The 44,423-nt window shown below is 55.1% G+C and carries 40 protein-coding genes (1 of these 40 only partly in view); 13 read left to right on the forward strand and 27 right to left on the reverse strand.

All coding sequences use genetic code 11. From position 1 onward, the window contains the following. A protein-coding gene (locus ABIC80_RS16145; RefSeq protein WP_042714859.1) for an NCS2 family permease crosses the window boundary here: on the reverse strand, window positions 1-1,252 show its 5' portion. It extends 86 nt beyond the left edge of the window; 1,252 of the gene's 1,338 nt are visible here — the first part of the coding sequence; its start codon is at window positions 1,250-1,252; its stop codon lies off the left edge, out of view. A 167-nt stretch (window positions 1,253-1,419) separates the two neighbouring features. On the opposite strand from ABIC80_RS16145, the gene yieH reads away from it, so the two are divergent. From yieH to ABIC80_RS16160, 3 genes are read left to right on the forward strand one after another with little or no spacing between them, the layout of a single operon-like run. Beyond that, a complete protein-coding gene (gene yieH, locus ABIC80_RS16150; protein ID WP_042714857.1) occupies window positions 1,420-2,085 on the forward strand; it encodes a 6-phosphogluconate phosphatase in 666 nt (221 codons plus the stop codon). 25 nt (window positions 2,086-2,110) lie between these two features. Then, the gene (gene cbrC, locus ABIC80_RS16155) at window positions 2,111-2,698 is read left to right on the forward strand and encodes a PF03691 family colicin E2 tolerance protein CbrC (protein WP_042714856.1); all 588 of its coding nucleotides are present in this window, start codon (window positions 2,111-2,113) and stop codon (window positions 2,696-2,698) included. Window positions 2,699-2,725: 27 nt separating this feature from the next. Further along, entirely contained in the window at window positions 2,726-3,628 is a 903-nt protein-coding gene (locus ABIC80_RS16160) for an ADP-ribosylglycohydrolase family protein (protein WP_429177799.1), read from the forward strand. A 38-nt stretch (window positions 3,629-3,666) separates the two neighbouring features. Here ABIC80_RS16160 and phoU read toward each other — a convergent pair whose 3' ends face one another. From phoU to pstS, 5 genes are all read right to left on the reverse strand, one after another. Beyond that, window positions 3,667-4,392: a phosphate signaling complex protein PhoU gene (phoU, locus tag ABIC80_RS16165; protein ID WP_042714854.1), complete on the reverse strand. Its 726-nt coding sequence runs from the start codon at window positions 4,390-4,392 to the stop codon at window positions 3,667-3,669. 68 nt (window positions 4,393-4,460) lie between these two features. Continuing rightward, complete coding sequence (pstB, locus tag ABIC80_RS16170) at window positions 4,461-5,234, reverse strand: phosphate ABC transporter ATP-binding protein PstB (RefSeq protein ID WP_042714852.1); 774 nt, start codon at window positions 5,232-5,234, stop codon at window positions 4,461-4,463. A 46-nt stretch (window positions 5,235-5,280) separates the two neighbouring features. Next, window positions 5,281-6,171: a phosphate ABC transporter permease PstA gene (gene pstA, locus ABIC80_RS16175; RefSeq protein WP_042714851.1), complete on the reverse strand. Its 891-nt coding sequence runs from the start codon at window positions 6,169-6,171 to the stop codon at window positions 5,281-5,283. Beyond that, complete coding sequence (gene pstC / locus ABIC80_RS16180; RefSeq protein WP_042714850.1) at window positions 6,171-7,130, reverse strand: phosphate ABC transporter permease PstC; 960 nt, start codon at window positions 7,128-7,130, stop codon at window positions 6,171-6,173. Before pstC ends, pstA begins: the two co-directional genes overlap by 1 nt. A 124-nt stretch (window positions 7,131-7,254) precedes the next feature. After that, window positions 7,255-8,295 (reverse strand): phosphate ABC transporter substrate-binding protein PstS, encoded by a 1,041-nt coding sequence (pstS, locus tag ABIC80_RS16185; protein ID WP_042714849.1) that lies wholly within the window; start codon window positions 8,293-8,295, stop codon window positions 7,255-7,257. A gap of 435 nt (window positions 8,296-8,730) precedes the next feature. Here pstS and ABIC80_RS16190 point away from each other — a divergent pair, with 435 nt between their 5' ends. Beyond that, on the forward strand, window positions 8,731-9,120 hold the full coding sequence (locus tag ABIC80_RS16190) for a hypothetical protein (protein ID WP_429177801.1): 390 nt from the start codon (window positions 8,731-8,733) through the stop codon (window positions 9,118-9,120). Between the two features lie 44 nt (window positions 9,121-9,164). On the opposite strand, the gene ABIC80_RS16195 is transcribed toward ABIC80_RS16190, so the two are convergent. The 4 genes from ABIC80_RS16195 to glmU all read right to left on the reverse strand — a co-directional run bounded on the left by ABIC80_RS16195 (window position 9,165) and on the right by glmU (window position 15,325). Beyond that, entirely contained in the window at window positions 9,165-9,512 is a 348-nt protein-coding gene (locus tag ABIC80_RS16195; protein ID WP_042714846.1) for a hypothetical protein, read from the reverse strand. A gap of 10 nt (window positions 9,513-9,522) precedes the next feature. Continuing rightward, entirely contained in the window at window positions 9,523-11,784 is a 2,262-nt protein-coding gene (locus ABIC80_RS16200) for a type VI secretion system Vgr family protein (protein ID WP_429177803.1), read from the reverse strand. A 97-nt stretch (window positions 11,785-11,881) separates the two neighbouring features. Then, window positions 11,882-13,711: a glutamine--fructose-6-phosphate transaminase (isomerizing) gene (gene glmS, locus ABIC80_RS16205; RefSeq protein WP_429177804.1), complete on the reverse strand. Its 1,830-nt coding sequence runs from the start codon at window positions 13,709-13,711 to the stop codon at window positions 11,882-11,884. A 243-nt stretch (window positions 13,712-13,954) separates the two neighbouring features. Further along, entirely contained in the window at window positions 13,955-15,325 is a 1,371-nt protein-coding gene (gene glmU, locus ABIC80_RS16210; protein WP_305207171.1) for a bifunctional UDP-N-acetylglucosamine diphosphorylase/glucosamine-1-phosphate N-acetyltransferase GlmU, read from the reverse strand. Between the two features lie 343 nt (window positions 15,326-15,668). Here glmU and ABIC80_RS16215 point away from each other — a divergent pair, with 343 nt between their 5' ends. Continuing rightward, complete coding sequence (locus ABIC80_RS16215; RefSeq protein ID WP_429177806.1) at window positions 15,669-17,774, forward strand: right-handed parallel beta-helix repeat-containing protein; 2,106 nt, start codon at window positions 15,669-15,671, stop codon at window positions 17,772-17,774. A 334-nt stretch (window positions 17,775-18,108) separates the two neighbouring features. Here ABIC80_RS16215 and ABIC80_RS16220 read toward each other — a convergent pair whose 3' ends face one another. The 13 genes from ABIC80_RS16220 to asnC form a co-directional block, all read right to left on the reverse strand. After that, window positions 18,109-18,528 (reverse strand): F0F1 ATP synthase subunit epsilon, encoded by a 420-nt coding sequence (locus ABIC80_RS16220; protein ID WP_042714842.1) that lies wholly within the window; start codon window positions 18,526-18,528, stop codon window positions 18,109-18,111. Window positions 18,529-18,548: 20 nt separating this feature from the next. After that, window positions 18,549-19,931, reverse strand: a complete 1,383-nt coding sequence (atpD, locus tag ABIC80_RS16225) for a F0F1 ATP synthase subunit beta (protein ID WP_042714841.1) — start codon at window positions 19,929-19,931, stop codon at window positions 18,549-18,551. A 26-nt stretch (window positions 19,932-19,957) separates the two neighbouring features. Next, window positions 19,958-20,821, reverse strand: coding sequence for a F0F1 ATP synthase subunit gamma (atpG, locus tag ABIC80_RS16230; RefSeq protein WP_042714839.1), 864 nt, complete (start codon window positions 20,819-20,821; stop codon window positions 19,958-19,960). A 50-nt stretch (window positions 20,822-20,871) separates the two neighbouring features. Next, complete coding sequence (gene atpA, locus ABIC80_RS16235) at window positions 20,872-22,413, reverse strand: F0F1 ATP synthase subunit alpha (RefSeq protein ID WP_042714836.1); 1,542 nt, start codon at window positions 22,411-22,413, stop codon at window positions 20,872-20,874. 12 nt (window positions 22,414-22,425) lie between these two features. After that, window positions 22,426-22,959 carry a F0F1 ATP synthase subunit delta gene (gene atpH, locus ABIC80_RS16240; RefSeq protein WP_042714834.1) on the reverse strand — a complete coding sequence of 178 codons (534 nt, stop codon included), beginning with the start codon at window positions 22,957-22,959 and terminating at the stop codon, window positions 22,426-22,428. A gap of 13 nt (window positions 22,960-22,972) precedes the next feature. Continuing rightward, entirely contained in the window at window positions 22,973-23,443 is a 471-nt protein-coding gene (gene atpF / locus ABIC80_RS16245) for a F0F1 ATP synthase subunit B (protein ID WP_042714832.1), read from the reverse strand. A gap of 58 nt (window positions 23,444-23,501) precedes the next feature. Continuing rightward, window positions 23,502-23,741, reverse strand: a complete 240-nt coding sequence (gene atpE / locus ABIC80_RS16250; protein WP_007369368.1) for a F0F1 ATP synthase subunit C — start codon at window positions 23,739-23,741, stop codon at window positions 23,502-23,504. Window positions 23,742-23,789: 48 nt separating this feature from the next. Next, window positions 23,790-24,608, reverse strand: coding sequence for a F0F1 ATP synthase subunit A (gene atpB / locus ABIC80_RS16255; protein ID WP_242388953.1), 819 nt, complete (start codon window positions 24,606-24,608; stop codon window positions 23,790-23,792). A gap of 8 nt (window positions 24,609-24,616) precedes the next feature. Beyond that, complete coding sequence (gene atpI / locus ABIC80_RS16260) at window positions 24,617-24,997, reverse strand: F0F1 ATP synthase subunit I (RefSeq protein WP_054803523.1); 381 nt, start codon at window positions 24,995-24,997, stop codon at window positions 24,617-24,619. A gap of 618 nt (window positions 24,998-25,615) precedes the next feature. After that, complete coding sequence (gene rsmG, locus ABIC80_RS16265; RefSeq protein ID WP_042717098.1) at window positions 25,616-26,239, reverse strand: 16S rRNA (guanine(527)-N(7))-methyltransferase RsmG; 624 nt, start codon at window positions 26,237-26,239, stop codon at window positions 25,616-25,618. Window positions 26,240-26,334: 95 nt separating this feature from the next. Continuing rightward, window positions 26,335-28,224 (reverse strand): tRNA uridine-5-carboxymethylaminomethyl(34) synthesis enzyme MnmG, encoded by a 1,890-nt coding sequence (gene mnmG / locus ABIC80_RS16270; RefSeq protein ID WP_076769279.1) that lies wholly within the window; start codon window positions 28,222-28,224, stop codon window positions 26,335-26,337. 372 nt (window positions 28,225-28,596) lie between these two features. After that, entirely contained in the window at window positions 28,597-29,046 is a 450-nt protein-coding gene (mioC, locus tag ABIC80_RS16275) for an FMN-binding protein MioC (protein ID WP_429177808.1), read from the reverse strand. Between the two features lie 117 nt (window positions 29,047-29,163). Then, window positions 29,164-29,622 (reverse strand): transcriptional regulator AsnC, encoded by a 459-nt coding sequence (gene asnC, locus ABIC80_RS16280; RefSeq protein WP_039054911.1) that lies wholly within the window; start codon window positions 29,620-29,622, stop codon window positions 29,164-29,166. A 151-nt stretch (window positions 29,623-29,773) separates the two neighbouring features. Here asnC and asnA point away from each other — a divergent pair, with 151 nt between their 5' ends. After that, entirely contained in the window at window positions 29,774-30,766 is a 993-nt protein-coding gene (asnA, locus tag ABIC80_RS16285; RefSeq protein ID WP_054803522.1) for an aspartate--ammonia ligase, read from the forward strand. Here the strand turns inward: asnA and viaA are convergent. Together viaA and ravA are read right to left on the reverse strand one after the other, a co-directional pair. Continuing rightward, the gene (gene viaA / locus ABIC80_RS16290; RefSeq protein ID WP_429177810.1) at window positions 30,763-32,214 is read right to left on the reverse strand and encodes an ATPase RavA stimulator ViaA; all 1,452 of its coding nucleotides are present in this window, start codon (window positions 32,212-32,214) and stop codon (window positions 30,763-30,765) included. The genes asnA and viaA overlap by 4 nt on opposite strands. Further along, window positions 32,211-33,704, reverse strand: coding sequence for an ATPase RavA (ravA, locus tag ABIC80_RS16295; protein ID WP_429177812.1), 1,494 nt, complete (start codon window positions 33,702-33,704; stop codon window positions 32,211-32,213). The genes viaA and ravA overlap by 4 nt, the downstream gene beginning before the upstream one ends. A gap of 223 nt (window positions 33,705-33,927) precedes the next feature. On the opposite strand from ravA, the gene kup reads away from it, so the two are divergent. The 7 genes from kup to rbsR all read left to right on the forward strand — a co-directional run bounded on the left by kup (window position 33,928) and on the right by rbsR (window position 41,857). After that, a complete protein-coding gene (gene kup / locus ABIC80_RS16300) occupies window positions 33,928-35,796 on the forward strand; it encodes a low affinity potassium transporter Kup (RefSeq protein WP_076769276.1) in 1,869 nt (622 codons plus the stop codon). 203 nt (window positions 35,797-35,999) lie between these two features. Next, window positions 36,000-36,419, forward strand: a complete 420-nt coding sequence (rbsD, locus tag ABIC80_RS16305; protein WP_042711919.1) for a D-ribose pyranase — start codon at window positions 36,000-36,002, stop codon at window positions 36,417-36,419. Between the two features lie 7 nt (window positions 36,420-36,426). Then, window positions 36,427-37,932: a ribose ABC transporter ATP-binding protein RbsA gene (gene rbsA, locus ABIC80_RS16310; RefSeq protein ID WP_429177814.1), complete on the forward strand. Its 1,506-nt coding sequence runs from the start codon at window positions 36,427-36,429 to the stop codon at window positions 37,930-37,932. 5 nt (window positions 37,933-37,937) lie between these two features. Next, window positions 37,938-38,903: a ribose ABC transporter permease gene (rbsC, locus tag ABIC80_RS16315; protein WP_042711909.1), complete on the forward strand. Its 966-nt coding sequence runs from the start codon at window positions 37,938-37,940 to the stop codon at window positions 38,901-38,903. A gap of 26 nt (window positions 38,904-38,929) precedes the next feature. Then, complete coding sequence (gene rbsB, locus ABIC80_RS16320; protein WP_200135068.1) at window positions 38,930-39,820, forward strand: ribose ABC transporter substrate-binding protein RbsB; 891 nt, start codon at window positions 38,930-38,932, stop codon at window positions 39,818-39,820. A 111-nt stretch (window positions 39,821-39,931) separates the two neighbouring features. After that, window positions 39,932-40,861: a ribokinase gene (rbsK, locus tag ABIC80_RS16325; protein ID WP_429177829.1), complete on the forward strand. Its 930-nt coding sequence runs from the start codon at window positions 39,932-39,934 to the stop codon at window positions 40,859-40,861. A 3-nt stretch (window positions 40,862-40,864) separates the two neighbouring features. Beyond that, entirely contained in the window at window positions 40,865-41,857 is a 993-nt protein-coding gene (gene rbsR / locus ABIC80_RS16330) for a ribose operon transcriptional repressor RbsR (protein WP_094192957.1), read from the forward strand. On the opposite strand, the gene mdtD is transcribed toward rbsR, so the two are convergent. Together mdtD and ABIC80_RS16340 are read right to left on the reverse strand one after the other, a co-directional pair. Beyond that, complete coding sequence (gene mdtD / locus ABIC80_RS16335) at window positions 41,849-43,252, reverse strand: multidrug transporter subunit MdtD (protein WP_042711905.1); 1,404 nt, start codon at window positions 43,250-43,252, stop codon at window positions 41,849-41,851. The two genes, rbsR and mdtD, sit on opposite strands and share 9 nt — an antisense overlap. Window positions 43,253-43,262: 10 nt before the next feature. Next, window positions 43,263-43,952, reverse strand: a complete 690-nt coding sequence (locus ABIC80_RS16340) for a FadR/GntR family transcriptional regulator (protein ID WP_094422622.1) — start codon at window positions 43,950-43,952, stop codon at window positions 43,263-43,265. Between the last annotated feature and the right edge of the window lie 471 nt (window positions 43,953-44,423).

The following is a 44,423-nucleotide window of genomic DNA, read 5'->3' on the forward strand; positions in this document are numbered from 1 at the left end:
TACCGATTTTCATCACGCAGTAGGAGATAAAGCCAAGTGCGATCCCCTCGGTGATGGAGAAGCTGAACGGCATCATCACGGCGGTAATAAACGCCGGTACCGCTTCGGTGAGATCGTCCCACTTCACACGCGCCAGGCTTGAGGTCATCAGCACCCCAACGTAAATCAGCGCGCCCGCAGCCGCGTAACCCGGCACCATTCCCGCCAGCGGCGAGAGGAAGATCACCAGCAGGAACAGCAAACCCACGACTACCGCCGTCAGGCCGGTACGCCCACCAACCGAGACACCCGAAGAGGATTCAATGTAGGCGGTAACCGACGAGGTACCGAAGAAGGAGCCGGTAACAGAGGAGATACTGTCAACGTAAAGCGCCTGCTTCATGCGCGGGAATTTGCCCTTCTCATCCACCAGCCCGGCTTTGTCGGTCACACCGATCAGCGTCCCGGAGGAGTCGAACAGGTTCACCAGCATAAACGAGAAGATCACGCCCGCAAGGCCGAGGTTAAAGGAGCCGGCGAGATCGACATTGCCTACCACCGACATCACGCTTGGCGGCTTAGAGACAATCCCGTGGTACTGCACATCGCCCAGCAGCCAGCCCAGAAGCGTGGTCACCACGATTGAGACCAGCACCGCGGCGTGAATATTGCGCGAGGCCAGAATGGCGATGATAAAGAAACCAAGCACGCCCAGCAGCACGCTGTGCGACGTCAGATTACCAATGCTGACCAGCGTCTCTTTGTTGGCGACAATCACGCCCGCGTTCTTCAGGCCCATCATGCCGATAAACAGGCCGATCCCGCTGGTGATGCCAACGCGCAGGCTCATCGGGATATTGGCAATCATCCAGTAACGTACGCGGAAAATGGTCAGCAACAGCAGACCGACCGCACCCCAGAAGATCGCGCCCATACCGACCTGCCAGGAGAGCCCCATCGCGCCAACCACCACAAAGGCGAAGAAGGCGTTCAATCCCATTGCCGGAGCCAACGCGACCGGCAGGTTAGCCACCAGACCCATCAGGATGCTGCCGAACGCAGCAATCAGACAGGTGGTGACAAAAACTGCGCTGGTATCCATTCCGGCGACGCCTAAAATTTGCGGGTTAACGAAAACGATGTAGACCATCGTTAAAAACGTCGTGAAGCCGGCGATCACTTCGGTGCGCGCCGTTGTGCCGTGGTCACGCAGTTTGAACACGCGGTCAAGCAACCCCGGGCGAGAGGCCTGGGAAGTCTGTTGTTGGCTCATTATCAATTTCCGGAATAGGAGGGAAAATTCGTCGCTATCCTATACCAAAATGAGGCAGTATTGACGGTTATCACGCACTTTTTTTCATTGAATTTGCTTATACGGCAACGATTGCGTCCGGCAATCTGCGTTAAGTAATCGTTAAACTTGTAATCACAGGAAATGGCATGTCCCACATTGAAGCGATCTTTTTCGACTGTGACGGCACCCTGGTCGATAGCGAAGTAATCTGTTCCCGCGCATACGTTCATATGTTTCAAACCGTTGGCATTACGCTGGATCTCGAAGAGGTCTTTAAGCGTTTCAAAGGCATGAAACTGTATGAAATTATTGATGTTATCGGCGAAGAGCACGGTAAAGCGCTGGATAAAGCGCTGCTCGAGCCGGTTTATCGCGCCGAAGTAGCGCGTCTGTTCGACAGCGAGCTGGAGGTGATTCCGGGTGCCAGCGCACTGCTTGATGCCGTTAGCGTTCCCATGTGCGTGGTCTCTAACGGGCCAGTGAGCAAAATGCAACACTCATTAGGTAAACTTGGGATGTTGCACCACTTTCCGGAAAAACTGTTCAGTGGCTATGACATCCAGCGCTGGAAGCCCGATCCAGCGTTAATGTACCATGCAGCAGAGGTACTCGATGTCTCGCCGGAGAAGTGCATTCTGGTGGATGATTCCGCCGCCGGAGCGCAATCTGGCATTGCGGCAGGGATGGAAGTCTTTTACTTCTGCGCCGACCCGCATAACGTACCTATCGATCACCCAAAAGTGACGACATTTACTGACTTAGCACAGCTGCCAGCATTGTGGCGCGCTCGCGGGTGGTCTGTTACGCGCTAACTTACCTACAAAACAGGATGTTTTTATGGACCAGAATAATCGCCCTCTCCCGGTATTCAAATACCATCCACAGCCCCTGGAAACGGGCGTCTTCTCTGAAGGCAAAACCGTGACCTGCGCCTGTTGCTCACAGCCAACAGACGTCTACTACACCAACCCGTTCTTTACTGCGGAAGATGTCGATACGCTCTGCCCGTGGTGCATTGCCGATGGCTCAGCAGCAGAGAAATTCAACGGCACATTTCAGGATGATTGCAGCCTTGAAGGTGTCGAAGGGGAGTTTGATGATGAGGGCGAATTTACCGGCTTTAGCAGTTCGTGGCCGGAAGCTACCGTTGCTGAGTTGACGCAACGCACACCCGGCTATTGCGGCTGGCAGCAGGAACACTGGCTGGCGCACTGCAATGATTTCTGCGCCTTTATCGGTTACGTTGGCTGGAAAGAGATAGCCGACAAGCTGGATCAGTTTGCCGATCTGGACGCCGATTGCCGGGCCTTTGGTATGGATATCAACAAACTACAGGAGTATCTGCGCGACGGCGGCGACTGTCAGGGCTACCTCTTCCGCTGCCTCCACTGCGGGAAGCTGCGTCTGTGGGCAGATTTCTCCTGACGACTTGCCCGAAATAAGGAATAAAAGATGTCGGATTTACTTGCGCGTTATCAAGGGTGTTTGCTCGGCCTCGCGGCCGGAGATGCGGTTGGCACAACGGTAGAGTTCAGTCCCAGAGAGAGCTTTACCCCGGTCACCGATATGGTCGGCGGCGGCCCGTTTCATTTAAAAGCCGGGCAGTGGACGGATGACACCTCCATGGCGCTCTGCCTCGCGCACAGCCTGATCGCCTGTAAAGGGTTTGATGCGACCGATCAGATGAACCGCTATCTGAACTGGTGGAAGTGGGGCTATTTAAGCTCCACGGGGACCTGTTTTGATATCGGCATGACTGTCTCATCCGCGCTGCAGCGCTTTGCGCACGACGGCGAACCCTTTGCTGGCTCGAGCGATCCGCGCACGGCGGGCAACGGTTCATTGATGCGGCTGGCGCCGGTAGTGCTCTGGTTCTATCCGGATGTACCAAAGGCGCTGGAGTATGCCGAAGCGTCATCGCGAACAACGCACGCCGCGCCAGAAGCGCTGGCCAGCTGTCGTCTCTTCGCGCAGATGCTTATCAATGCGCTACAGGGCAAGAGTAAATCCGACACGCTGACAGATATTGCGCAGCTGCCGGAACAGGCTAATCTGCGCCAGATCGCCGAAGGGCATTACCGGCAGAAATCGCGTGCGGAGGTGTTCGGCACCGGTTACTGCGTGCAAAGCCTGGAGGCGGCGCTTTGGTGCTTCGCCCACGGGGAGAGTTTCGAAGAGACGATCCTGCTGGCGACCAACCTTGGCGACGATGCGGATACCACTGCGGCGATTGCCGGGCAGCTGGCTGGTGCCTGGTACGGCGTGGAGGGGATCCCGCACCGCTGGCGGGAGAAGCTGTGGCAATGCGATGAGCTCGCAACGCTTGCCGGTCAGTTACTCAGTAAGTCAGCGTGAAGCAAAACCCCCTCATCACGAGGGGGTTTTTATTGTGCTTACTCTTTCGGATCTTTTCCGGCGAGCAGCTTATCCAGCTCGTCGCCGCCAACGTGGCGGAAATCCTGGCCTTTAACGAAGTAGAAGATGTACTCGCAGATGTTCTGGCAGCGGTCGCCGATACGCTCGATAGAGCGGGCGCAGAAGAGGGCGGTCAACACGCTCGGAATGGTGCGGGAGTCTTCCATCATGTAGGTCATCAGCTGGCGCACAATGCCTTCATACTCCTGATCCACCTTCTTATCTTCGCGATAGACGCGCACCGCTTCGTCAATGTCCATCCGCGCAAAGGCGTCCAGCACATCATGCAGCATCTGCACGGTATGGCGGCCTAACGACTCAAGGCTGACGAGCAGCGGCTGGTGCTGCTGGGAGAACTTCTCCAGCGCCGTGCGGCAGATTTTATCCGCCACGTCGCCAATGCGCTCCAGCTCGGCGATGGTTTTGATGATCGCCATCACCAGGCGTAAATCGCTCGCCGTTGGCTGACGCTTGGCGATAATGCGCACGCAGGCTTCATCGATGGCGACTTCCATCATATTGACCTGCTTATCCCCTTCAACAACGCGCTTTGCCAGCTCGCTGTCCTGGTTATGCATCGCAGTGATCGCATCCGAGAGCTGCTGCTCCACCATTCCACCCATCGTCATGACCTGAGTGCGAATACTTTCCAGCTCAGCGTTAAACTGCCCGGAAATATGTTTGTTAAGGTTCAGATTGTCCATGGTGCACTCCAAATGCCCGACAAATTTCACGTGGTAACGAGGTGGCTGCCACCTCTGTGGTTCGGCAATCAGCCGTAGCGCCCGGTAATGTAATCTTCCGTTTGCTTCTTCGCAGGCTTGGTGAACAGATCGTCTGTATTGCTGAACTCAATCAACTCACCGAGATACATAAACGCAGTGTGATCGGAACAGCGCGCCGCCTGCTGCATGTTGTGCGTCACGATAACCACGGTGTAATCCTGCTTAAGCTCGGTGATCAGCTCTTCGATACGGCCGGTTGAGATGGGATCCAGCGCCGAGCAAGGCTCATCCAGCAGCAGCACTTCCGGGCGAATAGCAATGCCGCGCGCGATGCAGAGACGCTGCTGCTGGCCGCCGGAGAGAGAGTAGCCGCTCTGGTGCAATTTATCCTTGGTTTCATTCCACAATGCGGCCTTGGTCAAGGCCCACTGCACGCGCTCGTCCATATCCGGGCGCGAAAGCTTTTCAAACAGACGCACGCCAAAGGCGATGTTGTCGTAAATCGACATCGGGAACGGCGTCGGTTTCTGGAACACCATGCCCACTTTCGCGCGCAGCAGAGCAATATCCTGGGTATTGGTGAGAATGTTGTCGCCATCCAGCAGGATTTCGCCTTCCGCGCGCTGCTCAGGATAGAGCTCATACATTTTGTTAAAGGTGCGCAGCAGCGTGGATTTACCGCAGCCAGACGGCCCGATAAACGCCGTCACCTGATTTTTGGCAATATCCAGGCTGATGTTTTTCAGTGCATGGAATTTGCCGTAATAGAAGTTCAAATCACGAACCTGAATCTTGCCCGGCGTAGTATCAACCATACTCATTTATCTCTTTCCTCAACTCGACGCCGCCTTCGCCGCGTCGCAAAAATTAACCGTGTCGATTCTTGGCGAAGACGACGCGCGCCAGGATGTTCAACAGCAGTACGCAGAGCGTGATAATCAGCACCCCGGCCCAGGCCAGCTGCTGCCATTCGGCAAACGGGCTCATGGCGAATTTGAAAATCGTCACCGGCAGGTTAGCGATAGGCTGCATCATGTCGGTGCTCCAGAACTGGTTGGAGAGCGCCGTAAAGAGCAGCGGCGCCGTTTCACCGGCGATACGCGCAACCGCCAGCAGTACGCCGGTCATAATCCCGGAGACAGAGGCTTTCAGCGTAATCGCGGAGATCATCTTCCACTTCGGCGTGCCCAGCGCGTAAGCCGCTTCACGCAGGCTATCCGGCACCAGTTTCAGCATGTTTTCCGTGGTACGAATGACAATCGGCACCTGCAGCAGCGCCAGCGCAATCACGCCCGCCCAGCCGGAGAAGTGCTGCATCTGTGCCACCACGATGGTGTAGACGAACAGGCCGACCACGATAGAGGGGGCGGAGAGCAAAATGTCGTTGATAAAACGGATAATCTCGGCGAGCCAGGATTTACGGCCATACTCCGCCAGGTAGATCCCCGCCATAATGCCCAGCGGCGTACCGATTACCGTCGCCCACAGGATCAGCAGGCCACTGCCCGCCAGGGCGTTCGCCAGACCACCGCCCGCAGTGTTTGGCGGCGGGGTCGATTCGGTAAACAGCGCCAGCGACATGCCGTCGATACCGCGCGTCACGGTAGAGAAGAGGATCCACACCAGCCAGAAGAGGCCAAACACCATGGTCGCCATTGAGAGCGTCAGGGCGATGCGGTTTTTCAACCGGCGGCGCGCCTGCATTTTACGACGGGATTCAGCCAGCTCTGCGGTGTGCTGCATTTCAAGCGTAGCCATCAGCGTGCCCCCTCGTTTTTCGCCAGACGCAGGATCATAAATTTCGAGATCGCCAGCACGATAAAGGTGATGACAAACAGAATCAGCCCCAGCTCCATCAGCGCCGCAACGTGCAGGCCCGATTCCGCTTCGGCAAACTCATTCGCCAGCGCAGAGGTGATGCTGTTGCCCGGCATAAAGAGCGAGGCACTGTCGAGCTGGTAGGTGTTGCCGATGATAAAGGTCACCGCCATGGTTTCACCCAGCGCGCGGCCGAGACCGAGCATGACGCCGCCTATCACCCCGTTTTTGGTAAACGGCAGCACGATGCGCCAGATCACCTCCCAGGTGGTGCAGCCAATGCCGTAAGCCGACTCTTTCATCATCACCGGGGTCTGTTCGAAGACATCGCGCATCACCGCCGCAATATAGGGAATGATCATAATCGCGAGGATCACCCCGGCGGCGAGGATCCCAATGCCGAACGCCGGGCCGGAGAAGAGGGCGCCGACAAACGGAATATTGGAGAGCACATTGCCGACCGGCTCCTGGAAGTAGGTCGCGAACAGCGGGGCGAAGATAAACAGCCCCCACATGCCGTAAACGATACTCGGGATCGCCGCCAGCAGTTCAATGGCGATACCCAGCGGGCGCTTCAGCCAGCCGGGCGAGAGTTCCGTCAGGAACAGCGCGATACCGAAGCTCACCGGCACGGCGATCAGCAGTGCGATAACAGAGGTCACGATGGTGCCGTAAATGGGCACCAGCGCGCCGTAAATTTCATTCGGCGCATCCCACTCTTTGGTCCACAGGAAGGAGAAACCAAATTTCTGGATGCTGGGCCAGGAGGAGAAAATCAGCGAAACGATGATGCCGCTCAGCAGCAATAGCACAATCAGCGCAGCCAGTCTTACCAGTGCGCTGAAGATCATGTCGCCTTTTTTACCCGGTGGGTTAAATGCCGGCTTGGTTGCAGCCATAAATTACTCTTCAGTTTGACGTCTTACGAAGTTGCCCGCAGGCGCTTGCGCTTACCGGGCCTACAGAGGATCTGTAAGGCGGATGGTGTAAGCGCCATCCGCCATGTTCTTCAAAAATCAGCGATTAGTAAACGGCTTTACCGCTGCTGTCTTTCACGTTGGTTTTCCATGCGGCGCGAACTTGTTCAACAACGCTGCTCGGCAGGGTTGCGTAGTCGAGATCGTTAGCCTGTTTGCCGCCGTTTTTGTACGCCCAGTCAAAGAACTTCAGCACTTCAGCGCCCTGCTCAGGTTTCGCCTGCTCTTTGTGTACCAGGATGAAGGTGGTGGAGGTGATTGGCCACACGTCAGCACCTTTCTGGTTGGTCAGGTCCTGGGCGAAGGATTTGCTCCAGTCGATATCTTTTGCCGCGTTAGAGAAGCTCTCTTCGGTCGGGCTAACGGCTTTGCCGTCGGCAGACATCAGTTTGGTGTAGGTCAGGTTGTTCTGTTTAGCGTAAGCGTACTCAACGTAACCGATTGAGCCCGGCAGACGCTGAACGAAGGCGGCGATGCCGTCGTTACCTTTACCGCCCAGACCGGTCGGCCAGTTAACGGTAGAGCCAGAACCGACTTTAGATTTCCACTCTTCGTTCACTTTCGCCAGGTAGCTGGTGAAGACGAACGAGGTACCGGAACCGTCCGCGCGGCGAACCACGGCGATGTTCTGTGAAGGCAGTTTCAGGCCCGGGTTGAGTTTGGCGATAGCCGCGTCGTCCCATTTTTTGATTTTGCCGAGGTAGATATCGCCCAGGGTTTTACCGTCGAGAACCAGCTCGCCAGATTTTACGCCAGGTACGTTAATAGCCAGCACGATGCCGCCGATGACGGTCGGGAACTGGAACAGACCTTCCTGGGAGAGTTTTTCGTCAGAAAGCGGTGCATCGGATGCGCCAAAATCAACGGTTTTGGCGGTGATCTGCTTCACGCCACCGGAGGAGCCGATGCCCTGATAGTTGACCTTATTGCCCGTCTCTTTTTGGTAGGTATCAGCCCACTTGGCATACACCGGCGCAGGGAAAGTTGCGCCCGCACCAGTCAGGCTAGCTGCGGCATTGACAGCAAAAGCGCTCAGAGAAAAGGTCGCGGCGACAACAGTTGCGACAGTGGTACGCATAACGTTCATAATGTCTCCTGCAGGAATCGTAAATCGTTGTTTGAGTTGCTACTCGGAGCAAAATAGGACACTTTGATGACAGTTATATGCAACGATTGTTACTGTTTGATGACAGCGGCGGCTTTTCGTAGCACCAATATTTATTAGCTATAAAAATCAAAATATTAAGGTTAGAGAACACCTTAACAATTGGCTGATGTTTTATTTTTATGACAATCCAAATGTAGCTGAAAAGGCGAGGCTGCTCGCCCTGACCGAATAAATTTTACGCAAAATGCCCGCCTCTACCACGCGCTTTCCCACGCACTTCGCAATCATCCAATGCTGATTTTTTATCCTTCATCGCTACTGAAAAGAGGTAGGAGACAAACCCTGGTTTTCATATGTATATAGCGGTGTTGAACAGGCGTTGTTAACACCACTGAGTGGACACTAAGGATGAGTATGAACAGAACAATTGTTTTCGCGACAGGATTGCTGATGTTGTTACCCGCTACCGCCAGCCAGGCAGCAGATGACCCCGTATATTTCATGTCCAACCACTATTCGGGCGATACACTGATGACCTATGAACAGGGCTCGTCTGCCCAAGGAAAAACGTATATCTCACCGGCATCTGATCTCAGCGCAAGCACCCTTTCCGAGATCCAGCGCGATTACCCTAAGCAGCAGGATAAAATTAAGGGCATGGAAAGTGACCTTGAAAAGATGAGCCGCGAAAGAGATGAGCTGAAAAGAAGCAATGACGATCTCAGCCGTAAAGTCGACGATATGCAGCGCAGCATCAGCACCCTTGAGAAACAGCTTGCTGACTTGAGCCAGAAAGTAAAATAGGGTCTAAAGAGGTTGCCGGCTGGCAGCCTCTTTTTCATCCCGCATTACCCCGGGTTCGCCGACGACTCCTGCTTATCAAAAATAAACAGAATATGCTGGTCATCGAGGTACTTAATGTCGACCTTCTGCCCTTTCTGCATTTTCGGCGAGTTGAACGCAGCAATGGTCTCTTTCCCCTCGACCGAGCGCGTCACGCTCCCATCATGGATCGCCAGCCGGTAACGGATATTTTGAGTGCCGTTATCATTAGAGCTGATATAGCTCACCTCTTCGATGGTGGCCTGCAGGTCGCGCCCCTGGGTCTGGATGCGGTGATCGCGATTAAACAGGTAAACGATGTAGGCGATCATCCCTACGATAAAGAGGACAGAAAAAGCGATCGCAATCTTCATACTCAATCCCTTACATAAACATCGTTAAGCCATGAACCGACGCCATGACCTGGCCATACTGCATCATCGCTTTGCCAAATGCGACGCGCCCTTCATGCGAGGCTAAATCAAATGCCGATTTATCGAACTTCAGGCTCGTTAAACCTACCTTGCTTATCGCTGACAGGGTGAATGAAGAGCCTTCGGTAGCAACCTTGAGGGCGGTGAAATCAAAAGAGAAAAGCGATGCCGTCTCTTTATGATCTTTATATTCAAACGCATGCGGCGTCTTAATATGTACCTTCTCCGCGCTCTCAATGGTGATCGTCTTCGGCGAGTAGATTTTCGCCCCTTCGGCGACGGTCTGATCCCACCTGCCGTTGATGGTGGCCGCGCTATTTCCCTCGATGGTCTGCGTCAGGTGTTGAGAAATCTGCTCTTGACGATCGCCGGTAATGGTCGAGGTGACGCCGCTATCAAAGGTATAGCTCACTAACGCAGTGACATGTTGTGACGCCGCGCCTTCAATCTTCTCAATGCGTCCCCCTTTGATCGTCACCTTCTCCCCGCCGCTGGTGACGCTCTTCACGCGCCCATTGGTGACCGTCAGCTCTTCGCCATTATTCACCGTGCGCGTGTCCTTCTGCTCCACCAGCGTGGTGCGGGTAGCGTGGTATGTAAAGTCCGCTTTTTTTGTCACCTCATCGGCAAGCTCACCCGACACCGTCAGGCTTCTGTTGCCGCCAACGGTGATCGCCTGGTTGTTCTCAACGGAGATATTCATATCCTTTTCGGCATGCATATCGACCCGCTCAACGCCGAGCTTATCCTCAAACAACAGATAGCTGGCGTTGTCACAGCTGCCGGTTTTCGAGCGCGTCATAAACCCCATCACCGTGGCGGCGGCGGGTAGCGCCCATGGCGGCATATTCGCATCGTTGTAGACGCGCCCGGTGACGATGGGCCGGTCGGGATCGCCATTAATAAAATCAATCACCACCTCATCGCCGACGCGCGGGATCTGCACGCCGCCGAACCCCTGGCCCGCCCACGCGCTGGAGACACGCACCCAGCAGGAGCTGGTTTCATCACTCTTGCCCAGCCGATCCCAGTGGAATTTCACCTTGATACGGCCATATTTATCGGTCCATATCGTCTCCCCGGCGGGGCCAACAACGCGGGCAGTCTGCGGACCATAGGTGCGAGGCCAGGCGGTTCGCTGCTCCGGCCGCCAGACCAGCGACGCAGGAATAACGCTGAAGTTTATCAACCGCGAGCTGGCGCCCTCATCACCGCTGGCATAGCGGTTCTCTTCAATGTGCAGCACGGTTTTTGTCACCAGATAACGCCCGTTATCCTGCGCAAACGGCGCATGGGTTAACTGGAAGGTATGACCGGCGGCAATGCCGCTTGCGGTGGCGGTGGCGGAAATCTGTTGATGATCAACCTGCCAGCGCTCCTGTTTGATGCGGGCATAATATTCGCCGTCATTTTGCTCAACAAAGCGACCGGGCCATTCGTAAACATCGATCTGGCCGGGAGAGGGCGAGGCGGGATTCTGCCGCGCCTGGAACAGCCAGGCGTTGGGCTTACGAAAATCATAATCTTCGGTGCTAAAAAGCCCTGGCGTGACGCGATCGTGCAGCGACCATTGGCTGATGCCTTCAAAATCAGCCACGCCGCCTGCGGCGGTTTGAATATAGGGGATCACCTCATAACCCGGCGCAGAAGGAAAAGCGGTACCGGCATCCGCCAGCACCAGCGTGTGGCTATCCGGCTGGTGGCGGAAATACCAGCTGATCCCCTCCAGCTCCATCAGCCGACAGATAAAGTCCAGGCTGCTCTCCTGGTACTGCACGCAATATTCCCACACGCGGTAACTTTGCGTCAGCTGATCGTCTACTTTCACGCCCTGTTCGGACAGCATGGTCTGCACAATCTGCGGGATGGTTTGCGCCTGAAAGATACGCATATCGCGCGCCAGCCGCATTGGCCAGAGGTCGGACTCAACGCTGAGCTGATAGGCGGCGTAACGCTCACCGGATAGCTCGACGGAAGAGACGGCAACGCTGGTCACTCTGCCATTGATATAACGCCTTACCACGCCGCCCTGCGCAGGAATATCAATAGTGATGGGCTGCCCGAGGATCTGACTTCGGTCAATGCGGGCATCTTCACCCAATAGCATGAGCGCATATTCAAAAGGTTCAGAGAGCGATTCACTGCCGGACATTTTCCAGAAAAGCAGGTCAGGCGCGGCAGCCAGGTTAACTGTGATACGAATTTGAGACATAAAAAAATCCGGTATGCTTTTTTAAGGAGCATATCCGGACTTATTTACACTACGGTTAACGTCACCCTCCCGATGGGCAGATGACGTTAGTTTAGGATTATTCCACCGTTACCGATTTTGCCAGGTTGCGCGGCTGGTCAACGTCGGTGCCTTTAATCAGCGCGACGTGATAGGCCAGCAGTTGCAGCGGCACGGTGTAGAAGATCGGTGCAATCGTCTCTTCTACGTGCGGCATATCAATGATGTGCATGTTGTCGCTGCTGGTGAAACCGGCATCCTGATCGGCGAAGACATACAGCACGCCACCGCGGGCGCGCACTTCTTCGATGTTGGATTTCAGTTTTTCCAGCAGTTCGTTGTTCGGTGCAACCACGATAACCGGCATATCGGCGTCAATCAGCGCCAGCGGGCCATGTTTCAGCTCGCCTGCGGCGTAGGCTTCGGCGTGAATATAGGAGATCTCTTTCAGCTTCAGCGCGCCTTCCAGCGCGATCGGGTACTGATCGCCGCGGCCGAGGAACAGCGCGTGATGCTTGTCAGAGAAATCCTCTGCCAGCGCTTCAATGCGTTTATCCTGCGACAGCATCTGCTCGATACGGTTTGGCAGCGCCTGCAGACCGTGCACGATGTCATACTCAATCGACGCATCCTGACCTTTCAGGCGGCTCAGTTTCGCCACCAGCATCAGCAGCACCGTTAACTGGGTGGTGAAGGCTTTGGTTGAGGCAACACCGATTTCGGTACCGGCGTTGGTCATCATCGCCAGATCCGATTCACGCACCAGCGAGGAGCCCGGTACGTTACAGATTGCCAGCGACCCCAGGTAACCCAGCTCTTTCGACAGACGCAGCGCCGCCAGCGTATCGGCCGTTTCACCGGACTGCGAAAGGGTGATCATCAGGCTATTGCGACGCACGGCGGATTTGCGGTAGCGGAACTCTGACGCAATCTCCACATCGCACGGCACACCGGCCAGCGATTCAAACCAGTAGCGTGACACCATACCGGAGTTGTAAGAGGTACCGCAGGCGACGATCTGGATATGTTCGACTTTCGACAGCATCTCATTCGCGTTCGGTCCCAGCTCGCTGAGATCGACTTCGCCATGGCTGATGCGGCCAGTCAGGGTATTTTTGATGGCGTTCGGCTGCTCGTAGATCTCTTTCTGCATGTAGTGGCGATAGATACCTTTATCGCCCGCGTCGTACTGCAGACTCGATTCGATGTCCGGGCGTTTGGTTTCCACGCCAGATTTATCAAATATCGTCACGCTACGGCGGGTCACTTCCGCAATATCACCCTCTTCGAGGAAGATAAAGCGACGGGTCACCGGCAGCAGTGCCAGCTGGTCAGAAGCGATAAAGTTTTCGCCCATGCCGAGACCGATAACCAGCGGGCTTCCGGAGCGCGCGGCCAGCAGAGTCTCAGGATGACGGGTATCCATAATCACCGTGCCGTAGGCACCGCGTAACTGCGGGATAGTGCGCAGTACCGCTTCACGCAGCGTACCGCCCTGTTCCAGCTCCCAGTGCACCAGGTGAGCAATCACTTCGGTGTCGGTTTCGGAGACAAACACATACCCGCGCGCTTTCAGCTCTTCGCGCAGCGGTTCATGGTTTTCGATAATGCCGTTATGTACGACAACGATATGTTCAGAAACGTGCGGATGCGCGTTTCCTTCCGACGGTTCGCCATGGGTTGCCCAACGGGTGTGCGCGATACCGGTTCCGCCGTGCAGCGGATGATCTTCCGCCGCCTGCGACAGCATCTGCACTTTACCGAGGCGACGCAGCCGGGTCATATGACCCTTTTCGTCGACGACTGCCAGACCGGCAGAGTCATAGCCACGGTATTCGAGGCGACGTAAGCCTTCGAGAAGAATTTCTGCAACATCACGCTGCGCGACTGCGCCTACAATTCCACACATAGTTTTTGATTCCGATTTTGGCATTATGCCTTTTGTTGTCGGTCAACCTGTTTACACGTCGCGATCGGGCCACCGTTTTGCGGCGCCGCGAATCATTCCGTGTACGTGTCCGCTTTGCGAACGCCCCGAGCCTTGTAGAGAGTGGGGTTATTGTTATAGGTACTGCCTGGCGGGCGGAGGATTATCTTCCTCTCATCCCTGAATCTGTGCCGGATAGCGCTGAGCATATCCGGTCTTATTGCTTTACTTCTTCTTCACCGGGCGTTGCCAGCCCTGCTTGTGCACCTGCGGCACACGGCTTAATACCAGCTCGTTTTCGGCGATATCGCGGGTAACGGTGGTACCAGCGGCGATGGTCGCGCCTTTGGCAACCGTGACCGGTGCCACCAGCTGCGTATCGGAGCCGACAAACACATCATCGCCAATGATGGTTTTGAATTTATTAGCACCGTCGTAGTTGCAGGTAATCACCCCTGCGCCGACGTTAACGTTATCGCCAATCTCCGCGTCGCCGAGGTAAGTCAGGTGACCCGCTTTTGAACCTTTGCCGAGACGCGCTTTTTTCATCTCAACGAAGTTACCCACGTGCGCGCCAGCCAGCAGCTCTGCGCCCGGACGTAAACGGGCAAACGGGCCGATGGTGCAATCCGCGTCCAGACGGGCATCTTCCACCACGCTGTAGGGGCTGATCTCGCAATCATCGCCAATCACGCAGTTCTTCAGGATCACGCCTGCGCCAATTTTTACGCGATTACCCAGCGTAACGTTGCCTTCAATGATGACGTTGGTGTCGATCTCAATATCGCGGCCATGAGAGAGCGTGCCGCGCAGATCGAAACGCGACGGATCGCGCAACATCACGCCTGCCAGCAGCAGCTTCTCTGCCTGTTCAGCCTGGTACGCACGCTCGAGACGCGAAAGTTGCAGGCGGTTATTCACCCCTTCCACTTCGCTTAAGCGCTGCGGATGAACGGCGGCAATTTCACGCCCTTCGTGGTAAGCCAGGCTGATAATGTCAGTGATGTAGTATTCACCCTGCGCATTATTATTGGTCAGCTTAGCGAGCCAGCGCTTCAGGTCTGCGCCGTTGGCGATCAGAATGCCGGTGTTGATCTCATTAATCTGCCGCTGGGCTTCAGTGGCATCCTTCTGCTCAACGATGCCGGTGACCACGCCGTTTTCACGGGTAATGCGGCCATAACCGGTCGGATCGTCGAGTTTAACGGTAAGCAGCCCAATGCCGCCCTGCGGTTTGGCTTCACGCAGGCGCTCAAGGGTCTCGACGGAGATCAGCGGCACATCGCCGTAGAGCATTAAAATATCTTCATCGTCAGCAAAGAAGGGCGCCGCCTGCTGCATGGCGTGACCGGTGCCGAGCTGTTCCGCTTGCAGCACCCAGTTAAGTTTGTCGTCTACGAGGCGCTGTTTAAGCAGTTCGCCACCGTGGCCGTATACGAGATGAACATGATCCGCACCCAATTTCGTAGCAGCATCAATGACATGCTGCACCATCGCTTTACCTGCAAGAGTATGCAGCACTTTGGGAAGATCGGAGTACATGCGTGTGCCTTTGCCAGCCGCAAGGATCACCACGCTCATTTTTGAGTTCAACATATTCGTCCTGACTATTATTTGGGAAAGAAGTTAACCTCTTTCATATTGAAAATACTACATATTTTGTAGCATGAAATGGAGTGCTGGTGAAACGTGCAACATTCCACGCCAGGCGCCCGCTAACGCGCTTTTTATCGGCAGAGTAAAGCAGTTTACGACCAGAAAGTCGCTCCATTTTTCACTGCTGCTCATTTATACAATGAGTTAGCCGTTATTTTTCATCCTGAATAAAGATCGCACAAAACAAAACGACGTTTTATTAAGCAAAGAGTGTGAGCCGTAAAAAAGAAACACCGTTTCATATTGATGATAATAAACGGCAATTATCCATCAGGAGAATAAAATGAATTATAAAATACCTCTGGCCCTCGCGATATGCAGTTCTCTTGTCTGCGCCCCAACCTTCGCTGAACCCACGGCAGAGTGGAGAGCCATTGCTTTCGGTCAGTCGACCGATCTCAATTTCTCATCGAACGTGCTTGCCAGAAAGATTGGCGTCAATGATGTGACAATTGCGGGTAAGAAGCTCACACCCGAAACGATCGCCGATCTGTCAAAGCCCATCACCCTTGAGAGCCGCGGCGGCAAAATTGCCAACTCCCATGATGGCCTCACCTTCTTCTATACAACGCTGCCGGTCAGCAAAAACTTTACGCTGCAAGCGACCGTCACCGTCGATCAGTTTGGCCCGGAAAATGGCGCAAAGCCTGCGGCACAAGAGGGTGCGGGCTTGCTGGTGCGCGATGTGATCGGCCCCGCGCGCCAGCAGCCGCTGCAAGAGGGGTATGAAGAGTTTCCTGCCGCTTCCAATATGGTGATGAACGCCATTATGACGCAGGATAAAAAGGATAATTTCCGCGTCAAAATGCAGGCTATCAGCCGGGAGGGCATCACGCAGCCGTGGGGCAACGCCGGCGCAGCGATTGTCAAAACCAGCTATCGGGAAGAGGTCGATCTGCGCAAGACCCCGACTTTTCGGCTTAAGCTTGAGCGTACGGATAACGGCTTTATCACTAGCTGGGCACCCGCCGGGAGCGAGCAATGGGTAAGCCAGCAGATCCCACGCGCCGATCTCATTGCGGTACAGGACAAAGCATTTTATTACGTCGGCTTCTTCGCCTCGCGTAACGCGAAAATCACCGTTACCGATGCTTCGTTAACCACCTCAGAAGCCCACACGGTTGCTTCTGCGCCCTGGCAGCCACCCGCGTTACCGGTGGTGGTGCAAATCGCCTCGCCTGCACAAAGCGGCAGTGAGAAATACCAGCTCCAGGCGCGGGCCAACTACGATGGCAGCTTCAGCGTGCGGGAGAATGAAGTGGTGATTGGTAATGAGAAACCGATAAAAGCGGGCGAGATGTACACCCTGCCGACGCGGCTGAAACAAAACACCACTTTTGCGCTCACCTTCACCCCAAAAGCGGGAGGTGAAGCCGTGGTTCAACAGGTCAAGGTTGAGAAGGTCGACCCGGTGGCACTGACGCTGCATGTTGCGCCGCAGGGTACGGCAGAGGGCGCCGGCACCGCCGCCGCACCGCTGGATATCGCCACGGCAATCCGCTTGCTGCCGCCGGGCGGCAAAATCGTGTTGCAGGCTGGTGATTACCCCTATACCGAAATCCCGCTGACGGCGAGCGGTCTGCTCAAACAGCGCAAAACGCTGGAAGCAGAAGGCAAAGTGGTGATCCATGGCCTGCTGCTTGATGCCAGCTACTGGCGTATCAAAGGGATTGAGGTAACGGACAAGAGCCTGCGCATCCAGGGCAGCCATAACCTGATTGAAAAGGTCGTTGCCTGGCGTAACGACGACACCGGCATTCAGATCTCCTCCCCGGAGAAGATTGGCCGCGCGCTGTGGGCCAGCGATAACCGGGTGGTCGATTCAGAGTCCTGGGGCAATGAAGATGCGGGCAAGATTAACGCCGACGGCTTCGCGGTAAAAATGCGCGTAGGGGAGGGGAACCGGCTGATCCGCTGCTACGCCCATGACAATATCGATGACGGTTTTGACCTGTTTAACAAGATTGAAGATGGTGCCAATGGGGTAGTGGTGATCGAGAATTCAATTGCCCGCAACAATACCAGTAACGGCTTTAAGCTTGGCGGAGAAGGGCAGCCGGTGGCGCATCAGATCCGTAACAGTAAAGCGGTGGGTAACCATCTGGATGGGTTTACCGATAACTTCAATCCCGGCAGGCTGCTGGTGGAGAACAACATTGCGGCTGATAACCAGCGCTTCAATTTTATCTTCCGACCCAGCCCGTATGGCGACGCTTCAACGCAGGGCGTGTTTCGCGGCAACAAATCGGTGCGCAGCGCGCCGGGTCGCTATGACGATGCGGTGATCGGGAATATTGATAACAGTAACTACTTTATCAGGCAGGGAAAAAGCGTGAACAGCGAAGGGAAGGCGCTGGAGAGCGCGGCGGTGGAGGCTGCGCTGAAGTGATAGCCCGATGGCGCTCGCTTCTCCAGGCGGAGTCAGCGCAGCGCCACACGGCATCACAGCAATCAGTGATTGAACGTGCCGAAAGAGACGTTCATGTTGCTGAACATAGCGATGATTTTGTTGATCAGTTTCATGATGGCTTCCTTTTTTGAATTTGGTTATGTGATGTACATCACAGAAAAGGAGTCTACGCCTCGCTGTTAAATCGATCAACATTTTTGTGACATTTATCACAAAATATTAAAACACCTTTTTAGTTTCATTTTTCCTGAAACGCAGCCATAAAAAAAGCCAGCCTGGAGACCAGACTGGCTTTTTAACGTTCAAGCCGGTGTTACATCGCTTTCTTCGTCAACTCGATAACACGCAGTTTCGCGATAGCTTTCGCCAGCTCTGCAGACGCCTGAGCGTAATCCACGTCACCGTGAGAGCCTTTGATGTGCTCCTCTGCTTTACGCTTCGCTTCCAGAGCTCGCGCTTCGTCGAGATCCTGGCCACGAATTGCTGTATCAGCCAGAACGGTCACGCTGCCAGGCTGCACTTCGAGAATGCCGCCGGACAGGTAGATAAACTCTTCATGACCGAACTGTTTAACGATGCGGATCATACCAGGCTTAATGGCGGTGAGCAGCGGGGCGTGACCCGGGAAAACACCCAGTTCACCTTCACTACCCGTTACCTGGATTTTCTCGACCAGACCAGAGAACATCTGTTGCTCTGCGCTGACGACATCCAGGTGGTAAGTCATTGCCATATCACCCTCCGATTAAGGCGTTAAAGTTTTTTGGCTTTTTCCACGGCTTCGTCGATGGAACCGACCATGTAGAACGCCTGCTCCGGCAGGTGATCGTATTCGCCTTCCATGATGCCTTTAAAGCCACGGATGGTGTCTTTCAGGGAGACGTATTTACCCGGAGAACCGGTGAATACTTCCGCAACGAAGAACGGCTGGGAGAGGAAGCGCTGGATCTTACGAGCGCGAGCAACCACCAGTTTGTCTTCTTCAGACAGCTCATCCATACCGAGGATGGCGATGATGTCTTTCAGTTCCTGATAACGCTGCAGCAGAGACTGTACGCCACGCGCGGTGTCGTAGTGCTCCTGGCCAACTACCAGCGGATCCAGCTGACGGCTGGTGGAATCCAGCGGGTCAACGGCCGGGTAGATACCCAGAGAAGCGATCTGACGGCTCAGTACCACGGTTGCGTCAAGGTGCGCAAAGGTGGTTGCCGGAGACGGGTCAGTCAAGTCATCCGCCGGTACGTATACCGCCTGAACGGAGGTGATAGAACCGGTTTTGGTAGAGGTGATACGTTCCTGCAGAACACCCATCTCTTCCGCCAGCGTCGGCTGGTAACCTACCGCTGAAGGCATACGGCCCAGCAGTGCGGATACTTCAGTACCGGCGAGGGTATAACGGTAGATGTTGTCGACGAACAGCAGAACGTCACGACCTTCGTCACGGAACTTCTCAGCCATGGTCAGGCCGGTCAGTGCAACGCGCAGACGGTTTCCCGGCGGCTCGTTCATCTGGCCGTACACCAGGGATACTTTATCCAGTACGTTGGAGTCGGTCATTTCGTGGTAGAAGTCGTTACCCTCACGAGTACGCTCACCCACGCCCGCAAACACAGAGTAACCGGAGTGCTCGATCGCGATGTTACGGATCAGCTCCATCATGTTTACGGTTTTACCTACGCCCGCACCACCGAACAGACCGACTTTACCGCCCTTGGCGAACGGACACATCAGGTCGATTACTTTGATGCCGGTTTCCAGCAGTTCCTGAGAGCTGGAGAGCTCTTCATAGGACGGCGCAGAACGGTGGATAGCCCAACGATCTTCTTCACCGATGTCGCCTTTCATGTCGATCGGCTGACCGAGCACGTTCATGATACGACCCAGTGTTGCTTTACCTACCGGGACTTCGATCGGGTGCTGGAGGTCTGTTACTTGCAGACCACGACGCAGACCGTCGGAAGAACCCATGGCGATGGTACGTACGATACCGCCGCCGAGCTGCTGCTGAACTTCCAGCACCAGCGTCTCGTTACCATTCTGAACCTCAAGAGCATCGTACACGCGCGGTACGGCATCCTGAGGGAATTCGACGTCAACCACGGCGCCGATTACCTGGACAATTTTTCCAGTAGCCATCATGAATCCTCTACGAATTAACCTGGTTATACCGCGGATGCACCACCGACGATCTCGGTGAGTTCCTGAGTAATGCTGGCCTGACGAGCTTTGTTGTATACCAACTGCAGCTCTTTAATCAGGCTGCCGCCATTGTCGGTCGCGGCTTTCATCGCCACCATACGTGCGGCCTGCTCGCTGGCCAGGTTTTCAACAACACCCTGATAAACCTGAGATTCAACATAACGGCGCAGGAGCGTATCCAGCAGCGCTTTTGGATCGGGTTCATACAGGTAATCCCAGGATTTATGCTTCAACTCTTCATCTTCTGCAGCCGGTAACGGCAGCAGCTGAGTGATGGTCGGAACCTGAGACATGGTGTTGATAAATTTATTGCTAACAATATAAAGCTTATCCAGACGACCTTCGTCGTAAGCCTGCAGCATGACTTTCACCGGGCCGATCAGTTCAGACAGGGACGGGTTATCACCCATACCGGTCACCTGAGCTACCACGTTGGCACCAACGGAATTGAAGAAAGAGACGCCTTTAGAGCCGATCATCGCGAGTTCGCTCTGAACGCCTTTATCGGACCATGCTTTCATATCCGCCAGCACTTTTTTGAACAGGTTAATGTTCAAGCCACCGCACAGACCACGGTCGGTCGACACTACCAGGTAGCCCACGCGTTTTACATCGCGCTCTTCCAGGTAGGGGTGCTTATATTCCAGATTACCGTTCGCAAGGTGACCAATCACTTTGCGCATGGTATCTGCATAAGGACGGCTGGACGCCATGCGATCCTGCGATTTACGCATTTTGGAAGCGGCGACCATCTCCATCGCTTTAGTGATCTTTTGCGTGTTCTGGACGCTTGCGATCTTACTACGTATCTCTTTTGCGCCGGCCATGAGCTTCTCCTCAATGCCTTACGGCCTGCCCTAAGACAGGCCGCCAGACGTTACCAGGACTGGGTTGCTTTGAAGGAATCGAGGATGCCTTTCAGCTTGCCTTCGATTTCGTCGTTATAGCCACCGGACTGGTTGATCTCTTGCATCAGCGGAGCGTGTTCACGGTCAACGTACGCCAGCAGAGCGGCTTCGAAGCTACCGATTTTCGCCAGTTCCACATCTTCGAGGTAACCGCGTTCAGCCGCGAACAGCACCAGGCCCTGTTGTGCAACAGACATAGGGGCATACTGTTTCTGTTTCAGCAGCTCGGTCACTTTCTGACCGTGGCTCAGCTGTTTACGGGTTGCTTCGTCCAGATCGGATGCGAACTGAGAGAACGCCGCCAGCTCACGATACTGTGCCAGCGCGGTACGGATACCACCGGACAGTTTCTTGATGATCTTGGTCTGCGCTGCGCCACCCACACGGGATACGGAGATACCCGGGTTAACCGCCGGACGAATACCGGAGTTAAACAGGTTGGTTTCCAGGAAGATCTGACCATCGGTAATGGAGATTACGTTGGTCGGAACAAACGCGGAAACGTCACCTGCCTGCGTTTCGATAATCGGCAGGGCAGTCAGGGAGCCGGTTTTACCTTTCACTTCACCTTTGGTGAAGTTCTCTACGTATTCCGCGTTTACGCGGGATGCGCGCTCCAGCAGACGGGAGTGGAGGTAAAATACGTCGCCCGGGAACGCTTCACGTCCTGGCGGACGACGGAGCAGCAGGGAAACCTGACGGTAAGCAACGGCCTGTTTAGACAGGTCATCGTATACGATCAGCGCATCTTCACCGCGGTCACGGAAGTATTCGCCCATTGCGCAACCGGCATACGGTGCCAGGTATTGCAGTGCAGCGGATTCAGAGGCAGTTGCCACAACAACGATGGTGTTGGACAGTGCGCCGTGCTCTTCCAGTTTACGAACCACGTTAGCAATGGTGGACGCTTTCTGGCCGATGGCCACGTACACACATTTGATGCCGGAGTCGCGCTGGTTGATGATGGCATCGATAGCCATCGCCGTTTTACCGGTCTGACGGTCGCCGATGATCAGCTCACGCTGACCACGACCGATTGGGATCATGGCGTCGACGGATTTGTAACCGGTCTGAACCGGCTGGTCGACGGACTGACGATCGATAACGCCTGGTGCGATAACTTCGATTGGCGAGAAGCCATCGTTATCAACCGGACCTTTACCGTCGATTGGCGCACCCAGGGTGTTCACCACACGACCCAGCAGGCCACGGCCAACCGGAACTTCAAGAATACGGCCAGTACATTTGACCTTCATGCCTTCGGCGAGGTCAGCGTACGGACCCATCACAACTGCACCTACGGAGTCGCGCTCCAGGTTCAGTGCGATAGCGTAACGGTTACCCGGCAGAGAAATCATCTCGCCCTGCATACAGTCGGCCAGGCCGTGGATGCGGATAACACCGTCGCTTACAGAAACAATAGTACCTTCGTTGTGAGCTTCACTCACAACACTGAACTGAGCAATGCGCTGCTTGATCAGTTCGCTGATTTCGGTGGAATTCAGTTGCATGCTCCAGTCCCCTTAAGACTGCAAGACGTCTGCAAGGCGCTCAAGACGGCCGCGTACGCTGCCATCAATGACCATATCACCCGCTCGGATGATTACGCCTGCCATTACAGACTTATCGATATTGCAATTCAGCTTCACTTTACGTGACAGACGTTTTTCCATCGCTGTGCTGATTTTCGCAAGCTGTTCTTCACTCAGTGCGGAGGCGGAAGTCACTTCGACTTCGGCGATAGCCTCGCTGGCCGCGCGCAATTGAATGAACTGCTCAAGAACATCAGGGAGCACCTTAAGACGACCATTTTCGGCCATCACACGAATCAGGTTTTGGCCTTTTTCGTCCAGTTGCTCACCACATACGGCGATAAACGAGTCGGCGAGCGTTTCCGGTGCAATCGCACCGGAGAGCAGCTCGGCCATTTGTTCGTTTTTCGTCACCTCGGCGGCGAACGCCAGCATATCCTGCCAGCGGTCAACGCTTTGGGTTTCGACGGCAAAGTCAAAAGCTGCTTTGGCGTAGGGGCGAGCTACCGTTACAAATTCAGACATCAGCCCCTCCTCCTTACAGTTCAGCGACCAGTTTATTCACGATGTCGCTGTTAGCAGCTTCATCCACGGAACGCTCGATGATCTTCTCGGCGCCAGCAACAGCCAGCAGAGCCACTTGTTTACGCAGCTCTTCGCGAGCGCGTTTACGTTCGGCGTCAATTTCCGCCTGCGCCTGCGCCACGATTTTGTTACGTTCCTGCTCGGCTTCAGCTTTCGCTTCGTCCAGGATCTGAGCACGGCGTTTGTTCGCCTGTTCAATGATAACCTGAGCTTCAGCTTTCGCTTTTTTCAGCTGGTCGGTCGCATTGGCCTGTGCAAGATCCAGGTCCTTTTTGGCCCGTTCTGCGGAAGCGAGACCGTCAGCAATCTCTTTCTGACGTTTTTCGATGGCAGCAATCAACGGCGGCCATACATACTTCATGCAGAACAGAACGAACAGGACAAACGCGATGGCCTGGCCGAGGATTGTTGCGTTTAGATTCACAGCACAATGCCTCTTATCTGGTTAACGTTCTAAACAATTGCTTGAAAAGCAACCCTTACTACGCGACAGCAAACATCACGTACAGACCCAGACCCACAGCGATCATCGGGATTGCATCCACCAGACCCATAACGATAAAGAACTGAGTACGCAGCAGAGGAATCAGATCCGGCTGACGCGCAGCGCCTTCCAGGAATTTACCCCCGAGGATGCCGATACCGATCGCAGCACCGATCGCCGCCAGACCCATCATCACAGCGGCAGCCAAGTACAGCAGATCCATATTCAGGTTTTCCATGACAGTCTCCAGTTTGTTTCAGTTAAAACGTAGTAGTGTTGTTAAAAATCAGTGCTCTTCAGACGCCATCGACAGATAGACGATCGTCAGAACCATGAAGATAAAGGCTTGCAGCGTAATGATCAGGATGTGGAAAATGGCCCATGGCACATTCAGAATCCACTGTGACCACCACGGCAGAAGACCCGCGATCAGAATGAAAATCAACTCACCCGCGTACATGTTACCGAACAGTCGCAGACCGAGAGAGACCGGTTTGGACAGCAGGCTCACGCCCTCAAGGATAAGGTTTACCGGAATAAATACCGGATGGTTGAACGGCTGGAGAGTCAGCTCTTTAGCGAAACCGCCAATACCCTTCATTTTGATGCTGTAGAACAGAATCAGGATAAACACGCCCAGTGCCATCGAGAGCGTGATGTTAACGTCAGCAGACGGCACCACACGCAGCGCAGGCAGACCGAACACATGCTCACCGATATACGGCAGCAGGTCGATAGGCAGCAAATCCATCAGGTTCATCAGGAATACCCAGACGAAAATCGTCAGGGCCAGTGGCGCGATAAGCTTGCTTTTGCCGTGGTACATGTCTTTGACGCTACCATTAACAAAACCAATCACCAGCTCGATCGCCGTCTGGAATTTCCCCGGTACGCCGCTGGTCGCTTTCTTCGCTACGCTACGGAACATCACCAGGAACAACAGACCCAGGACCACCGAGAAAAACATGGAGTCGATATTGAGCGTCCAGAACGTGGCCGGGGGGTTATGCGGATCCACCAGCGAGAAGGTACGCAAGTCAATCTGAAGGTTATTCAGATGGTGACTGATGTACTCCTGCGGTGTTGAATTTTCTCCTGCAGACATGATGCCTCTTACCCTTTGTTGTTAATTACAGCAGGTGCCAGTATCTGAACCACTAGCACCGAAACCCACGTGACTATCAGCGGCAAAAAAACCGCCTTCAAAACTGCCAGCGCCACCACCAGTAACACGAATGTCAGTAACACCTTGAGCGCCTCACCGAGGGCGAAGGTCCAGGCCACACGGCCTTTAGAAGGTGTATTCGCCTGATGACGCCAGGCAAAAATCATAAACAACATATTCGGCAATAAGACTGCCATACCTCCGCTCACGGCGGAAATGCCCCAGAAGGGGTCTTTGAGGCTAAACAGCAATCCACTTGCCATTACTGCCAGAAACTGAATAAGCAGAAGCCTTCGAGCAACGTTTCGGCTAAAGAGCGACACAGACATATTCTTTCTTAACTCCTGCTCCCTTTGAGGTATGTCGCGTGTCGTATAAAACGTTCTTTACGGCCCGGAGTCAAGCATCAAAAAGCGGTCAAATTATACGGTGCGGCCTCGTGATTTCAAACAATAAGTAGCGAAAAGGTGAATAAATGTTTAAATATTTTTCCCGAGGTCTATTTTTAAACTTTTGCACAAACGATGAACCTTCGAGCAAAAGTGCAAATAACGCGAAAAACCCGGCGATAAAGCGTGCACCAGGTCACAAATTAAACATATATGCCGCCATCGATTTAAAAGCCCGCAGATTTTAATGCTTTTCATCTTTATGAAAATAAAGACGATTTATCACAACTCTTTTTAAAACACTCGCCTCTACAACAAAAACCTTTGTTTGACATTTTTAATAATTATTTTACAAGTCGCTCTAGTTTTGCAGGCCGATTTTTAGCGGACTGATATTTTCATTGTTGATTATTCTGATGCTGAATGAAAAAAAGCGACGTTAAATGTCAGATAAATCCTGGTTAAATTTAAGTTAAATGTAACCGGAAGTATCACTCTTTTTCGCCGCCTTTTTTAACATTCATGCAACAGCATCAATGCAACATTTTTTGATAAAAATTAAACTTTGTTTGCTTTAACGATCACCAGATGGCGCTCGCCTTCGAGGTGCGGAACTTTTAATTCAACAATCGACTCCACGGCTAAGCCCGCAGGTAACAGCGCAATCTCATCTTCCGGCAGTTGCCCTTTCAGGGCATAAAAGCGACCCGCATCGCCCGGAAGGTGATGGCACCAGCTCACCATATCGTTCAGTGAAGCAAAAGCGCGGCTGATTACACCGTCAAAAGGCGGCTCAGCGGGGAAATCCTCGACGCGGCTCTGCACCGGCTCGATATTGGTCAGCTTCAGTTCATGCTGCACCTGGCGCAGGAAGCGAACGCGCTTGCCGAGGCTATCGAGCAGGGTGAAGTGGGATTCTGGACGCACGATGGAGAGCGGAATTCCCGGCAGGCCGGGGCCGGTGCCGACATCGATAAAACGCGTTCCCTGCAGATGCGGCGCGACGACGATGCTGTCGAGGATATGGCGCACCAGCATCTCGTTCGGGTCGCGAACCGAGGTGAGGTTGTAGGCTTTGTTCCACTTGTGCAGCATTTCAACGTACGCCACCAGCTGCTGTTGTTGCTGATCGGACAGCGAAATGCCGGCTTCGGCCAGCAGACGAGAGAGTTTATTGAGCACAACGAATACCTGTTGAGAGACGACATGGCGAATAGCGCGATGCTTATCCGCCTTTTAGCGTTATCAGGCCCGGCGTGCGGGCCTGAGTGATACGGTTATGCGCTGCGGCGCAGCATCCCTTGCTTCTTCAGCCACACCAGCAGAATGGAGATTGCCGCTGGCGTAATACCTGAGATCCGCGAGGCCTGGCCGATGGAAGAGGGTTTGTGATCGTTAAGCTTCGCGATCACCTCGTTCGACAGGCCGTTTACCTGGCGGTAATCAAGGGTCGCCGGCAGGATCGTATTCTCATTGCGCTGCTGCTTTTCGATCTCATCCTGCTGACGGGCGATGTAGCCTTCGTACTTCACCTGGATTTCAACCTGTTCCGCAGCCTGCTTATCTTCTAAGCCCGGTGCGAACGGCGTCAGCTGTACCAGCTGCTCGTAGGTCATCTCCGGGCGACGCAGCAGATCTTCGCCGCTGGCTTCGCGCGACAACGGCGCGGTCAGCTGTGCGTTAACGATCGGCGCATGTTCAGAAGCCGGTGACACCCACTGGGATTTCAGGCGCTGGCGTTCGCGCTCAATGCTTTCCAGTTTCTCGTTGAAGCGCGCCCAGCGCTCATCATCCACCAGACCCAGCTCGCGACCCGCTTCGGTCAGACGCAGATCGGCGTTATCTTCGCGCAGCATCAGGCGATACTCCGCGCGGGAGGTAAACATGCGGTAGGGCTCTTTGGTGCCCAACGTGCAGAGATCGTCCACCAGTACGCCCAGGTAAGCCTGATCGCGACGCGGTGCCCAGCCCTCTTTATCCGCCGAGTAGCGCCCGGCGTTCAGACCTGCCAGCAGCCCCTGCGCGGCAGCTTCTTCGTAACCGGTGGTGCCGTTGATCTGGCCAGCGAAGAAGAGGCCGTTGATATATTTGCTCTCGAGCGTCGGTTTCAGATCGCGCGGGTCGAAGAAGTCATACTCAATGGCGTAGCCCGGACGAACAATCTTCGCGTTTTCCATCCCCTGCATTGAGCGGACGATTTGCATCTGCACATCGAACGGCAGGCTGGTAGAGATGCCGTTCGGGTAAATTTCGTTGGAGGTAAGCCCTTCCGGCTCAAGGAAGATCTGATGCTGGTTGCGATCGGCAAAGCGCATCACTTTATCTTCGATCGACGGGCAGTAGCGCGGGCCGATCCCTTCGATCACGCCGGCATACATCGGGCTGCGATCGAGGTTATTGCGGATCACCTCATGGGTCTTTTCGTTGGTGTGCGTGATATAGCACGGCACCTGACGCGGATGCTGAGCGGCATTGCCCATAAACGAGAAGACCGGCATCGGATCGTCGCCGTGCTGCTGTGCCAGCACGCTGAAATCGATGGTGCGCGCATCAATTCGCGGCGGCGTACCGGTTTTCAGACGGCTGACGCGCAGCGGCAGTTCACGCAGACGGCGGGAGAGCGGGATCGACGGCGGATCGCCTGCACGGCCACCGCTGTAGTTATCCAGCCCGATATGGATCTTGCCATCCAGGAAGGTGCCGACGGTCAGTACCACCGCTTTCGCGCGGAACTTCAGCCCCATCTGGGTAACGGCACCAACCACGTGATCGTTTTCGACGATCAGATCCTCAACCGCCTGCTGGAAGATCATCAGGTTCGGCTGGTTCTCCAGCGCAGTGCGTACCGCCTGGCGATAGAGCACGCGATCCGCCTGAGCACGAGTCGCCCGAACGGCAGGGCCTTTGCTTGCGTTTAGTATCCTAAACTGGATCCCGGCATGATCGATCGCTTTCGCCATCAGCCCGCCCAGAGCATCCACTTCTTTAACCAGGTGTCCTTTCCCAATACCGCCGATCGCCGGGTTGCAGCTCATCTGTCCCAGGGTGTCGATATTGTGTGTCAAAAGCAGAGTCTGCTGACCCATACGCGCTGCGGCCATTGCGGCCTCAGTGCCTGCATGACCCCCGCCAATGATGATGACGTCAAAAGGATCCGGATAAAACATGGTGGTATGCCTCGCCTGAGCGGTTAGAAAGTGAATTTGTGGCCGGGCCGTGGATTCTACTCAACTTTAGTCCAGTGAGAAAGACTCCGGATCCCGGCTATTAAAAAGAAGATCTTTATATAGAGAGATCTGTTCTATTGTGATCTCTTATTAGGATCGCGATGTCTTGTGGATAAGCCGGATCATCGCTTTAAGATCAGTTCATTAGGAAGGATCATTAACTGTGAATGATCGGTGATCCTGCAACGTATAAGCTGGGATCAAAAGGGCTAGTTATGCACAGGGCGGATCGGTGAGCAGAGTTATTCATTGGATAACTACCGGTTAATAAGCGCTTTTAAGCCTAGTTATCCACTGCTGATCGCACGATCTTTACACAATATTGAGCAATTTAATCCAGGATCCCAGCCACTCTTCGGCCGGATCCTCCGGAATATCGTGATCGAGGATGTTGATCTTCAGCGTTTCACCGATCTGTTTGGCACCCTTTTTCTTCAGCCCGGCTTCCATTTTTTCGATCGCCTGGCAGAAGGTGTCATATTCATGGCTGCCGATACCGATCGCGCCAAAGCGAATCTGCGACAGATCCGGGTTCAGTTCATCAAGCTCTTCATACATTGGCAGCAGGTTGTCCGGGATATCGCCCGCGCCGTGGGTGGAAGTGACCACCAGCCAGAGCCCCTGCTGCGGCAAATCCTCTAATAACGGCCCATGGAACGTAAAGGTATTGAACCCCGCTTCCTCCAGCTTTTCAGCCAGATGTTCTGCCACGTATTCCGCACCGCCAAGGGTGCTGCCGCTAATAAGAGTAATGTCTGCCATGAATCCGCTCCGTTTTAGTCGCCCTGCGACGACAAAGTGGGGCGTATTGTACGCTGTGAATGAGCTGGGATCTACCTGTGGACAATGCGGGTATTGATCGTGGATGAAAACGCCCGGTTACGGGCGGATCGTGCGCATGATGGGGTTTTGCAACGAGATCAATGTCTCGGTGGACTGGATTTCATCAATGGTCTGGATCTTGTTGATAAGTACCTGTTGCAGTGCGTCGATCGAGCGGCACATCACTTTAATAAAGATGCTGTAGTGCCCGGTGGTGTAGTAGGCTTCCGTCACCTCTTCCAGACTCTCCAGTTTGGCCAGCGCTGAGGGGTAATCTTTGGCGCTCTTCAAAATGATGCCGATAAAGCAGCAGACATCGTAACCGAGTTGCTTCGGGCTGACGTCGATGCGCGCGCCGGTGATAATGCCCGCCTGCTTCATCTTCTCTACCCGCACATGAATGGTGCCTGGGCTTACGCCGAACTGCTTCGCCAGTTCAGCATACGCCGTACGGGCATTGGCCATTAACGCTTCGAGGATGCCGCGATCCAGATTGTCGATCTGATAATTTTCCATACGTTTTTCTTATGTAGATTAATGATTCATTCTATTTTAACCGGCTATTTTATCGATTCAAAAGCCTGTTGGCCTTTTTAATTGTGGATTATTGAACTGACGCCTGTTTCTGTTGCTTAATTGCAAGCCTACGCAGACAGGAGTTAAAAAAATGAAAACCGCCTACATCGCAAAACAACGCCAGATTGCCTTCGTGAAATCCTTCTTCTCTCGCCAGCTGGAAGAGAAACTGGGCCTGATTGAAGTGCAGGCACCGATCCTCAGCCGGGTAGGGGATGGCACACAGGATAACCTGTCGGGTTGCGAGAAAGCGGTACAGGTCAATGTGAAGACGCTGCCGGATGCCCGCTTTGAGGTGGTGCACTCGCTGGCAAAGTGGAAACGTCAGACGCTGGGGCAACACGATTTCAGCGCGGGTGAGGGGCTTTACACCCATATGAAAGCCCTGCGCCCCGATGAAGATCGCCTCTCTCCCATTCACTCCGTGTATGTGGATCAGTGGGACTGGGAGCGCGTATTGGGTGACGGTCAGCGCCAGCTGGCGACCCTGAAATCGACCGTTGAAGCGATCTGGTCCGGGATCAAAGCGACTGAAGCAGCAGTTAGCGAAGCGTTTGGTCTGGCACCGTTCCTGCCAGAGCAGATCCACTTCGTGCACAGCGAAACGCTGCTCAGCCGCTTCCCGCACTTAGATGCGAAAGGGCGCGAAAAAGCGATCGCTAAAGAGCTGGGCGCCGTCTTTTTGATGGGGATTGGCGGCAAGCTTAGCGATGGCAAGCGTCACGATGTTCGCGCGCCGGATTATGATGACTGGAGCACGCCAGCCGAAGCCGGTTTCAGCGGCCTCAACGGCGATATCCTGGTGTGGAACCCGGTGCTGGAGGATGCACTGGAGCTTTCATCGATGGGAATCCGCGTTGACGCCGAAGCGCTGAAGCGCCAGCTGAAACTGACCGGCGATGAAGAGAGGCTGCAACTCGACTGGCACCAGGCGCTGCTGCGTGGTGAGATGCCGCAAACCATCGGCGGCGGCATTGGTCAGTCGCGCCTCACCATGCTGCTGTTACAACTCTCGCACATCGGCCAGGTGCAGTGCGGCGTATGGCCCGCCGCCGTGCGCGACGAAGTTGCCGGCCTGCTTTAACGCCGCCAGCGGCGCAGCAAGCGGCTGCGCATCCCGGTATCAAAGCGCCAGATATGGTCAAAGATGCGCATGATGCCGGGTTTACCGTGGGCTGACATCGCCACCGCGTGAAAGCGGTGCTGATGCAGCTGTTGCAACTCCTTTACCTTACCGATCACCTCGTCCGGCAGTCGCTGGGCGATAAAATCAGAGATCACCACCGCGTCGGCGTCATACCATTCACCGCCCTGCATCCGCTCAATCACCGCACGAAAGCAGCTCGCCAGATCTGTGCCGCCGCGAAAGCGCTGGCTCAGAAAGCGGATCGCCTGCTCCAGCCCGCTATCGCAGGTCAGTTCATAACGCACCACTTCGCTGGAGAAGAGCATAATAAAGCAGCGCCGTTTGTCCGCCAGCGCCACGCGCATCAACGCCAGGCAGAAGGCTTTTGCGCACTGTTCGTTGAACCCGCCCATGGAACCGGAGGTGTCGACGCAGACAATAAATGGCCCGCGCGGCTGCTCATCAAAATCCTGATGAATCACCGGACGCTCAGTGATCTTTTCGTGCCAGGCATCGCCGTGAAGCCGGTAGGTCAGCAACTGCTTCTCCACCAGCCGCCGATAAAACTCATACTCCAGCTCGGTGATGCCGAGGGTCGCCAGTTCAGGCGGCAGCAGGCGCAGGATATCGTCGCTTTGATGCAGGCCATCGACCTGCTCCGGCACCGTTGACGGCTCGCGCACCATGCTGCGGAAGGTCTCCATCGGAGCATCTTTGCGCGGCACCGAACGCGCTTCCCGCGAACGGCCCAGCTGCTCTGCCAGTTGCTGGAGTTCGGGCTGCTCTTTGAGGAAATCACCATATTTGACGATCAGCTGGTAATCACCGCGTTTAAGCTGCCCGGCGCTCATATCCCATAACCTGCCGGCCGCGTTCTCATTTTCAATCAACACCGGTTCAAGCTGGCCGCTGAGGGTCATGCGCGCCTGCACTTCACTCAGCAGTTGTTCGCGCTCCTCCTCCAGCAGTTGCTGGTTAAAGGCGGTAGTTTGCACCACCAGGCTCAGACGCCAGCGCTGAAGAAAGAGCGTATGCAGTGCCGGGGTGAAAGCGGGGTTATCGCTGACCATCTGGCGAGCCTGCGCCGCGAACGGGGATTGCACCTTATCGAGCAGGGCCAGCGTTTGCGGCAGCTGAACGGTAAACTGCGAGCTGGAGAGCAGCTGGCTCTGCTGAAAGGCGAGCACCTCTTCCGCCAGCGTTTTGGGTACTTCCGCCTCTTTAAGGTGCTTTTTTAGCGCTTCGCGCCAGCGCGGCAGATCTTCCGTAATGGCATGCTTGAGCTTGGGAAACTTTTCAAAAAAGATCGCCAGCTGCGGCGAGGCGAGTAAGAGGATAATAAGATCCTCTATCAACGCCTCTTCGCTGATGGTCAGCATCACATTGAGCGTATCGAGTGGGATCATTGACGCGCCTGTTGGATCTGCGCTCTGACATCCTGCAGGCTGGCTTCAATGCGACCCAACCAGTCGCTGGAGATAAACAGGCACTTCTGCTGTTCGCTAAAGCGGGTGTGCTGCTGGTGCCAGGTGGTGTCCAGCGCCTCCAGCTGCTGCCTGATCTCATCCGGCACGTTCTCTGACGCTGTGCCCGGCAGCGCCAGGCGCGAACTCTGCAAACTGACATCGCGCACCAGCAGATGCTGGCTGGCATCCACTTCCATATTAAGCGGCTGAGCAAAGCCAATCCCGTTAAGCTTGCCGCGGATCTCTCCCCCTTTCGCCAGCCACTGCTCCAGCGCGCTGCGCTCAAGGGTAATGTGGATAACGTTAAGATCGTGCAGTTTCAGCGGTTGCTGTAGCAGAAGCGTCAGCACCGGCTCGGTCAGATCCGCAGGAAGTTCGTAATGGGGACGACGGCTGAACATGCCGCCCTGACGTTCCACTCTGAGGGCGGTTTTATCGCTTTGCTGTTGCTGAAGTTGCAGGTGTCGCTGGGCTATCGCACTCAGCTGCGTCACCATCGCCTGCTGCTGCCAGGCGTGTCCGGTCATCAAAACGTCAAGCTGCTGTTGCAGCAGGCGCAGGCTTTCCGCGTCGTGCCACAGGCAATCTTTCAGCAGGATCAGGTCGATGGGCGCCACCGCGTCGCGGCCGCTGAACAGGGCGCTGGCCTGCAGCAGGCGAATCGCTTTTTTCCAGCGTCGGTCGGAAACATAAGGCGCGTTCGGCAGCGTATCCAGCTGCTGGCGCAGGGTGTAAATCAGCTCAAACACCGGTTCCGGCAGCGCCACCTGCGAAATGTCATGCTGCCAGCGAATGTACTCTTCATCGGTGATTTGCAGCTCTGTCGGTACCGGGTTTTCACTCTCACTCTGCTGGCTGATAAGCATTGAGCGGAAGTTGCTCTTCTCCTGCACTTTGTCGAGCCAGAGGCGAATCAGCATGCGGTCATAGAGCGCTTCGAGGCTGCTGTCCGCTTCCGGTAGTTCGTTAGAGGCCGCCACCAGCAAGCGCATCGGAATGTGATCTTCGCTGGCGCCGTTACGAAAACGGCGTTCGTTAATGGCGGTCAGCAGGGTGTTAAGGATCGCCGGGCCTGCTTTCCAGATTTCATCCAGAAAGACGATTTCCGCTTCCGGTAAATAGCCGCTTGTGAGACGCTCATAGCGACCTTCATCTTTCAGCGCCTGAATGGAAAGTGGGCCGAAAACCTCTTCCGGCGTGGAGAAACGGGTCATTAAATATTCAAAAGCGCGGGCATCTTTGAAGGCGAATTTCAGGCGGCGGGCAATCAGGCTTTTGGCGATGCCCGGTGGACCCAGCAGGAATACGCTTTCGCCGCTCAGGGCGGCGAGCAAACAGAGCCTGATCGCATGGCTGCGCTCAAAAAGGCCTTTCTCCAGCGCGCTGCTGAGGCGGGAAATTCTTTCTGCTAATAGATGTAAGTGAGCCATAATGAATCTGCGTCCTTTCGCCGTGGTTTCCGGCTTGTCAGAGCGATTATAAACGTTCCTGAAAGTGCCTGTAATAGACTGAAGAACGGCTTTGTTTTCATTGAGCCAGATTAATGTGGTTGCATTTAGGGGTACGATTCCGTCGATAATCGTGCATACTGTGCGCTTTTTGTGGGCCAAGGGACTAAGCACACATAATTGCATTCAATCAAAAGATTAGTCTATGAGCACTGATAAGAAACAATCGTTACCCGCGGTCACTCTCGCGGCAATTGGGGTTGTCTACGGTGATATTGGTACCAGCCCACTCTATACACTGCGTGAATGTTTATCTGGCCAGTTCGGCTTCGGCGTTGAGCGCGATGCCGTCTTTGGCTTCCTGTCGCTGATTTTCTGGCTACTGGTTTTTGTCGTCTCGATTAAGTACCTCACCTTCGTAATGCGGGCGGATAACGCCGGTGAAGGCGGGATCCTGACGCTGATGTCGCTGGCCGGGCGTAACACTTCCGCCAGGATGACCTCGGTGCTGGTGATTATGGGCCTGATCGGCGGCAGCTTCTTCTATGGCGAAGTGGTGATTACGCCCGCCATCTCGGTGATGTCGGCCATCGAAGGCCTTGAGATTGTCGCCCCCTCCCTCGACACGTGGATTGTGCCCCTTTCCATCGTCGTGCTGACGCTGCTGTTTGCGATTCAAAAACATGGCACCGGGCTGGTGGGTAAACTCTTTGCGCCGATTATGCTGGCGTGGTTTTTGATTCTGGCGGTGCTCGGCGTACGCAGCATTATTGCCAACCCGGAAGTGCTGCAGGCGCTTAACCCGATGTGGGCGGTTAACTTCTTCTTGCAGTACAAAGCCATTTCGTTTGTCGCTCTCGGTGCGGTAGTGCTCTCTATTACCGGCGTGGAAGCGCTCTACGCGGATATGGGCCACTTCGGTAAGCTGCCGATCCGCGTGGCGTGGTTTAGCGTGGTGCTGCCATCGCTGGTGCTGAACTACTTTGGCCAGGGCGCGCTGCTGCTGAAAACCCCCGAAGCGATTAAAAACCCCTTCTTCCTGTTAGCCCCTGAGTGGGCGCTGATCCCGATGCTGATTATCGCCACGCTGGCGACAGTGATTGCTTCGCAGGCGGTCATTTCCGGTGTCTTCTCCCTGACGCGCCAGGCGGTACGCCTTGGTTATCTGGCGCCGATGCGGATTATTCACACCTCGGAGATGGAGTCCGGGCAGATCTATATTCCGTTTATCAACTGGCTGCTTTACTTCGCGGTGGTGCTGGTGATTGTCAGCTTTGAACACTCCAGCAACCTGGCGGCGGCGTATGGTATTGCGGTGACCGGTACCATGGTGCTAACCACCATGCTCTTCACCACTGTGGCGCGCAAAAACTGGCACTGGAATAAGATTCTGGTCGGCATGCTGCTGCTCTTCTTCCTCTGCATCGATGTGCCGCTCTTCTCGGCGAACCTCGATAAGATTGTCTCCGGCGGCTGGCTGCCATTGAGCCTGGGTCTGGTGATGTTCCTGGTGATGACCACCTGGAAGAGCGAGCGGTTCCGCCTGCTGCGCCGGATGCATGAGCACGGCAACTCGCTGGAGGCGATGATCGCCTCGCTGGAGAAATCGCCGCCGGTTCGCGTGCCGGGAACAGCGGTCTATATGTCCCGCGCGCTGAATGTTATTCCTTTTGCGATGATGCATAACCTGAAGCACAACAAGGTGCTGCATGAACGTGTGATCCTGCTGACGCTGCGTACTGAAGACGCGCCGTATGTGCATAACGTTCGCCGTGTGCAGATTGAGCAGCTTTCACCCACTTTCTGGCGCGTAGTGGCAAGCTACGGCTGGCGCGAAACGCCGAATGTCGAAGAGGTGTTCCACCGCTGCGGGCTGGAAGGGCTGAGTTGCCGGATGATGGAGACCTCCTTCTTTATGTCCCACGAGTCGCTGATCCTCGGCAAACGTCCGTGGTACCTGCGCCTGCGCGGTAAGCTCTACCTGGTATTGCAGCGCAACGCCCTGCGCGCGCCGGACCAGTTTGAGATCCCACCTAACCGGGTTATCGAACTCGGTACGCAGGTTGAAATCTGACACCTTTCAAACCCCTCCCTAAGAGGGGTTTTTGCTCTCATTTGCTATAAATTTCCCTTAAGAGAGTCGCGCTGCTTTTTTCGCCACTCCGTTGAGCGAAACGTTTCGATTTCGATCACACTTCTTCAATCAGGCGATAGTTTTCAGAACATTCTTCGTACTACACTGCCGTCAGCGAAACGTTTCGCTCATGGAGCAAAAATATGAAAAAAGGTTGTGTTCTGAACGCTGATATTTCGTCTGTCATCTCTCGTCTTGGTCATACCGATACGCTGGTGGTGTGTGATGCCGGGTTGCCGGTGCCGCGCAGTGCGCAACGCATTGATATGGCGTTAACCCAGGGCGTGCCTTCCTTTATGCAGGTGCTGGAAGTGGTGACCGCAGAAATGCAGGTTGAGGCCGCAATCATCGCGTCGGAGATCAAGCAGTTGAATCCGCAGCTCCACGAAACGTTGCTCACTCACCTTGAGCAGCTGCAGCAACACCAGGGGAATACCATCGAAGTGCGGTACGTTACGCACGAACAATTCAAAAAAGAGACCGCAGGTAGTCAGGCGGTTATTCGCAGCGGGGAGTGTTCCCCGTTTGCGAATATCATTCTCTGTGCCGGCGTCACCTTCTGAGGCGATCATGGACGCATTACTGCAACTTAAAGGCATTGATAAATCCTTTCCCGGCGTCAAAGCACTCTCTGGCGCGGCGCTGAACGTCTATTCCGGCCGCGTGATGGCGCTGGTCGGCGAAAATGGCGCCGGAAAATCGACAATGATGAAAGTGCTGACCGGCATCTACAGCCGTGACGCCGGTTCGCTGCTCTGGCTGGGTAAAGAGACCACCTTCAGCGGGCCAAAATCCTCTCAGGAAGCGGGCATCGGCATTATTCACCAGGAGCTGAACCTGATTCCGCAGCTCACCATTGCTGAGAACATCTTTCTTGGCCGCGAGTTTGTTAACCGCTTCGGCAAAATCGACTGGAAAAAGATGTTCGCCGAAGCCAATACGCTGCTGGCCAAACTCAATCTGCGCTTTAAAAGCGATCGCACGGTAGGCGAGCTCTCCATCGGCGATCAGCAGATGGTCGAAATCGCCAAAGTGATGAGCTATGAGTCGCAGGTCATCATTATGGATGAGCCGACCGATGCGCTGACCGATACCGAAACCGAGTCGCTGTTTCGCGTGATCCGCGAACTGAAAGCGCAGGGGCGCGGCATCGTCTATATCTCCCACCGTATGAAAGAGATCTTTGAGATTTGCGATGACGTCACCGTGTTTCGCGACGGGCAGTTTATTGCCGAGCGCGAAGTGGCAACGCTAACGGAAGATACGCTGATTGAGATGATGGTTGGCCGCAAGCTGGAAGATCAATACCCGCGTCTGGACAAAGCGCCGGGCGAGGTGCGTTTAACGGTCGATAATCTCTGTGGGCCGGGGGTTGATAACGTCAGCTTTACGCTGCGCAAAGGCGAGATCCTCGGCGTGGCCGGGCTGATGGGCGCCGGGCGTACGGAGCTGATGAAAGTGCTGTATGGCGCACTGCCGCGTACCAGCGGATATGTCACCCTCGACGGTCATGAAGTGATCGCTAAAACGCCGCAGGATGGTCTGGCGAACGGCATTGTCTACATCTCCGAAGACCGCAAACGCGACGGGCTGGTGCTCGGCATGTCGGTAAAAGAGAACATGTCGTTGACCGCGCTGCGCTACTTCAGCCGCACGGGCGGCAACCTGAAGCATCAGGAAGAGCAGCAGGCGGTAAGTGATTTTATTCGTCTGTTCAATGTTAAAACGCCGTCGATGGAGCAGCCGATCGGTCTGCTCTCCGGCGGTAATCAACAAAAAGTGGCGATTGCGCGCGGTCTGATGACTCGCCCGAAAGTGCTGATCCTTGATGAGCCCACGCGCGGCGTGGACGTCGGGGCGAAGAAAGAGATTTACCAACTTATTAACCAGTTCAAGGCCGATGGCCTGAGCATCATTCTTGTTTCGTCGGAAATGCCGGAGGTGTTGGGTATGAGCGATCGGATCATGGTGATGCATGAAGGGCATCTCGGCGGGGAATTCACGCGCGAGCAGGCCACTCAGGAAGTGTTGATGGCTGCCGCTGTGGGCAAGCTTAATCGTGTGAATCAGGAGTAAGAGAGATGACTACCCAGGCCGTTTCTGGTCGCCGCTATTTCAGCAAAGCGTGGCTGATGGAACAAAAATCGCTGATCGCCCTGCTGGTGCTGATCGCCATCGTTTCGACCATGAGTCCCAACTTTTTTACCGTCAATAACCTGTTGAATATTCTCCAGCAGACCTCTGTGAACGCCATTATGGCGGTGGGCATGACGCTGGTGATCCTGACCTCGGGGATCGATCTGTCCGTCGGTTCTCTGCTGGCGCTCACCGGTGCGGTCGCCGCTTCGCTGGTGGGTATGGAGGTGAATGCGCTGGTGGCGGTCGCCGGTGCGCTGGCGCTGGGCGCGGCGGTAGGTGCTGTGACCGGCACCATCGTCGCCAAAGGCCGCGTGCAGGCATTTATTGCCACGCTGGTGATGATGCTGCTGCTGCGCGGCGTGACGCTGGTTTACACCAACGGCAGCCCCGCCAACACCGGCTTTACCGCTAACGCCGATATTTTTGGCTGGTTCGGTATCGGTCGCCCGCTCGGCGTGCCAACGCCGGTGTGGATCATGGCCGTGGTCTTTATTGCCGCCTGGTATCTGTTACATCACACCCGTCTGGGGCGCTACATCTATGCGCTGGGCGGTAACGAAGCGGCGACCCGTCTCTCCGGTATCAGCGTCGATAAAGTCAAAATCATCGTCTACTCCCTGAGCGGCCTGCTGGCCTCGCTGGCGGGCATTATCGAAGTTGCGCGTCTCTCCTCAGCGCAGCCGACTGCGGGCGCGGGTTATGAACTGGATGCAATTGCCGCGGTGGTGCTGGGCGGTACCAGCCTTGCCGGCGGGAAAGGTCGTATTGTTGGGACATTGATCGGCGCATTGATTCTTGGCTTCCTCAATAATGGCCTGAATTTGTTGAGCGTTTCTTCCTATTACCAGATGATCGTTAAAGCAGTGGTGATTCTGCTGGCGGTGCTGGTAGACAACAAAAAGCAGTAATTCCCTACACAACAGGACTCATGAACATGAACATGAAAAAACTGGCCACTCTGGTTTCTGCTGTTGCCCTGAGCGCCACGGTAAGTGCGAACGCGATGGCGAAAGACTCTATTGCACTGGTGATCTCGACCCTGAATAACCCGTTCTTCGTCTCGCTGAAGGATGGCGCGCAGAAAGAGGCCAACAAACTGGGTTATGACCTGGTGGTGCTGGACTCGCAGAACAACCCGGCGAAAGAGCTGGCCAACGTCCAGGATTTAACCGTTCGCGGCACCAAGCTGCTGCTGATCAACCCGACCGATTCCGATGCGGTTGGTAACGCCATTAAGATGGCTAACCAGGCCAAAATCCCGGTGATCACGCTCGACCGCGTCGCCAGCAGCGGTGAAGTGGTAAGCCATATCGCCTCTGATAACGTGCTCGGCGGTAAGATCGCCGGTGATTACATCGCCAAGAAAGCGGGTGAAGGCGCGAAAGTGATCGAGTTGCAGGGTATTGCCGGGACGTCCGCCGCGCGTGAGCGTGGTGAAGGCTTCCAGCAGGCGGTCGCTGCGCACAAATTCAATGTCCTTGCCAGCCAGCCGGCTGACTTCGACCGCACCAAAGGCCTGAACGTGATGCAGAACCTGCTGACCGCGCATCCGGACGTGCAGGCTGTCTTCGCCCAGAACGATGAGATGGCGCTCGGTGCGCTGCGCGCGCTGCAGACTGCGGGCAAAAGCGACGTGATGGTAGTCGGTTTTGACGGTACGCCGGATGGCGAAAAAGCGGTAAACGATGGCAAACTGGCTGCTACCGTTGCCCAGCTGCCGGAGCAGATTGGCGCGAAAGGCGTTGATACCGCAGACAAAGTGTTGAAAGGCGAAAAAGTTTACGCTAAAAATCCGGTTGACCTGAAACTGGTCATCAAGCAGTAACAGAACGTTCAGGCTCGATGTACGTTCTGTCAGCCTGAGGGACAAGGTAATAAAAGAAAAGCATGGCACGCGCCACCGTTCGCGGTGGCGCACTTTATGGACACGCTCATCATGAAAACCGCAGGCAAACTCGTCGTTCTTGGCAGTATCAATGCCGATCACATTCTTAACCTTGAATCTTTCCCGACACCCGGCGAAACCGTAACCGGCAACCACTATCAGGTTGCGTTCGGCGGCAAAGGGGCCAATCAGGCGGTGGCGGCCGGACGCAGCGGCGCGGATATCGCCTTTATCGCCTGCACCGGCGATGACGATACCGGCGCGCGGGTGCGTAAGCAGCTCGCCAGCGACAACATTGATGTGGCACCCGTCAGCGTGGTTGCGGGTGAGTCAACCGGCGTGGCGCTGATTTTCGTTAACGGCGAAGGGGAGAATGTCATCGGTATTCATGCCGGCGCCAATGCCGCGCTCTCCACCGAACTCGTGGCAGAGCAGCAGACCTTAATTGCAAATGCGTCGGCGCTGTTAATGCAGCTGGAATCACCGGTTGGGAGTGTGCTGGCGGCAGCCCGTATTGCACAGCAAAATCAGACTACGGTCGCGCTAAACCCTGCCCCGGCCCGGCAACTCTCCGATGAGCTGCTGGCGCTGGTGGATATCATTACGCCCAATGAAACCGAAGCGGAAAAACTCACCGGCATCGCGGTTTCCAGTGATGAAGATGCGGCGCGTGCCGCACGGGCGCTGCATGATAAAGGCATCCGTACGGTCATCATTACTCTCGGCAGCCGCGGCGTGTGGGCCAGCGTAAACGGTGAAGGCAAGCGCGTACCGGGTTTCAAGGTGAAAGCCATTGATACTATCGCCGCGGGCGACACCTTTAACGGCGCGCTGATGACTGCACTGCTGGAAGAGAAGCCGCTGGATGAAGCGATCCGCTTCGCCCATGCTGCGGCGGCTATTGCCGTGACGCGCAAAGGGGCGCAGCCTTCGGTTCCGTGGCGTAATGAGATTGATGATTTTCTTGCTCAGCAGGGGTGACGCGTGGCCACCATGAAGGATGTTGCCCGCCTGGCGGGCGTTTCTACCTCTACCGTCTCCCACGTTATTAATAACGATCGCTTTGTCAGTGAGGCGATTCGCGAAAAGGTGGACGCCGCGATTACGTCGCTGAACTATGCGCCTTCCGCGGTTGCGCGCAGCCTGAAGCTTAAACAGACGCGCACGATTGGGATGCTGATCACCGCCAGTACCAACCCTTTTTACTCTGAGCTGGTGCGCGGGGTAGAGCGCAGCTGCTTCGAGCGTGGCTATAGCCTGGTGTTATGCAATACCGAAGGCGACGAGCAGCGGATGAACCGCAATCTGGAAACGCTGATGCAAAAGCGCGTCGACGGGCTGCTTCTGCTCTGCACCGAAACGCATCAGCCTTCGCAAGTCATCATGAGCCGTTACCCCTCAATTCCCACCGTGATGATGGACTGGGCACCGTTCGATGGCGACAGCGATCTGATTCAGGACAACTCGCTGCTGGGCGGCATGATGGCGACGGAGTATCTCATTCATAAAGGGATGACGCGTATCGCCTGTATTACCGGCCCGCTGGATAAAACGCCCTCCCGGCTGCGGCTGGAGGGATACCGCGAGGCGATGGCGCGCGCCGGGCTAACGATTCGCGACGGCGACGAGATCGAGAGTGATTTTGAGTTCGGCGGCGGCCTGACGGCGATGCAGCGTCTGCTGGCGATGGATGAGCGCCCGCAGGCGGTGTTTATCGGCAATGATGCGATGGCGGTCGGCGCTTATCAGGCGCTCTACCAAGCGGGGCTGTCGATCCCGCAGGATATGGCGATTGTCGGTTACGACGATATCGAGCTGGCGCGCTATATGACGCCTCCGCTCACCACCATCCATCAGCCAAAGGATGAACTGGGTGAGCTGGCGATTGATGTGCTGATCCACCGTATTGCCGACCCGAGTCTGCAACAACAGCGTCTGCAACTGACACCGGTCTTGATGGAGCGCGGCTCAGCCTGATTTTTTGTGGCGCTCCTTGATCAGGTTGCGGCCATCTTTCGCCTTCAGCAGCATAAAGGTTAAAGCGGAGACCACCGTTACTGCGCCCATCGTAATAAAGGTGTAGTGGAACTGCTCAACGGTGTTGGTACCATCAACCCCTTCATAAAAACGCAGCACCGCTGCGCTCACGGCTACACCGAGGCTTATCGACAGCTGCTGCGTTACCGCCAGCACGCTATTGCCACTACTGGCGTTTTCATCCGTTAAGTCGGCAAGAGATATGGTGTTCATGGCGGTAAACTGCGTCGACATCGCCATGCCTAATATGAACAGCGGCAGTACCAGCATCCAGATCGCCATCGCCTGAGTTTGCAGGGCGAACTGCGCAATCATCACGCCAATAAAGAGCGTGACGCCAACCAGTGTTTTGCGATAGCCAAACCAGCGCAGGATCTGCGTGACAGTCGATTTCGCCAGAATGGAGCCCAGCGCGGTCGGTGCCATCATGCAGCCAGCAATTAGCGCCGGATAGCCAAAGCCAACCTGCAACATCAGCGGCATTAAGAAAGGAACGCAGCCAGTACCGAGGCGCGAAGCGATATTCCCGGCGATACCGACGGAGAAGGTGCGGGTCTTAAAGAGGTTGAGCGAGATGAGCGGCGTCGGGTGGCGGCGGGCATGGCGAATATAGAGCAGCAGCAGGGCGATGCCGCTGAAGATAATGCTCAGGGCAAGCCAGGTTTCGACCACTTTCTCGCCGAACAGCTCCATCCCGCTGGAGAAGAGCACCAGGCTTAAGCCGAATAACAGGAAGCCCCACATATCAAAGCTGCGGCGCGGGGTGGTGAAGTTCGGCATATATTTACGCGCGTAGAGCAACCCGGCGACACCAATGGGAATATTAATCAGGAAGATCCAGTGCCAGCTTGCCCAGGTAACCAGCACGCCGCCCATTACCGGGCCAAGAATCGGCCCGACCAGCCCAGGCATGGTGACAAAGTTGAGCACCGGCAGTAATTCACTGCGCGGATAGGCGCGCAGCAGGGCAAGGCGCGCGACCGGCATCATCATCGCCCCGCCAATTCCCTGAATCACGCGGAAGACAACCAGCATGCCCAGGGAATTGGAGAGGGCGCAGGCCAGCGAGCCGAGGGTGAAGAGGCTAACGGCTAACATAAAGATGCGCCGCGTGCCGAAGCGGTCGGCCAGCCAGCCGCTGACCGGGATCAGCATCGCGACGGTCAGGGTGTAGCTGATGATCGCGGACTGCATCGCCAGCGGCGAACGGTTAAGACTTTGTGCAATAGCGGGGAGGGCGGTGTTAAGGATGGTGGCGTCGAGCGCCTGCATAAAAAAGGCCATCGCGGCTATCCACGGCAGCCCGGCCATACTGCGCCCTTTCTTCTTTGTCATACTCATTCCTTTAATTAGGCGAATTCAACAATCTCTGGCACGCCTGAAACGCACTATCACCGTCGCTTTCCTGAATTGCGTCGACGATAGCCTGGTGAAGATCCAGCTTAATCACTTCGTTTTCAGTAATAGAGGTGAAGTAAGTATGGTAAACCGAGTGGAAAAGTGTGGCGAAAGACATAAGGAAAGGATTACCGCTCATGGTGTAGATATGTTCATGCCACGCCATGTCCACCTCTATCCAGCGTTCCCGGTTAAACGTCTTCTTCAGACACACCATCTCTTCCATTAATGTATTCAGATACGCCTTTTGCCCGGCACTTGCCAGTGTGGCAGCGAGAAGGCACGCCTGCGGCTCGAGGCTGGCGCGCATAACGAGAAAGTGTTGGATCACTTCCTGGAAATTGTCTTCGCTCATCCACCACGAGAGAAGTTCGGTATCAAGGAAGTTCCAGTTCCCCTTCGGCATCACGCGCGTGCCGATACGCGGGCGGGGTAAGACCATGCCCTTCGCGGTTAATGTCTTTATTGCCTCTCTCACTGCGGTACGGCTTACGCCAAACGTCTCACCGAGCTCCATCTCGCCGGGCAAAATGGTTCCCGGCGCGTACTCTCCTCGCAGGATCTGCTGCGCCAGTTTCTCGGCTATCACCCAGGAGATGTTTTTCTGCGCGGCAAGTTGCTGTGCGTTTAGAGGCATTTCTCACTTCCTTCTTCTTTATTTCACTCGGTAGTATGCCATTCGATATCTATAAGTGGTGGTAAAAACAGCGATACCCGCTATTTATGCCGCTTTTAACCGCACTTTGTTGAAAAAAAACACGGTTGAAAAGTTTTTTGAAATTAGGGGTTGTCAGCAGGAATTAACTCCCTATAATGCGCCTCCACTGACACGGCACAACGGCAAACACACCGGCCTGTCAGGTGAAGAATTCTGAAAATAATCAGTTGACTTCACAGCGGGAAAGCGTAATATGCACACCCCGCGCCGCTGCGAAAAGCGAAGCGGCACTGCTCTTTAACAATTTATCAGACAATCTGTGTGGGCACTCAGGTGACATGGATTCTTAATGTCCTCGGACACTAAATGAATACCAAGTCTCACGGGTGAACACGTAATTCATTACGGTTTAATTCGATGAGCATCAAACTTTAAATTGAAGAGTTTGAT

It is taken from the genome of Kosakonia sp. 1610 (assembly GCF_050435845.1).
Taxonomy (GTDB): domain Bacteria; phylum Pseudomonadota; class Gammaproteobacteria; order Enterobacterales; family Enterobacteriaceae; genus Kosakonia; species Kosakonia cowanii.

Coding starts and splice junctions, on each gene's coding strand:
- atpB (WP_242388953.1), bottom strand. CDS start 24,608: ATGTCTGCAGGAGAAAATTCAACACCGCAGGAGTACATCAGTCACCAT.
- ABIC80_RS16340 (WP_094422622.1), bottom strand. CDS start 43,952: ATGCCTCTAAACGCACAGCAACTTGCCGCGCAGAAAAACATCTCCTGG.
- ABIC80_RS16200 (WP_429177803.1), bottom strand. CDS start 11,784: ATGTCTCAAATTCGTATCACAGTTAACCTGGCTGCCGCGCCTGACCTG.
- asnA (WP_054803522.1), top strand. CDS start 29,774: ATGAAAACCGCCTACATCGCAAAACAACGCCAGATTGCCTTCGTGAAA.
- ABIC80_RS16220 (WP_042714842.1), bottom strand. CDS start 18,528: ATGGCAATGACTTACCACCTGGATGTCGTCAGCGCAGAGCAACAGATG.
- mnmG (WP_076769279.1), bottom strand. CDS start 28,224: ATGTTTTATCCGGATCCTTTTGACGTCATCATCATTGGCGGGGGTCAT.
- atpH (WP_042714834.1), bottom strand. CDS start 22,959: ATGTCTGAATTTGTAACGGTAGCTCGCCCCTACGCCAAAGCAGCTTTT.
- atpA (WP_042714836.1), bottom strand. CDS start 22,413: ATGCAACTGAATTCCACCGAAATCAGCGAACTGATCAAGCAGCGCATT.
- atpD (WP_042714841.1), bottom strand. CDS start 19,931: ATGGCTACTGGAAAAATTGTCCAGGTAATCGGCGCCGTGGTTGACGTC.
- kup (WP_076769276.1), top strand. CDS start 33,928: ATGAGCACTGATAAGAAACAATCGTTACCCGCGGTCACTCTCGCGGCA.
- ravA (WP_429177812.1), bottom strand. CDS start 33,704: ATGGCTCACTTACATCTATTAGCAGAAAGAATTTCCCGCCTCAGCAGC.
- rbsD (WP_042711919.1), top strand. CDS start 36,000: ATGAAAAAAGGTTGTGTTCTGAACGCTGATATTTCGTCTGTCATCTCT.
- rbsA (WP_429177814.1), top strand. CDS start 36,427: ATGGACGCATTACTGCAACTTAAAGGCATTGATAAATCCTTTCCCGGC.
- pstS (WP_042714849.1), bottom strand. CDS start 8,295: ATGAACGTTATGCGTACCACTGTCGCAACTGTTGTCGCCGCGACCTTT.
- phoU (WP_042714854.1), bottom strand. CDS start 4,392: ATGGACAATCTGAACCTTAACAAACATATTTCCGGGCAGTTTAACGCT.
- rbsC (WP_042711909.1), top strand. CDS start 37,938: ATGACTACCCAGGCCGTTTCTGGTCGCCGCTATTTCAGCAAAGCGTGG.
- pstC (WP_042714850.1), bottom strand. CDS start 7,130: ATGGCTGCAACCAAGCCGGCATTTAACCCACCGGGTAAAAAAGGCGAC.
- atpI (WP_054803523.1), bottom strand. CDS start 24,997: ATGTCTGTGTCGCTCTTTAGCCGAAACGTTGCTCGAAGGCTTCTGCTT.
- rbsB (WP_200135068.1), top strand. CDS start 38,930: ATGAACATGAAAAAACTGGCCACTCTGGTTTCTGCTGTTGCCCTGAGC.
- ABIC80_RS16190 (WP_429177801.1), top strand. CDS start 8,731: ATGAACAGAACAATTGTTTTCGCGACAGGATTGCTGATGTTGTTACCC.
- mioC (WP_429177808.1), bottom strand. CDS start 29,046: ATGGCAGACATTACTCTTATTAGCGGCAGCACCCTTGGCGGTGCGGAA.
- pstA (WP_042714851.1), bottom strand. CDS start 6,171: ATGGCTACGCTTGAAATGCAGCACACCGCAGAGCTGGCTGAATCCCGT.
- glmU (WP_305207171.1), bottom strand. CDS start 15,325: ATGTTGAACTCAAAAATGAGCGTGGTGATCCTTGCGGCTGGCAAAGGC.
- mdtD (WP_042711905.1), bottom strand. CDS start 43,252: ATGACAAAGAAGAAAGGGCGCAGTATGGCCGGGCTGCCGTGGATAGCC.
- rbsK (WP_429177829.1), top strand. CDS start 39,932: ATGAAAACCGCAGGCAAACTCGTCGTTCTTGGCAGTATCAATGCCGAT.
- ABIC80_RS16160 (WP_429177799.1), top strand. CDS start 2,726: ATGTCGGATTTACTTGCGCGTTATCAAGGGTGTTTGCTCGGCCTCGCG.
- atpG (WP_042714839.1), bottom strand. CDS start 20,821: ATGGCCGGCGCAAAAGAGATACGTAGTAAGATCGCAAGCGTCCAGAAC.
- asnC (WP_039054911.1), bottom strand. CDS start 29,622: ATGGAAAATTATCAGATCGACAATCTGGATCGCGGCATCCTCGAAGCG.
- pstB (WP_042714852.1), bottom strand. CDS start 5,234: ATGAGTATGGTTGATACTACGCCGGGCAAGATTCAGGTTCGTGATTTG.
- atpE (WP_007369368.1), bottom strand. CDS start 23,741: ATGGAAAACCTGAATATGGATCTGCTGTACTTGGCTGCCGCTGTGATG.
- ABIC80_RS16215 (WP_429177806.1), top strand. CDS start 15,669: ATGAATTATAAAATACCTCTGGCCCTCGCGATATGCAGTTCTCTTGTC.
- ABIC80_RS16195 (WP_042714846.1), bottom strand. CDS start 9,512: ATGAAGATTGCGATCGCTTTTTCTGTCCTCTTTATCGTAGGGATGATC.
- yieH (WP_042714857.1), top strand. CDS start 1,420: ATGTCCCACATTGAAGCGATCTTTTTCGACTGTGACGGCACCCTGGTC.
- glmS (WP_429177804.1), bottom strand. CDS start 13,711: ATGTGTGGAATTGTAGGCGCAGTCGCGCAGCGTGATGTTGCAGAAATT.
- cbrC (WP_042714856.1), top strand. CDS start 2,111: ATGGACCAGAATAATCGCCCTCTCCCGGTATTCAAATACCATCCACAG.
- viaA (WP_429177810.1), bottom strand. CDS start 32,214: ATGATCCCACTCGATACGCTCAATGTGATGCTGACCATCAGCGAAGAG.